This is a genomic window from Flagellimonas marinaquae (assembly GCF_023716465.1).
Lineage (GTDB): Bacteria > Bacteroidota > Bacteroidia > Flavobacteriales > Flavobacteriaceae > Flagellimonas > Flagellimonas alginolytica.
This window is the reverse complement of record NZ_CP092415.1, coordinates 735,879-793,549: the sequence shown is the minus strand read 5'-3', so window position 1 is coordinate 793,549 and position 57,671 is coordinate 735,879. Positions and strand designations below refer to the sequence as shown.

The 57,671-nt window shown below is 41.7% G+C and carries 57 protein-coding genes (2 of these 57 cut by a window edge); 37 read left to right on the top strand and 20 right to left on the bottom strand.

What is annotated here, in order from left to right; all coding sequences use genetic code 11:
* From rplF to MJO53_RS03585, 17 genes are all read left to right on the top strand, one after another.
* A protein-coding gene (gene rplF / locus MJO53_RS03665) for a 50S ribosomal protein L6 (RefSeq protein WP_224837431.1) crosses the window boundary here: on the top strand, positions 1-335 show its 3' portion. It extends 208 nt beyond the left edge of the window; only the last 335 of its 543 coding nucleotides appear in the window; the start codon falls outside the window, past its left edge; the stop codon is at positions 333-335.
* A gap of 11 nt (positions 336-346) precedes the next feature.
* Complete coding sequence (gene rplR, locus MJO53_RS03660) at positions 347-700, top strand: 50S ribosomal protein L18 (RefSeq protein ID WP_224837432.1); 354 nt, start codon at positions 347-349, stop codon at positions 698-700.
* Positions 701-706: 6 nt separating this feature from the next.
* Positions 707-1,231 (top strand): 30S ribosomal protein S5, encoded by a 525-nt coding sequence (rpsE, locus tag MJO53_RS03655; RefSeq protein WP_224837433.1) that lies wholly within the window; start codon positions 707-709, stop codon positions 1,229-1,231.
* Between the two features lie 12 nt (positions 1,232-1,243).
* Positions 1,244-1,423 carry a 50S ribosomal protein L30 gene (gene rpmD, locus MJO53_RS03650; protein ID WP_224837434.1) on the top strand — a complete coding sequence of 60 codons (180 nt, stop codon included), beginning with the start codon at positions 1,244-1,246 and terminating at the stop codon, positions 1,421-1,423.
* Positions 1,424-1,436: 13 nt separating this feature from the next.
* Positions 1,437-1,889 carry a 50S ribosomal protein L15 gene (gene rplO / locus MJO53_RS03645; protein ID WP_224837435.1) on the top strand — a complete coding sequence of 151 codons (453 nt, stop codon included), beginning with the start codon at positions 1,437-1,439 and terminating at the stop codon, positions 1,887-1,889.
* A gap of 10 nt (positions 1,890-1,899) precedes the next feature.
* Positions 1,900-3,243: a preprotein translocase subunit SecY gene (secY, locus tag MJO53_RS03640; RefSeq protein WP_224837436.1), complete on the top strand. Its 1,344-nt coding sequence runs from the start codon at positions 1,900-1,902 to the stop codon at positions 3,241-3,243.
* A 3-nt stretch (positions 3,244-3,246) separates the two neighbouring features.
* Entirely contained in the window at positions 3,247-3,462 is a 216-nt protein-coding gene (gene infA / locus MJO53_RS03635) for a translation initiation factor IF-1 (RefSeq protein ID WP_014031991.1), read from the top strand.
* Between the two features lie 4 nt (positions 3,463-3,466).
* Entirely contained in the window at positions 3,467-3,583 is a 117-nt protein-coding gene (gene ykgO, locus MJO53_RS03630) for a type B 50S ribosomal protein L36 (protein WP_010519235.1), read from the top strand.
* A 2-nt stretch (positions 3,584-3,585) separates the two neighbouring features.
* Positions 3,586-3,960 (top strand): 30S ribosomal protein S13, encoded by a 375-nt coding sequence (rpsM, locus tag MJO53_RS03625; RefSeq protein WP_252080528.1) that lies wholly within the window; start codon positions 3,586-3,588, stop codon positions 3,958-3,960.
* A 98-nt stretch (positions 3,961-4,058) separates the two neighbouring features.
* Positions 4,059-4,451, top strand: coding sequence for a 30S ribosomal protein S11 (gene rpsK, locus MJO53_RS03620; protein WP_224837438.1), 393 nt, complete (start codon positions 4,059-4,061; stop codon positions 4,449-4,451).
* 113 nt (positions 4,452-4,564) lie between these two features.
* Positions 4,565-5,170, top strand: a complete 606-nt coding sequence (rpsD, locus tag MJO53_RS03615; RefSeq protein WP_224837439.1) for a 30S ribosomal protein S4 — start codon at positions 4,565-4,567, stop codon at positions 5,168-5,170.
* A gap of 21 nt (positions 5,171-5,191) precedes the next feature.
* Positions 5,192-6,184 (top strand): DNA-directed RNA polymerase subunit alpha, encoded by a 993-nt coding sequence (locus MJO53_RS03610; RefSeq protein WP_224837440.1) that lies wholly within the window; start codon positions 5,192-5,194, stop codon positions 6,182-6,184.
* Positions 6,185-6,244: 60 nt separating this feature from the next.
* Entirely contained in the window at positions 6,245-6,748 is a 504-nt protein-coding gene (rplQ, locus tag MJO53_RS03605) for a 50S ribosomal protein L17 (RefSeq protein ID WP_224837441.1), read from the top strand.
* Positions 6,749-6,845: 97 nt separating this feature from the next.
* Positions 6,846-7,958 (top strand): glutamine-hydrolyzing carbamoyl-phosphate synthase small subunit, encoded by a 1,113-nt coding sequence (carA, locus tag MJO53_RS03600; RefSeq protein ID WP_224837442.1) that lies wholly within the window; start codon positions 6,846-6,848, stop codon positions 7,956-7,958.
* A 117-nt stretch (positions 7,959-8,075) separates the two neighbouring features.
* On the top strand, positions 8,076-9,368 hold the full coding sequence (gene eno / locus MJO53_RS03595; RefSeq protein ID WP_252080527.1) for a phosphopyruvate hydratase: 1,293 nt from the start codon (positions 8,076-8,078) through the stop codon (positions 9,366-9,368).
* Positions 9,369-9,489: 121 nt separating this feature from the next.
* Complete coding sequence (locus tag MJO53_RS03590) at positions 9,490-11,028, top strand: glycogen synthase (RefSeq protein ID WP_252080526.1); 1,539 nt, start codon at positions 9,490-9,492, stop codon at positions 11,026-11,028.
* A 120-nt stretch (positions 11,029-11,148) separates the two neighbouring features.
* A complete protein-coding gene (locus MJO53_RS03585) occupies positions 11,149-12,432 on the top strand; it encodes a citrate synthase (protein WP_224837445.1) in 1,284 nt (427 codons plus the stop codon).
* Between the two features lie 67 nt (positions 12,433-12,499).
* On the opposite strand, the gene MJO53_RS03580 is transcribed toward MJO53_RS03585, so the two are convergent.
* A complete protein-coding gene (locus tag MJO53_RS03580) occupies positions 12,500-12,967 on the bottom strand; it encodes a hypothetical protein (protein ID WP_252080525.1) in 468 nt (155 codons plus the stop codon).
* Positions 12,968-13,248: 281 nt separating this feature from the next.
* On the opposite strand from MJO53_RS03580, the gene MJO53_RS03575 reads away from it, so the two are divergent.
* Together MJO53_RS03575 and ctlX are read left to right on the top strand one after the other, a co-directional pair.
* Positions 13,249-14,163, top strand: coding sequence for a dimethylarginine dimethylaminohydrolase family protein (locus MJO53_RS03575; RefSeq protein ID WP_252080524.1), 915 nt, complete (start codon positions 13,249-13,251; stop codon positions 14,161-14,163).
* A 43-nt stretch (positions 14,164-14,206) separates the two neighbouring features.
* Positions 14,207-15,148, top strand: coding sequence for a citrulline utilization hydrolase CtlX (ctlX, locus tag MJO53_RS03570; RefSeq protein WP_252080523.1), 942 nt, complete (start codon positions 14,207-14,209; stop codon positions 15,146-15,148).
* Between the two features lie 255 nt (positions 15,149-15,403).
* Here the strand turns inward: ctlX and MJO53_RS03565 are convergent, their stop codons facing one another.
* The 4 genes from MJO53_RS03565 to MJO53_RS03550 form a co-directional block, all read right to left on the bottom strand.
* A complete protein-coding gene (locus MJO53_RS03565) occupies positions 15,404-17,041 on the bottom strand; it encodes a carboxypeptidase-like regulatory domain-containing protein (RefSeq protein WP_252080522.1) in 1,638 nt (545 codons plus the stop codon).
* A gap of 281 nt (positions 17,042-17,322) precedes the next feature.
* On the bottom strand, positions 17,323-18,747 hold the full coding sequence (locus tag MJO53_RS03560) for an SDR family oxidoreductase (protein ID WP_252080521.1): 1,425 nt from the start codon (positions 18,745-18,747) through the stop codon (positions 17,323-17,325).
* Positions 18,744-19,169 (bottom strand): hypothetical protein, encoded by a 426-nt coding sequence (locus MJO53_RS03555; protein WP_224837455.1) that lies wholly within the window; start codon positions 19,167-19,169, stop codon positions 18,744-18,746. The genes MJO53_RS03560 and MJO53_RS03555 overlap by 4 nt, the downstream gene beginning before the upstream one ends.
* 2 nt (positions 19,170-19,171) lie before the next feature.
* Positions 19,172-19,525, bottom strand: coding sequence for a bleomycin resistance protein (locus MJO53_RS03550; protein WP_224837456.1), 354 nt, complete (start codon positions 19,523-19,525; stop codon positions 19,172-19,174).
* Positions 19,526-19,631: 106 nt separating this feature from the next.
* Between MJO53_RS03550 and argS the strand changes: the two genes are divergently transcribed.
* Positions 19,632-21,410, top strand: coding sequence for an arginine--tRNA ligase (gene argS / locus MJO53_RS03545; protein WP_252080520.1), 1,779 nt, complete (start codon positions 19,632-19,634; stop codon positions 21,408-21,410).
* A gap of 158 nt (positions 21,411-21,568) precedes the next feature.
* Here the strand turns inward: argS and MJO53_RS03540 are convergent, their stop codons facing one another.
* From MJO53_RS03540 to MJO53_RS03530, 3 genes are all read right to left on the bottom strand, one after another.
* Positions 21,569-24,136, bottom strand: a complete 2,568-nt coding sequence (locus tag MJO53_RS03540) for a TonB-dependent receptor (RefSeq protein ID WP_252080519.1) — start codon at positions 24,134-24,136, stop codon at positions 21,569-21,571.
* A complete protein-coding gene (locus MJO53_RS03535) occupies positions 24,114-25,028 on the bottom strand; it encodes a FecR family protein (RefSeq protein WP_252080518.1) in 915 nt (304 codons plus the stop codon). Before MJO53_RS03535 ends, MJO53_RS03540 begins: the two co-directional genes overlap by 23 nt.
* A gap of 65 nt (positions 25,029-25,093) precedes the next feature.
* The gene (locus MJO53_RS03530) at positions 25,094-25,594 is read right to left on the bottom strand and encodes an RNA polymerase sigma factor (RefSeq protein WP_224837460.1); all 501 of its coding nucleotides are present in this window, start codon (positions 25,592-25,594) and stop codon (positions 25,094-25,096) included.
* A gap of 114 nt (positions 25,595-25,708) precedes the next feature.
* On the opposite strand from MJO53_RS03530, the gene MJO53_RS03525 reads away from it, so the two are divergent.
* From MJO53_RS03525 to folD, 3 genes are all read left to right on the top strand, one after another.
* Positions 25,709-27,469 carry a hypothetical protein gene (locus tag MJO53_RS03525; RefSeq protein ID WP_252080517.1) on the top strand — a complete coding sequence of 587 codons (1,761 nt, stop codon included), beginning with the start codon at positions 25,709-25,711 and terminating at the stop codon, positions 27,467-27,469.
* A 105-nt stretch (positions 27,470-27,574) separates the two neighbouring features.
* Positions 27,575-28,903, top strand: coding sequence for a signal recognition particle protein (ffh, locus tag MJO53_RS03520; protein WP_252080516.1), 1,329 nt, complete (start codon positions 27,575-27,577; stop codon positions 28,901-28,903).
* A 31-nt stretch (positions 28,904-28,934) separates the two neighbouring features.
* Entirely contained in the window at positions 28,935-29,816 is an 882-nt protein-coding gene (gene folD, locus MJO53_RS03515; RefSeq protein ID WP_252080515.1) for a bifunctional methylenetetrahydrofolate dehydrogenase/methenyltetrahydrofolate cyclohydrolase FolD, read from the top strand.
* 1 nt (position 29,817) lies between these two features.
* Here folD and MJO53_RS03510 read toward each other — a convergent pair whose 3' ends face one another.
* Positions 29,818-29,970 carry a hypothetical protein gene (locus MJO53_RS03510; protein WP_252080514.1) on the bottom strand — a complete coding sequence of 51 codons (153 nt, stop codon included), beginning with the start codon at positions 29,968-29,970 and terminating at the stop codon, positions 29,818-29,820.
* A 119-nt stretch (positions 29,971-30,089) separates the two neighbouring features.
* Between MJO53_RS03510 and MJO53_RS03505 the strand changes: the two genes are divergently transcribed.
* Entirely contained in the window at positions 30,090-30,716 is a 627-nt protein-coding gene (locus tag MJO53_RS03505) for a DUF2306 domain-containing protein (protein WP_252080513.1), read from the top strand.
* A 1-nt stretch (position 30,717) separates the two neighbouring features.
* Here MJO53_RS03505 and MJO53_RS03500 read toward each other — a convergent pair whose 3' ends face one another.
* The 4 genes from MJO53_RS03500 to MJO53_RS03485 are packed head-to-tail and all read right to left on the bottom strand — an operon-like array spanning position 30,718 to position 34,105.
* Positions 30,718-31,140 (bottom strand): VOC family protein, encoded by a 423-nt coding sequence (locus tag MJO53_RS03500; RefSeq protein WP_252080512.1) that lies wholly within the window; start codon positions 31,138-31,140, stop codon positions 30,718-30,720.
* Positions 31,141-31,175: 35 nt separating this feature from the next.
* The gene (locus tag MJO53_RS03495) at positions 31,176-32,015 is read right to left on the bottom strand and encodes an alpha/beta hydrolase (protein ID WP_252080511.1); all 840 of its coding nucleotides are present in this window, start codon (positions 32,013-32,015) and stop codon (positions 31,176-31,178) included.
* Between the two features lie 21 nt (positions 32,016-32,036).
* The gene (locus tag MJO53_RS03490) at positions 32,037-32,585 is read right to left on the bottom strand and encodes a hypothetical protein (RefSeq protein WP_252080510.1); all 549 of its coding nucleotides are present in this window, start codon (positions 32,583-32,585) and stop codon (positions 32,037-32,039) included.
* A gap of 8 nt (positions 32,586-32,593) precedes the next feature.
* Positions 32,594-34,105, bottom strand: coding sequence for a helicase HerA-like domain-containing protein (locus tag MJO53_RS03485; protein WP_224837469.1), 1,512 nt, complete (start codon positions 34,103-34,105; stop codon positions 32,594-32,596).
* Positions 34,106-34,162: 57 nt separating this feature from the next.
* Here MJO53_RS03485 and MJO53_RS03480 point away from each other — a divergent pair, with 57 nt between their 5' ends.
* Together MJO53_RS03480 and MJO53_RS03475 are read left to right on the top strand one after the other, a co-directional pair.
* Positions 34,163-34,615: a Rid family detoxifying hydrolase gene (locus MJO53_RS03480; RefSeq protein WP_252080509.1), complete on the top strand. Its 453-nt coding sequence runs from the start codon at positions 34,163-34,165 to the stop codon at positions 34,613-34,615.
* A gap of 32 nt (positions 34,616-34,647) precedes the next feature.
* Positions 34,648-35,280 (top strand): 7-carboxy-7-deazaguanine synthase QueE, encoded by a 633-nt coding sequence (locus MJO53_RS03475; protein WP_224837471.1) that lies wholly within the window; start codon positions 34,648-34,650, stop codon positions 35,278-35,280.
* A gap of 12 nt (positions 35,281-35,292) precedes the next feature.
* On the opposite strand, the gene MJO53_RS03470 is transcribed toward MJO53_RS03475, so the two are convergent.
* Together MJO53_RS03470 and MJO53_RS03465 are read right to left on the bottom strand one after the other, a co-directional pair.
* On the bottom strand, positions 35,293-36,117 hold the full coding sequence (locus MJO53_RS03470; protein WP_252080508.1) for a hypothetical protein: 825 nt from the start codon (positions 36,115-36,117) through the stop codon (positions 35,293-35,295).
* Between the two features lie 41 nt (positions 36,118-36,158).
* Positions 36,159-36,869: a class I SAM-dependent methyltransferase gene (locus MJO53_RS03465; protein WP_252080507.1), complete on the bottom strand. Its 711-nt coding sequence runs from the start codon at positions 36,867-36,869 to the stop codon at positions 36,159-36,161.
* A gap of 74 nt (positions 36,870-36,943) precedes the next feature.
* Here MJO53_RS03465 and MJO53_RS03460 point away from each other — a divergent pair, with 74 nt between their 5' ends.
* From MJO53_RS03460 to MJO53_RS03450, 3 genes are all read left to right on the top strand, one after another.
* Entirely contained in the window at positions 36,944-37,438 is a 495-nt protein-coding gene (locus tag MJO53_RS03460) for a YkgJ family cysteine cluster protein (protein ID WP_252080506.1), read from the top strand.
* A gap of 21 nt (positions 37,439-37,459) precedes the next feature.
* Positions 37,460-38,290: a sterol desaturase family protein gene (locus MJO53_RS03455; protein WP_252080505.1), complete on the top strand. Its 831-nt coding sequence runs from the start codon at positions 37,460-37,462 to the stop codon at positions 38,288-38,290.
* 158 nt (positions 38,291-38,448) lie between these two features.
* Positions 38,449-39,606 carry a serine hydrolase domain-containing protein gene (locus MJO53_RS03450; protein WP_252080504.1) on the top strand — a complete coding sequence of 386 codons (1,158 nt, stop codon included), beginning with the start codon at positions 38,449-38,451 and terminating at the stop codon, positions 39,604-39,606.
* Positions 39,607-39,729: 123 nt separating this feature from the next.
* Here MJO53_RS03450 and mfd read toward each other — a convergent pair whose 3' ends face one another.
* Both mfd and MJO53_RS03440 read right to left on the bottom strand, forming a co-directional pair.
* Positions 39,730-43,167 carry a transcription-repair coupling factor gene (gene mfd / locus MJO53_RS03445; RefSeq protein ID WP_252080503.1) on the bottom strand — a complete coding sequence of 1,146 codons (3,438 nt, stop codon included), beginning with the start codon at positions 43,165-43,167 and terminating at the stop codon, positions 39,730-39,732.
* Between the two features lie 81 nt (positions 43,168-43,248).
* Positions 43,249-44,472, bottom strand: coding sequence for an exo-beta-N-acetylmuramidase NamZ domain-containing protein (locus tag MJO53_RS03440; RefSeq protein WP_252080502.1), 1,224 nt, complete (start codon positions 44,470-44,472; stop codon positions 43,249-43,251).
* A 3-nt stretch (positions 44,473-44,475) separates the two neighbouring features.
* Between MJO53_RS03440 and MJO53_RS03435 the strand changes: the two genes are divergently transcribed.
* Entirely contained in the window at positions 44,476-45,717 is a 1,242-nt protein-coding gene (locus MJO53_RS03435) for an ABC transporter permease (RefSeq protein WP_224837479.1), read from the top strand.
* A gap of 15 nt (positions 45,718-45,732) precedes the next feature.
* On the top strand, positions 45,733-46,509 hold the full coding sequence (locus MJO53_RS03430; protein WP_252080501.1) for an aldose 1-epimerase: 777 nt from the start codon (positions 45,733-45,735) through the stop codon (positions 46,507-46,509).
* 1 nt (position 46,510) lies between these two features.
* Here the strand turns inward: MJO53_RS03430 and MJO53_RS03425 are convergent, their stop codons facing one another.
* Positions 46,511-47,986 (bottom strand): helix-turn-helix domain-containing protein, encoded by a 1,476-nt coding sequence (locus MJO53_RS03425; protein ID WP_252080500.1) that lies wholly within the window; start codon positions 47,984-47,986, stop codon positions 46,511-46,513.
* 127 nt (positions 47,987-48,113) lie between these two features.
* Here MJO53_RS03425 and aceB point away from each other — a divergent pair, with 127 nt between their 5' ends.
* Positions 48,114-49,712 carry a malate synthase A gene (aceB, locus tag MJO53_RS03420; RefSeq protein ID WP_252080499.1) on the top strand — a complete coding sequence of 533 codons (1,599 nt, stop codon included), beginning with the start codon at positions 48,114-48,116 and terminating at the stop codon, positions 49,710-49,712.
* A gap of 86 nt (positions 49,713-49,798) precedes the next feature.
* A complete protein-coding gene (gene aceA, locus MJO53_RS03415) occupies positions 49,799-51,079 on the top strand; it encodes an isocitrate lyase (protein WP_262902864.1) in 1,281 nt (426 codons plus the stop codon).
* 63 nt (positions 51,080-51,142) lie between these two features.
* Here aceA and MJO53_RS03410 read toward each other — a convergent pair whose 3' ends face one another.
* Entirely contained in the window at positions 51,143-52,519 is a 1,377-nt protein-coding gene (locus MJO53_RS03410) for an exonuclease domain-containing protein (protein ID WP_252080498.1), read from the bottom strand.
* Positions 52,520-52,589: 70 nt separating this feature from the next.
* A complete protein-coding gene (locus MJO53_RS03405) occupies positions 52,590-53,432 on the bottom strand; it encodes an AraC family transcriptional regulator (protein ID WP_252080497.1) in 843 nt (280 codons plus the stop codon).
* A 133-nt stretch (positions 53,433-53,565) separates the two neighbouring features.
* On the opposite strand from MJO53_RS03405, the gene MJO53_RS03400 reads away from it, so the two are divergent.
* The 4 genes in view from MJO53_RS03400 to MJO53_RS03385 are tightly spaced (at most 12 nt apart) and all read left to right on the top strand, a layout consistent with a single transcriptional unit that may run on beyond the window.
* The gene (locus MJO53_RS03400; protein ID WP_224837485.1) at positions 53,566-54,489 is read left to right on the top strand and encodes a dihydrodipicolinate synthase family protein; all 924 of its coding nucleotides are present in this window, start codon (positions 53,566-53,568) and stop codon (positions 54,487-54,489) included.
* Positions 54,486-56,009, top strand: a complete 1,524-nt coding sequence (locus MJO53_RS03395; RefSeq protein WP_252080496.1) for an aldehyde dehydrogenase (NADP(+)) — start codon at positions 54,486-54,488, stop codon at positions 56,007-56,009. The genes MJO53_RS03400 and MJO53_RS03395 overlap by 4 nt, the downstream gene beginning before the upstream one ends.
* A gap of 3 nt (positions 56,010-56,012) precedes the next feature.
* Positions 56,013-57,020 carry a 4-hydroxyproline epimerase gene (locus MJO53_RS03390; RefSeq protein ID WP_252080495.1) on the top strand — a complete coding sequence of 336 codons (1,008 nt, stop codon included), beginning with the start codon at positions 56,013-56,015 and terminating at the stop codon, positions 57,018-57,020.
* Positions 57,021-57,032: 12 nt separating this feature from the next.
* Positions 57,033-57,671 carry the 5' portion of a DUF885 family protein gene (locus MJO53_RS03385; RefSeq protein WP_252080494.1) on the top strand. The gene runs 1,080 nt beyond the window's last position, so only the first 639 of its 1,719 coding nucleotides appear in the window; it begins with the start codon at positions 57,033-57,035; its stop codon lies beyond the right edge, outside the window.

Sequence of the window (57,671 nt, the reverse complement as noted above, 5' to 3'; positions counted from 1 at the left end):
TTATCAATAATATGGTAGAAGGTGTTTCCAATGGATGGACCAAGGAATTGGAACTTGTAGGCGTTGGTTACAGAGCCAGCAACCAAGGACAAAAATTGGATTTGGCACTCGGATTCTCTCATAACATTGTTCTGGACATTGCTCCCGAAGTAAAGATCGAGACCATCTCCGAAAAAGGGAAAAACCCTATTGTAAAACTAACATCTCACGACAAGCAATTGGTAGGTCAGGTGGCCGCCAAGATCAGATCTTTCCGTAAGCCAGAACCTTACAAAGGAAAAGGAGTGAAGTTTGTAGGTGAGCAATTAAGAAGAAAAGCAGGTAAATCAGCTTAATAATTAAGACTATGGGATTATCTAAGACTGAAAGAAAATTACGCATCCGAAGAAGAATACGAAAAGTTTCCTTCGGAACTGAAGCAAGACCAAGGTTGTCTGTATTCAGAAGCAATAAAGAAATATACGCCCAGTTGATTGACGACAATAAAGGTGTAACTTTGGCGGCAGCTTCATCCAGGGATAAAGATGTCGATGCCAAGGGAACCAAGTCCGAAGTAGCGACCAACGTGGGTAAGGCCATAGCCGAAAAGGCTCTTAAGCTAGGTGTTGAAACTGTTGCTTTTGATAGGGGAGGAAACCTATATCACGGAAGAGTAAAATCATTGGCTGAAGGAGCTAGGGAAGCCGGACTAAAATTTTAATAAACTATGTACCAGAATTACAAAAACGTAGAAACAGTAAAGCCGGGTGGACTGGAGTTGAAAGACCGTTTGGTTGGAGTACAAAGGGTTACCAAGGTAACAAAAGGTGGTAGAGCCTTTGGTTTTTCAGCAATTGTTGTGGTTGGTGATGAAAACGGAGTAGTAGGACATGGTTTGGGTAAATCCAAAGAAGTAGCAACGGCCATCGCCAAAGCTATCGAGGATGCCAAAAAGAACTTGGTTCGTATTCCATTGAACAAAGGCACGCTGCCTCACGAGCAAAAAGGAAAGTTCGGTGGAGCTAGAGTATTCATTAAGCCTGCATCGCACGGTACCGGGGTAATTGCCGGTGGAGCTGTAAGGGCCGTATTGGAAGCTGTAGGTGTACAGGATGTACTTTCTAAATCCCAAGGTTCTTCCAACCCGCACAACGTTGTAAAAGCTACTTTTGATGCATTGTTGCAACTAAGAAGTGCGGATACCGTTGCAAAACAGAGGGGAATTTCTTTGGAAAAAGTCTTTAAAGGATAAATAGAGGATATTATGTCAAAGATTAAAGTTACACAAATAAAGAGCGGCATCAAAAAGCCACAGAACCAAAAAAGAACTTTGGAGGCTCTTGGACTAAAGAAAATCGGACAGGTGGTTGAGCACGAAGCAACTCCTAGTATCCTTGGAATGGTAAATAAGGTAAAACACTTGGTTTCCACAGAGGAAGCTTAAAATATAAAGGCACATGGATTTGAATAATCTAAAACCAGCGGATGGCGCTGTGCACAAAGAAGGAAAACGTGTAGGACGTGGAGAAGGTTCCGGTAAAGGAGGAACTGCAACACGTGGGCACAAAGGAGCCAAGTCTAGATCGGGGTATTCCAAAAAGATTGGTTTCGAAGGTGGTCAGATGCCATTGCAAAGACGTGTACCCAAGTTTGGTTTCACCAACATCAACAGAAAAGAGTACACAGGGATCAATTTGGGCAAACTACAAGAATTGGTGGACAAAGGAACCATTAAAGATGTTGTTACCTTGGACATTCTTGTGGAGAACGGATTGGCACACAAAAACGATTTGGTAAAGATATTGGGCGATGGTGAATTAAAAGCAGCGCTAAAAGTATCTGTACATAAATTTACTGCTTCCGCTAAAGCTGCTATCGAGTCGGCAGGAGGTGAAGCAATAAGTTTATAAGAATTATAGCATGAAGAAATTTATTGAGACCATATCAAATATCTGGAAGATAGAAGAACTAAGACAACGCATTATCCTAACATTGGGTTTATTGTTGGTGTACCGATTTGGTGCGCAAGTTGTACTTCCCGGTATTGATACCGCCCAGTTGGCCCAATTATCCTCGAACACTGAAAATGGTATCTTGGGTATTCTGAATGCTTTTACGGGTGGTGCTTTTGCGAATGCTTCGGTGTTCGCTTTGGGTATTATGCCCTACATCTCCGCTTCCATTGTGGTGCAGTTGATGGGAATAGCGATTCCCTACCTTCAAAAACTACAAAAGGAAGGAGAAAGTGGTAGAAAAACCATAAACCAGATTACCCGTTGGTTAACCATCGGTATCTGTATTGTTCAAGCCCCTGCCTATTTGTACGGTCTTGGCGCCCTAGGTGTACCGGACAGTGCTTTTGTTTTGGGTAAAGGCTTGGATTTTATCGTTCCAGCTGTTATTATATTGGTAACAGGGTGTGTGTTTGCCATGTGGTTGGGTGAGAAAATCACCGACAAGGGAATCGGAAACGGTATCTCCTTGTTGATTATGGTCGGTATCATTGCAACATTGCCACAAGCGTTTGCACAGGAATTCGTATCAAGAACAACCAACAATACCGGTGGAATCATGTTTATGTTGATAGAGGTGATTGTTTGGTTCTTGGTTATCTTGGCCAGTGTGTATTTAACAATGGCTGTAAGGCAGATTCCGGTACAGTACGCAAGAAGAACAGCTTCTGGAGGATACGAAAAGAACGTGATGGGAGCACGTCAGTACATTCCACTTAAGTTGAATGCATCTGGAGTAATGCCCATTATCTTTGCACAAGCAATTATGTTCGCGCCAAGTTTAATTGGTAGAACATTTAACGATACCGCAGCAGGACAATGGATGGAGGTTCAATTTGCCGATATATTCGGATTGGCCTACAACATACTGTTTGCAGTGTTGATCATAATATTTACCTACTTCTACACAGCGATTACCGTGCCTACGAACAAAATGGCCGATGATCTGAAAAGAAGTGGTGGTTTTATCCCGGGCATTCGTCCAGGGAAAGAAACCGGAAACTATTTGGACAAGATAATGTCCTTGATTACATTTCCTGGTTCCATCTTTTTGGCACTTTTGGCAGTATTGCCGGCAGTAGTGGTAAAGTTGATGGATGTACAGGCAGGTTGGGCATTGTTTTATGGAGGTACATCACTGTTGATTATGGTAGGTGTAGCTATTGATACGGTACAGCAAGTAAATTCTTATTTGTTGAACCGACATTACGATGGCTTAATGAAAACCGGTAAAAACAGAAAAGTAGCATAATTTATGGCAAAGCAGCCAGCAATAGAACAAGACGGGACTATTATTGAAGCATTGTCCAACGCAATGTTCAGGGTAGAATTGGAAAACGGGCACGTGGTAACGGCGCACATCTCCGGAAAAATGCGGATGCACTATATTAAGTTGCTTCCCGGGGATAAGGTAAAGTTGGAAATGAGTCCATACGATTTAACAAAAGCAAGAATTACGTATAGATACTAGTTACATGAAAGTAAGAGCATCAATAAAGAAGAGAAGTGCCGACTGCAAGATTGTTCGCAGAAAGGGCAGATTGTATGTAATCAACAAAAAGAATCCTAGATTTAAACAAAGACAAGGGTAATTATGGCAAGAATTGCAGGGGTAGATATACCTAAACAAAAGCGTGGCGTTATTTCGCTTACCTATATCTTCGGGGTAGGTAAAAGCAGGGCGAAGGAAATTTTGGCGGCGGCCCAAGTAAATGAAGATACCAAGGTTTCAGATTGGACCGACGATGAAATCGGAAAAATCAGGGAAGCTGTTGGTGCCTACACCATAGAAGGAGAACTTCGTTCAGAGACCCAAATGAACATCAAGCGTTTGATGGACATCGGTTGTTACCGTGGAATTCGTCACAGATCCGGATTGCCATTGAGAGGTCAACGTACCAAAAACAACTCTAGGACCAGAAAAGGAAAAAGAAAAACAGTTGCCAACAAGAAAAAAGCAACTAAATAATATATAGTCATTAGTATTTAGACGTTAGAAGAATCTGTTTGAAATGTAAAAGTCTAGGATTCCAATAACCAAAAAGCTAACACTAGAAACTAAAAAATATGGCAAAGGCAAGTACCAAAACAGCAAAGAAGCGCAAGGTCGTAGTAGAATCTACCGGAGAGGCGCATGTTGTTGCATCTTTCAACAACATCATTATTTCACTTACCAATAAGAAAGGTGATGTTATATCATGGTCATCCGCAGGTAAAATGGGTTTCCGAGGCTCTAAAAAGAACACTCCATACGCAGCACAGGTTGCAGCAGAAGATTGTGCCAAGGTTGCTCACGAAGCAGGACTGAGAAAAGTGAAGGTTTATGTAAAAGGACCAGGTAACGGTAGAGAATCAGCTATACGTTCCATTCACAATGCAGGAATCGAAGTAACAGAGATTGTAGATGTTACTCCATTGCCGCACAACGGATGTAGACCACCGAAAAGAAGAAGAGTTTAATTATCAATTATATTGTTTAACGGGCCCCCTAAAAAGGGTCTTCACCCGAAGGTGCAGTTAGATTATCGAAGGATAAGCCTTAATTCATAATCGCACTTTCAAATAAATAGAAGATGGCAAGATACACAGGACCAAAAACAAAAATCGCTAGAAAATTTGGAGAAGCGATTTTCGGAGACGATAAGTCGTTCGAAAAGAAAAATTATCCTCCAGGACAACACGGTAACAACAGACGTCGTGGTAAGAAATCTGAATACGCAATCCAGTTAATGGAAAAGCAAAAAGCAAAATACACATACGGTATTTTGGAAAAGCAATTCCGTAACCTGTTTGCCGAGGCAAAAAGAAAAGAAGGAGTAACCGGTGAGGTATTGCTTCAATTGTGCGAGTCTCGTTTGGACAACGTAGTTTTCAGAATGGGAATTTCACCATCAAGAAGAGGCGCGCGCCAATTGGTTTCGCACCGTCACATTACCGTAAACGGAAATGTTGTTAACATTCCATCCTATTCACTAAAAGCAGGAGATGTAGTTGGTGTTAGGGAAAAATCTAAATCAGTACAGTCCATCGTAGATTCTTTGGCTAACAATAGCAGTGTTTACGAATGGATCACTTGGAACTCTGAAAAGAAAGAAGGTACTTACGTTGCTGTTCCAGAAAGACTTCAGATCCCTGAGAATATCAAGGAGCAACTGATAGTCGAATTATACTCTAAATAAGAATTCAACATTAATCCAATTATGGCATTACTTAATTTTCAGAAGCCCGATAAAGTTATAATGATCGATTCAACAGATTTCGAGGGGAAATTCGAATTTCGTCCTTTGGAACCTGGATATGGATTAACAGTTGGGAATGCGCTGAGAAGGGTTTTGCTTTCCTCTTTGGAAGGTTTTGCCATCACTTCTGTGCGCATAGATGGAGTTGAACATGAATTTTCTGTTATACCAGGCGTTGTTGAAGACGTTACAGAAATTATACTGAACCTAAAACAAGTTAGGTTTAAAAGACAGATTGATGATGTTGAGAGCGAAACCGTATCCATTTCCGTTAGCGGAAAGGAGCAAATGACCGCTGGTGACTTCCAAAAGTTCATCTCCGGATATCAAGTCCTTAACCCGGACTTGGTTATTTGCAACATGGATCCGAAAGTGAGCATCAACATGGAGATCGTTATAGAAAAAGGCCGTGGTTATGTTCCAGCGGAAGAAAACAAAAAATCCAATGCCCCTCTGGGCACAATTTCAGTGGATTCTGTTTACACTCCGATAAAGAATGTAAAATACAGCATCGAAAATTATAGGGTAGAGCAAAAGACCGATTACGAAAAATTGGTTTTTGAAATCATTACCGATGGTTCTATCCACCCAAAAGATGCATTGACCGAGGCCGCCAAAGTTTTGATTCACCACTTTATGCTGTTCTCCGATGAGCGCATCACCCTTGAGGCCGATGAAATTGCCCAGACAGAGACTTATGATGAGGAATCATTGCACATGCGCCAATTGTTGAAGACCAAATTAGTGGACATGGATTTGTCCGTAAGGGCTCTGAACTGTCTTAAAGCTGCCGAGGTGGATACTTTGGGGGATTTGGTATCATTCAATAAAAACGATTTGATGAAGTTCAGAAACTTCGGTAAAAAATCATTGACCGAATTGGAAGAATTGGTCATCAATAAAGGCCTACAATTTGGTATGGACCTTTCCAAATACAAATTAGATAAAGATTAACAATCATATTTTGCTCTCCTCATACAAAAGGATTTGGTAGCAAGATGATAACTTAGAACAATGAGACACGGAAAGAAGTTTAATCATTTAGGTAGAACTGCCGCACACAGAAAGGCAATGTTGGCCAACATGGGCTGTTCCCTAATAGAACATAAAAGAATCAACACAACGGTTGCAAAAGCCAAAGCGTTGAAAAGGTTTATCGAGCCTTTGATCACCAAAGCCAAGACCGAGAACAACCAGACTACCGAAAAAGGTACACACAACAGAAGGGTTGTTTTCAGTAACTTGAGAAGTAAAGAGGCTGTAACCGAATTGTTCGGTACAGTTGCTGAGAAAGTTGGCGACAGACCTGGAGGTTACACTAGAATTATCAAGTTAGGCAACCGATTGGGAGATAATGCCGATATGGCAATGATCGAGCTGGTAGATTTCAACGAGCTGTACAATGCAGGTAAACCTAAGAAGAAATCGACCAGAAGAAGCAGAAGAGGTGGTGGAGCTAAAAAAGCTGAAGCACCGGCCCCGGCAGCTGAAACAAAAACTGACGATTCTGAAGAATAAGAAGAATGTTATTAACTATTGTATTTTAGGAAAAAGGATAAGTGAAAACTTATCCTTTTTTTATGTTTTTTTGTCATAACTGAAACTAGAGCACGAAATGAAGTATCACACAAAGAAAAAAGCGTTGATTTTGTTGGCCGATGGAACCATTTTTTATGGAAAGGCAGTCGGAGGTAGAGAAGGTACCGCAGTAGGAGAAGTATGTTTCAACACCGGGATGACCGGTTATCAAGAGATTTTTACCGATCCATCCTATTACGGTCAATTAATGGTGACCACTAACGCGCACATTGGCAATTACGGAGCCCATTTGGACGAAGTGGAATCGGATTCTGTTAAGATTGCAGGTCTGATCTGTAAAAATTTCAGTTACGAATATTCAAGACCAGACGCCACTATGAGCCTTTTGGATTTCTTGGACAACAACAATCTTTTGGCCATCTCCGATGTAGATACCCGTGCTTTGGTAAGCTACATTAGGGACAATGGAGCCATGAACGCATTGATTTCCACTAGAGTTGACGAAATCGAAGCTCTAAAAGAGGAGTTGAAGCAAGTGCCAAGCATGGAAGGTCTGGAACTATCTTCCAAAGTATCCACAAAAGAGCCATATTTCTATGGAGATGAAAATGCGGATATTAAAATTTCCGCTTTGGATATCGGAATCAAAAAGAATATCCTAAGAAACCTGGCAAAAAGAGGAGCGTACATTAAAGTCTTCCCATACAACACGTCGTATTCGGAAATGAAGGAATGGAACCCCGATGGATATTTTATATCAAACGGACCAGGTGACCCAGAGCCTTTGACAGATGCCGTTGCAGCAACCAAAGAAATGATCGCTTCCGACAAGCCATTGTTCGGAATCTGTTTGGGGCACCAAGTATTGGCATTGGCCAACGGAGTATCCACTTATAAAATGCACAATGGCCACAGGGGAATCAACCACCCGATACTAAATTTAATGACCGGTAAGGGTGAGATTACTTCCCAAAACCATGGATTTGCCGTGAACAGGGAAGAGACAGAGGCCAACGCCGAACTGGAGATTACACATACCCATTTGAACGACCAGACGGTGGCAGGAATAAAAATGAAGAACAAAGATGTTTTCTCGGTACAATATCACCCAGAAGCAAGCCCAGGTCCACACGATGCAGATTATTTGTTCGACCAGTTCTTTGATTTGATCAAGGCTAGGAAAAACTAAAACGATATAGTTTTATTTTTAAGTAAATATGTGCGTTTTGTGAGGATTATCATGGAATTAAAAACAGCACCTTTTGTATCTTAGCCCAATAATCACAACTAAAAATATAGTAGTAAAATGAGCATCATTATCAACATTCATGCAAGACAGATATTGGATTCCAGAGGGAACCCGACAGTAGAAGTAGATGTCGTAACAGAAAATGGAATTATGGGAAGGGCGGCAGTGCCTTCTGGAGCCTCTACCGGAGAGCATGAAGCCGTTGAGTTGCGCGATGGTGGCAATTCCTTTATGGGTAAAGGAGTAGGTAATGCAGTAAACAATGTAAATACCCTGATAGCCGAAGAATTGATCGGTACTTCTGTTTTTGAACAGAATTACATCGACCAGACAATGATCGAGCTGGATGGCACGCCGAACAAATCAAAATTGGGAGCAAATGCCATACTGGGGGTTTCCTTGGCAGTGGCCAAAGCAGCAGCCAATGAATTGGGTATGCCGTTGTACCGTTACGTGGGCGGCGTAAGTGCCGACACACTTCCAGTTCCAATGATGAACATTATAAATGGAGGTTCGCACTCCGATGCTCCCATTGCGTTCCAAGAGTTTATGGTGATGCCCGTTAAGGCCAAGGATTTTAGCCATGCCATGCAAATGGGGACAGAGATCTTCCATAACCTTAAAAAAGTATTGCACGATCGTAATTTGAGTACTGCAGTGGGAGATGAAGGAGGGTTCGCCCCAACCTTGGAAGGTGGTACCGAAGATGCTTTGGATACTATCGGAAAAGCGGTGGAAAAAGCAGGCTACAAATTGGGTGATGAGATCATGATCGCATTGGATTGCGCATCTGCGGAATTCTACGTGGACGGCAAATACGATTATACCAAGTTCGAAGGAGATAAAGGAATGGTCAGAACATCCGAAGAACAGGCCCAATACTTGGCCGATCTTTGCGAAAAATATCCAATAATTTCCATAGAAGACGGAATGGACGAGAACGATTGGGACGGTTGGAAGATGCTGACCGACAAAATCGGTGATAAGGTACAATTGGTAGGCGATGATCTATTCGTGACCAACGTAGAGCGTTTGTCCCGTGGTATCGAGAACGGTATTGCCAATTCTATTTTGATCAAAGTAAATCAAATTGGTACATTAACGGAAACCATTGCAGCCGTAAATATGGCCAAGAATGCAGGGTATACTTCCGTAATGTCCCATAGATCTGGTGAAACCGAAGACAATACCATTGCCGATTTGGCAGTAGCTTTGAACACAGGTCAGATCAAGACCGGTTCCGCTTCTCGAAGTGATCGTATGGCCAAATACAACCAACTGTTGAGAATTGAAGAAGAGTTGGGAGATGTAGCCTACTATCCACAAGAAAAAGCATTCAAAGTAAAATAATCATAATGATTACTTAGCATTAAAAAAGCCTTTTCCGTTTCGGAAAGGCTTTTTTTTGTTTCAGTAACAAACTTTGGTTAAATTAAGGGTGCACTAAACTACCTTTCAAATTCTTCTCTACATGAACAATTTTCTTTTTGTCGCCGCCGAAAACGATGCTTTGGAAAACTGTAAAGCCGGGGGCATGGGCGATGTGGTTCGCGATGTACCGAGACAAATTTCGGAGCGTGGCGATAAAGTGCACGTGGTTGTTCCGGCCTATTCCAGACTACATCATGGGGGATTGCCACGGACTACCCTGAATTTTTCATTGCGGGGCATGGCCTACACTGCGGAGTTGTACGAAGTAAAACCTAAAAAAGAATTTCCCAATATATTTCATTATGTGCTCCATCATCCTGAGATAGAAGCTGGTGATATTGCACACATCTACCACAACGACCCAGAAGAGCCGTTTTACACCGACGCCATTAAATACATTATATTTTGTACAGCGGTTGCAGAAGCCATAAAGCAAGGTGCATTTGGCGATGTGGACATTGTACATTTACACGATTGGCATTCCAGTCTGCTTTTGTTCTTAAGGGAATATCACATAGAGTATACCAATTTAAAGGACATACGCATAGTGTATAGCATCCACAATTTGGCAATACAGGGAATTCGTCCGTTCGATGGTAATTATTCTTCGGTAAAAAATTGGTTCCCCAGTGTACCGTTGGACTATCAAAAGTTGATGGATTACCGATATCAGGATTGCATTAACCTTATGGCCGTAGGTATTCGATTTGCAGATGCTGTCCATACCGTTTCACCATCCTATAAAGAAGATTTGCTACTACCAAGTTCCCCACCGGAGTTTATTGGTGGCGAAGGGTTGGAAAAAGATCTACAGAAAGCGGATCAAGAAGGACGTTTGTTCGGTATTTTGAACGGATGTAATTATAAGAACATCAACAAGGAGAAGAAAGGAAATATTTATCGGAATACGGTAAAGGCTTTATTTAGATGGTTGCAAGAGGAATCCAAAAAATACAAGGCCGATTTTTTGGCACACACCGGGGAGAAAATAATGGCATATGTGGACGAAAACCCTAAGTTCATCGCTTCGAGTGTGGCACGGTTGACCGAGCAAAAGTTTTACTTTTTTATGCGATCTCCCGAAGCATTTGTAGAAATTTTGAAACGATTGGAGAAAGTCGACGGAATTTTTATGCTGTTGGGAACGGGTGCGCCGGAATACGAAGAGCTTTTTAGAAAATTGAGCTACGAGCACAAAAACTTTATTTTCACCAATGGTCAGTCGGAAAAGTTGATCGATTCCATTTATTTGGAATCGGACCTGTATTTCATGCCCAGTCTGTTTGAACCTTGTGGAATTAGCCAGATGTTGGCCATGCGGAACGGAAATCCATGCCTTGTGCACCATACCGGAGGGCTAAAGGATACCGTTGAACACATGAAAACCGGTTTTGCCTTTGATGGGGAAAGCTACGACGAGAAAATTTCCAGCATGATCCAGACTCTGGATGAGGTACTAAATGTGTTCGAAAACGACAAACCTACCTGGAAAAAAATCCAATCCGCTGCGCGTAGAAAACGTTTTACATGGAAGAAATCAGCGGACGAGTATTACAAACTGCTCTATAAATTGGATTAGGTTATTTTTCCTATATCATTTTAGCGTTAATATCAGCACAAAAAGGGTCTGTAAATTGTTAATGGCAGTGCTTTTTCGTAATTTTCGCAATCAATTTTTACTAATCTATTAAAATATAAAATGTCGGATAAAGCTATACTCGAATATGGGGGAGAAAGGTATGAATTCCCTGTGATCAAAGGTACTGAAGATGAATTGGCCATAGATATTAAAACCTTGAGGGCCGCAACAGGAATGGTGACGATAGACCCCGGATATAAAAATACGGGCTCGTGCGAAAGTGCCATTACTTTTTTGGATGGCGAGCAAGGGATTTTAAGGTATCGTGGATATTCCATTGAAGATTTAGCAGAGAAAGCCGACTTTTTGGAAGTAGCCTACCTATTAATATTTGGTGAACTGCCTAACAAAGAACAATTGGAGAAATTCCATAGCGATATCAAGGAAGAGTCCCAAGTTGATGAAGAAATGAAGAAAATCTTGGATGGCTTTCCAAAATCGGCTCACCCAATGGGGGTGTTATCCTCATTGACCAGTGCTTTGGTGGCGTTCAATCCATCTTGCGTAGATGTATCCTCGGAATCCGCCATGTACAATTCCATAGTCCGTATTTTGGCCAAGTTCCCAGTGTTGGTCGCTTGGGCCATGCGCAAGAAAAAAGGTCTTCCGTTGGATTATGGAGACGATACCTTGGGGTATGTTGAGAACATCCATAAAATGATGTTCAAAAGACCTAATCAAGAGTATAAAAGAGACCCTATTGCCATTGATGCCCTAGATAAACTTTTGATCTTACACGCTGATCACGAGCAAAACTGTTCAACTTCTACAGTTCGTATTGTTGGTTCTTCGCACGCCGGATTGTTCGCATCGCTGTCTGCAGGTATTTCTGCACTTTGGGGACCATTGCACGGGGGGGCCAACCAAGCGGTTTTAGAAATGCTCGAGGCTATAGAGGCCGATGGAGGCGATACTAAAAAATATATGGCCAAAGCCAAGGATAAGGACGATCCCTTCCGTTTGATGGGCTTTGGACACCGTGTATACAAAAACTTTGACCCAAGGGCCAAGATCATTAAAAAATCCGCAGACGAAGTGTTGGGCAATCTAGGTATCGAAGATCCTATTTTGGACATAGCCAAAGGTCTGGAAAAAGAAGCATTGGAAGATCAGTACTTTGTGGATAGAAAATTATATCCAAACGTGGATTTTTATTCCGGTATCATTTATCGGGCGTTGGGCATACCTACAGAAATGTTTACAGTAATGTTCGCATTGGGCAGACTGCCCGGCTGGATAGCGCAATGGAGAGAAATGCGTCTGAGAAAAGAGCCCATCGGAAGGCCAAGACAGGTATACATAGGAGAAAACCTAAGAAGTTTTGTTCCTTTGGAAAAAAGGTAAGATTTGGGACAATACAAAAATTAAAAGGGGCGGTTTCGCCCCTTTTTATATGGGGTAAACCTTTAAACTACAACATGCCTGCGGCATTATGGTTCAACGATTTGTCCCTTTCGTAGCAAATTCGCATAATTTCCAAATGATAATATTTCTGTAGGTCGGATATATCTTTATTGGCAATAATGTGCTTGGATTTTTCAAAGGATTGATGGATATATTCATGCGCATCCACCGTGCTTAGATTCTTTAAGGTAGCGTCCATGGATCTCCCAAACTTTTTTATAGAAGCATCTATTTTAGAAATTGAACTATCCAACTGAAGCTCATATAATTTTTGAATATGCCCATGTAGTTCTGTGGGTAGATCAGCATCTGTAATACAATCGTTGTATTTGATGGAGGATTGTCCTCCAAAAGGTAGATCGGCATCAGGTTTGGAAGATAAACGGACATCATTCATTTTTTGGAACGCATGCATACTTCCCATAACAATAAATAAGGTAGCTAAAATAGCCGATGTAAGTAGTAGTTTTTTCATAAGTAGGAAAAATCTTAATGCAAATGTAGTCAATATAATTTATTGAAAAACTGATAATTGTTAGTTTTTTGGTTTCAAAGCTATTTTTAAGCATTTGATAAACAATTTCGTATAGAATAACATCATTTTGTTGATTTAATATTTCTACCGTGTATTCAGTAAAGAATTTTTGATTTTGTCAGGGTAAAAAAATCAAGTAAAACACTAGATTTGCCCTCATACTCTAAAGGACACTACTTTAGGGTGGTCATCTATGATTTTTGACCCATAAAAAACCTTATATGATTAAACTAAACGTGGTCAACGAGACCAGTGCACTAAAAGAGGTTATACTGGGAACGGCACAAAGCAATGGACCTGTACCCACTATTGATGAAGCCTACGATCCAAAATCAATTGAACATATCAAAGCGGGCACTTACCCCAAAGAAGAGGATATGATCAAAGAAATGGAGGCCTTTGCCCAGGTTTTTGCCAAGTACGGGGTAAAGGTATATCGACCGGAAGTCCTCCAAGATTGCAACCAAATTTTTGCAAGGGATATTGCTTTTGTAATAGAGGACAAATTGTTCCATGCCAATATTTTGCCCGATCGAGAGCAGGAATTTGAGGCCATACATAATGTGCTGGATATAATTGACCCCAATAAAATAATTAGGCCGCCGGAAGAGGTGCATATTGAAGGTGGTGACGTAATGCCGTGGAACGATCATATTTTTATTGGAACCTACACAGGCCCGGACTATGCTAGCTATATTACGGCACGAACAAATATTGAGGCAGTTGAGTTTATTCGCGATATGTTTCCACATAAGACCGTAAAATCTTTCGAACTGCGTAAATCCAATACCGATCCCAAGGAAAATGCCCTGCATCTGGATTGTTGTTTTCAACCTGTTGGTAAGGACAAAGCTATTTTGCACAAAAACGGTTTTTTGGTAGAGGAAGAATATCAATATTTGGTTGATTTTTTTGGTCCAGAAAACATTTTTGAGATAGATAAAGAGGAAATGTACCAAATGTTCAGTAATGTTTTCTCCATATCGCCAGAGGTAGTGGTATCCGAAAGAAGCTTTACCAGACTCAACAATTGGCTACGTGACCATGGTTTTACCGTGGAAGAAATTCCCTATGCCGAGATTGCCAAACAGGAGGGGCTGTTACGTTGTAGCACCATGCCTTTGGTAAGAGCGTAAATTAGTAGAATAATCCCTTTTGCGGGGAACAACAAAAAACTTCATGCAATTGAGAAATCAGATTACCAATACCATTCTTATGGTTCGTCCCGTTAATTTTAGGATGAACGAACAAACAGCGGTCAACAATTATTTTCAAGAAGACCCGGATTTAAAAAAAGCCGAAATCAACCTAAAGGCACAACAGGAGTTTGATCAATTTGTAAAGGTGCTTCGGGAGCAGGGCGTAAATGTATTGACCATAGATGATAATATGGAGCAGGATACACCAGACTCTATTTTTCCAAATAACTGGGTGTCCTTTCACGATAACGGAACAGTATGTGTATATCCGATGTTTGCCGAAAACCGAAGAAGAGAACGTAGAGAGGATATATTTGAGTTGTTGGAACAGAACGGATTTGTGATCAACAATGTTATGGATTATACATCTGCCGAGGAAGAGGGCGTGTATTTGGAAGGCACTGGGAGCATACTAATGGACCGCATAAATCAAAAGGCCTATTGTGCTTTGTCCGAGCGAGCCCACGAAGAGCTATTTATAGAATTTTGCGAAGATTTTGATTGTTTTCCCGTGATTTTTCATGCGAACCAAACTGTGGACAACAAGCGATTGCCCATTTATCACACCAATGTAATGATGGCCATGGCGGAGACCTTTGCCGTAATCTGTTTGGATTGTATCGATGACAAGAAAGAAAGAAAAAGTGTCGTGGAACACCTAAAGATGGATGGAAAGGAAATCATTAAGATCACCGAAGAACAGATGTACCATTTTGCAGGGAACATGCTCCAAGTTGTGGGCTCCAACGACCGACGATTTATGGTAATGAGTACCCAGGCGTACAAGAGCCTGACCACACAACAGATCAATGCTATCGAAAAGCATTGTGGCATTGTACACAGTTCCCTTGATACCATTGAGACTTGCGGAGGAGGCAGTGCACGTTGTATGATGGCCGAAGTTTTTTTGCCAAAGGCATAGTGCCTGAGTTTCATTTCCAGATGGTTCCTGAGCGGCATCGAAAATGTATAGTGTCATTTCGAACCGACTGAAAGCAGAGTGAGAAATCTAAAAAACAGTAATGATTTCTCAATCACTGCTTTCGCATCTCATTTCGAAATGACACCTTATCATGATGAACTAGAAGGTATATAAAGTCAAGAGATAAAAACATGGAAGTTCCTTTATCCCAAATTTGTAGTTTGGAAACTCAGAACCCTTAATCCAAACTCATAACTAATCTTCCTCTTCAACCGTAAAACCACGAATGGCCTGGTTGGGTTCCATAATATTGTAACCTTTCCAAAACTCGGGATTGTAACGGGGCATATAGGTGGCTCGCACTGTTTTATCCTCTTTGTAAGATGTGAATTCGGATTTGGAAATATTATCTTGCTCGAACACTACGAGTTCATATTTGGTGGTCATGTTCATACGGAAATCAATGTTCAACTTTAATTCGTTTTGCTTACGGCGGCCTTTTACGTGTTTGTTTTTTTCCACGACTTTTAACGGACGGTCAACGCCAAAATATCTACCATCGGATAAATCCATAAACTGAAGATCGTATTTGCCAGTGGGCAATTTAGCAAAGCGCATGGTTCCCTTGTACATGGTTTTGCGGTAGGTAATACCCAGCAACCTAAAATTGCGGAGGCGTTTTGTATTGGTAAAGTCGAGCCGCATAATGGCATAATCCTCAATGTTGATGAATAGGCGACCTTTAAAGTCCGCGCTGCTCCGTTTGGGCCAAAAGTCTATCACGTAGACCCCTGCATTGTCTATTTCCGCATAACCCGCCAGTTGAAATTCGTAGCGGTTGGGTTTTTCCACAAAGTCCAGCTTGGTATCCTCTTTGTAATACAATTGACTCAACATTTCCTCAAACTGCCAGCGTTGGCTGTCCACCAATCCAGAAACACTGTCTTTTTTTACCTGAGCTTTCACTTTTTCAACCTGCTCCATCCGTTCGTCGTCCATAGTGTCCAAAATGGAATCCACTTGGATTTTTTCACTGAAAATGCCCGATTTAATTTTAAGATAGGATCCCGGTTTTACATTCTGTTTAAATATATCCTCCATGTGTTCGGCCAGATCTTCAAAGGAACCCACATCTTTTTTATCGTAAAGATCGGCCGCTTTTATTATGTTGAGTTTGTACTCCGTATCGTTTTTATAAAGATCCCCAAAACTTTCTGTGTAATGTGAAGCATGTTGTGGAATGGCCCTGGCTATACTGTCCATAAGCTCTTTGTTCAACTCTTTTATGGTGGATTTCTCAAAACCAAAATCCACTTTTTGCATGTTGGCCAGTTCCGATTTCCTAAGGAAGAAGCGTTGTTTAATGGTTTCCTTGTTCACGTTTTTGGGAATGTTCTCGATCATTTTTTCAATAATGTCGTCCACCTCCAGTTCTTTGTCGAAAACATAGACTCCGCTAAGTTCAATGGCCCTGGCATTTAATGTGATCACACTGTCTTGCATTTGCTCTAGGGCGAAACCTTTTTTTTCATACCCCATCGAGGTAATATAGATCGAATCGGGCCTGGAAATGCCATCCTCCAAAACAAAACTGAACCTGCCTTCTTCGTTTGTTATAACCCCGTTAAATTCTCCATATTGAACAGTGGCATAGGGAATTCCTTTTTGGGTCTTGGCATCCACCAAACGAGAACTAATGGTCTGTGCCATTGTTGTAAACCCTGTAAAAATGCTAAAAATGGAAAGGTAGTAAATAGGTTTTATGGACATATTTTGATGTATGGTTTCATTAAAAATAGACGCCTCTTGGATGGAAAAGGTTGCCTGCTTGTTAGACGAGCCGAAATGAATTTTGTGACAAAGTGCCAAAAATTCCGCGAATAGTAGTGGCACTTAGTAGTATTTTAACAATGTATGTGTTTAAAGTTAGGTGTAGGGAGATAGGGGCAATGGAGAAAGATTTATGGTTTTTGATAAGGATTGTTCCTATTATAGAACCATCTATATTTTCTCGTTCATAGATGGGTCCCTGAGCGTAGTCGAACGGACAGCAGTATGGTTTGATCATTGCTCTCGAACTTGATCTTAATTTTCTTAGTTTGAAATGAGATTAATTGTTGTGTTTCTTTTGGTGAAAAGTACGTTGAGCAACATTTAAGGTCTAAACACTGGGGTCAATCAGTTTTTGCGATATTCTTTATCATATTCCCAAAAATGAAGAGGTGAAAGGGTAGTACGGAATACCAATACAGGCGACCCAATAATCCTTTCGGTCGGAACGTCGCGGTTTGGTACAGAATGTTGTCCTTGATCCTAAATTCTAGCCATGCTTCCCCAGGGGTTCGCATTTCTGCAAAAAGGAGCAAACGTTTGTTTTTTTTGTCGGCTAAAAGCACTCTCCAAAAATCCAGAGCATCACCGGGAAAAATTTTATCAAGATGGGTTCGTCCACGTCGTAGCCCCGGACCTCCGACCAATTTATCCAAAAAACCACGGATTTTCCACAGCCAATTGCCATAATACCACCCATTTTCACCACCAATTCGCCAAATGTTGTCCAAAACAGCTCCTTCGTTTGTAATTTTGATGGATTTTTTGTCTTGTAGCACCCCGAATTTAGGTACTTGGATATAATTTTCGAGATCTTCCTGTATTTGCCCGCTCGCTATGCTGTCCTTCCAACTACTTATTACCAGGTTCTGTTCAATTTTCTTAAAGGCCAGATCAATGGCTTCTTCATAAGTGTGGGTTTTTAATCCCAACATTTGCTGTAATCGATTGTCCTTTGCCACGACTTCCATTTTCATGCTATCCACAAGATTTGTGGCCAATTTGTACGAAGTAGAGGTAACAAAATAGAGCCAATAGGAGGATAGTTTAGGTGTCATTACCGGAACGGTGAATATCCAGTTTTTAAAGCCACGGACCTTTGCATAGCGTTGGAGCATATCCTTGTAAGTAAGAACATCTGGCCCGCCAATATCAAAAGATTGGTCGTAGGTTTGCTTATTGCCCAATACCATGGTCAGAAATTGGATCACATCGCGAATGGCTATGGGCTGTGTTTTGGTAAGCACCCATTTGGGCGTGATCATAACCGGCAGTTTTTCGCAGAGATCTCGAATAATCTCAAAAGAGGAACTGCCCGAGCCTACAATGATCCCGGCTCGGAGCACGGTAAGTTTAAAATTGCCCCGATATAGTATGTCCTCCACATTCTTCCTGGAACTTAAATGTTTGGAGAGTTCTTCGTTATTTACGATCCCGCTCAGGTAGATCACCTGTTCGCACTGGGTTTTTTCAATAATTTTATTAAAGTTTTTAGCGGCCTGGGCCTCCTTTTCATCAAAATCGGTAACAGAGGAGGTCATGGAGTGTATCAGGTAATAGGCCGCATCAATATCGGGGGGTATTTTTTGTTCTTCAGGGATGTCCAGAAAATCTATCTCAACTACTTGGATTCGGGAGCGTATCTTACTATCTACCGAAAGTCTTTTTTCATCCCGAACGGCACATACCACTTCGTGGCCCATGTCCAAAAGTTGGGGCAATAGACGCATACCGATATAGCCATTGGCACCTGTCAGTACTATTTTCATAGGTCTTCGAGATTTGTAGGTAGGTTTTCCGCACGATGATCCATTAACTTTTTAAAATAACGTTGAATAGCTTTGGTATCGGCGCGTACCTTTACAAAATAATGGTCCATATAAATGGAATAAATGCCAATATCCCCTTTGTACATATTTAATTTGTAATAGGGTATTACCAGCCCGTAGGTTTCCAATCGGGAGCGAAACCGCACGATTATGCCGTTAGGTCGCATTTCTACATTGCACGTATTGGTATTGTTGTCCAAAACAAACAAATTATAAATATCTACACTGGCTTCTGTTACGTGTAGTTTTGGCGATCCAATGCCCCCCATGGCAAAACGATCTTTTAATGGGTAGGGCTTACCAACGGCATCGTTTATTTTTTGAATGATTTTTTTGTCGTTGTACGAAACGTTCAGTAGCATGTTTAAAGGTTTTGTCCAAATCGGATCAGGTTGCCGTCAATGTCTAATATGGAAAACTCTCGAACTCCCCAAGGTTTGTCTTCTAGACTGCCATTGGGGTGGATAACTTTGGAATTTTGCATTTCGAGGTAGAGCCCGTCCACATTTTCAACATAGATGTAACAACTGGTGTTTTCTGGAAATATCTTGTTGTTGCATTTCCAAAAATGGATCTCCACTTTGTCCCTGCCAATTACGGCATAGTTTTCATCAATCCAGCCAGATTTATCAAACCCCAATTTCTCTTTGTAAAAAGTCACGGTTTTATGGATGTCCATTGAGGCCAAAACCGGGGCGGCATGTTGAAGATGATCCATAGATAGTTTTTCTTAAAAATACGATTTATAAGTGGTCAACACCAATCCATATGACGGAAAAAGCCCAAAAAAATGCGTAGTTTTGCGCCCTTAAAAGCCTTTTTAAATGAGTTTGCAGAACGATTTGACCCAAAACGTGATCGAGGCGGTAAAACAACTGTACCAAGTTGAGCTGCCAACAGTGGAGTTTCAACCTACCCGGAAGGATTTTGAAGGAGATATTACCGTAGTGGTATTCCCAATGTTGCGCTACGTGAAGGGTAATCCTGTGCAGATTGGAACAAAGATCGGTGAATACTTGGTAGAGCAGGTCGACGAGGTGTCCAAATGCAATGTGGTCCAAGGTTTTTTGAATATCGTTATCGAAGAAAGCTACTATTTAAACTTCTTCAATACCATTTTGGGCGAGGTGGATTTTGGTTATGTAACATCTCGGTCCGATGATGCGGTGATGGTCGAGTATTCGTCCCCGAACACCAACAAACCATTACACTTGGGGCATATTCGAAACAACTTATTGGGGTATTCCGTGGCAGAGATTCTAAAAGCCTCGGGCAAAAAGGTCTATAAAACCCAGATCATTAACGATCGGGGAATACATATTTGCAAAAGTATGCTGGCCTGGCAGAAGTTTGGTGAAGGAGAAACGCCGGAGTCTTCAGGTTTAAAGGGCGATCACTTGGTCGGAAAGTACTATGTTGCTTTTGATAAGGTCTATAAAGAAGAAATTACCGGTCTGGTAGATAAGGGCATATCCAAGGAAAGAGCAGAGAAAGAAGCGCCAATATTGCTCGAAGCCCAGGAAATGCTTCGTAAATGGGAAGCTGGCGATGATGAGGTAGTACATCTTTGGAAAAAAATGAACGGTTGGGTGTACGATGGTTTCGATATTACCTACAAAAATTTGGGGGTTGATTTTGATACCCTGTACTACGAGAGCGATACCTATTTGTTGGGGCGTGATGTGGTAAAGGATGGATTGGAACGTGGTATTTTCTTTAGAAAAGAGGATGGCAGTGTTTGGATAGATCTTACCGATGAAGGCTTGGATGAGAAAATTGTGTTGCGTTCGGATGGTACCGCGGTATACATGACCCAGGATATTGGCACCGCCATTCAACGGGTAACCGATTTTCCGGATATCAACGGAATGGTCTACACAGTGGGAAACGAACAAGATTATCATTTTAAGGTCTTGTTCCTTATTCTTAAAAAGTTGGGTTATGCATGGGCAGAACAACTGTACCATTTAAGTTATGGTATGGTGGATCTGCCAAGTGGCAAAATGAAGAGCAGGGAAGGAACCGTTGTGGATGCCGATGACCTTATCAAAAATATGGAAGATACCGCAGCATCCATTTCACAAGAATTGGGCAAGCTCGACGGTTATACCGAAGAAGAAAAAAAACAATTGTACCGAACCATAGGTTTGGGGGCACTTAAGTACTATATATTAAAAGTAGATCCCAAAAAACGTATTCTTTTTAACCCGGAGGAATCCGTGGATTTTCAAGGAAACACGGGGCCGTTTATCCAGTACACCTATGCAAGGATACAATCCATTTTGCGCAAGGCCGATTTTGATCTCTCGACTGCGCTCGACATAACAATGGATTTGCACGAAAAGGAGAAGGAACTATTGAAACAGCTGCAATTGTTCCCTGAAACGGTACAGTTGGCGGCAGAAAACTATAGTCCAGCACTAATTGCCAACTATACCTACGAACTGGTCAAGGAATTCAACTCGTTTTATCAACAAGTTTCCATTTTAGGTGAAACGGACGAACAAAAGAAAACCTTTAGGGTATTGTTGTCCAAGAAGGTGGGCGAGGTGATTCAATCTGCCTTCCGCCTGTTGGGTATCGATGTGCCCGAGAGAATGTAGCAACTTACTTTTGCCGGAACGACATCTTTTGTTATTTTGAGTAGCTAACCTGAGCGTATTCGATGGTTTTATAAAAGTGCTTTAGGTATTTTTTGCGAATTATTTGAGTGCTCACAAATTTGCGTAGGCCGTTTAGGGCGCAATCGAAAAATCTCGATTTAAAAACTAACCCTAAAACTCACATTGGGCGTAATACCCAAAGAAAAATTTTCAATGGTTTCAATTTCATTGTCCTCGTTTACCCGATAGTATTTGTTCAGGGTGTTTCTTCGGTTGGTAATATTTAAAATGGAGAGTCCTGCATTGGCACGGATGGCCCTGCTTATCGAAAAATTATAGATGGCGGATGCATCGGCCCTAAAATATTCCGGTAGACGGCTATTGTTTGGCGATTGAAAATTGATTCTGGGCGGAAAGAATTCTTCATCAAGTCCTTCGTCCCCCTCAGCAGGTTCCGTATAAGGCTTACCGGTTCGGTAATTGATACCCATACTCAGTTTTAGATTTTTGTAGGTGTAGGTGCTCGCAAATGTGACCGTGTGCCGAATATCCAAGTTGTTTGGGAAACGTTTAGGTACAATGGAATCGAACGTGTAGTCGTTTTTGTTGTACGCATAGCTCAACCATGTACTATAATTGTCCCCTTTTTTGTTGATAAGAAACTCTAGTCCCTTAACCTTGTAACTCCCAATTTCTCCGGAAAACTGATAGGGGTTCTGAAATCCTTGGGTACTTGTACTGATACCATCCACATTTTTGATAAACCCTTCAATACCGATATAAAAATTGTTCTTTTCGTAATTGAGTCCAACAGAACCTTGCTTGCTCTTGGTTACCGGTAGTGTATCATCGTTGGACAGGATCCATCGTCGTTTTTCGATACCCAAAAAGTTTTGCTCCAAATCTATCACCTGATTTGTGGCCTGGCTTTTAAATTCGCCCAATATTTCAGCTCTTACATAATTGGCCAGCTTAAAATTTAAATTGAGCCGTGGCTCTATTAGTAATTTTTTAAAAGTGTCCAGATTTTCCACAAAATTGAACCGTGCTCCCACTTTTCCAACAAACGTATTGTCGAGCGAACTGTAATTCAGCTGGGAATAAGGGGCATGTGTTCGGATAACCCATTTAATTTCGCTATTAAAATCCGGTTGATTGATTATGGTGGCATTTGTGATCCCCGTTTCAATATATTGGTAACCGTTGTTCCAACTAAATTGATTGTTCATCATATAGTTGGTATCGAACTTTAGTGCGTTTTCGGTGACCTGATTGTTCTGGAACAATTGCTGTACCTGATTGGCGAACACATTTTGTGCATCCAAATTATATTTGGAGTAATATAGATTGAGGTGGGAGGTAAACCTATCCGTCCATTGACTTTGCAATTGCCCTCCAACGGAAATATTGTCTTGTTTTAATAGGCTAACATTGGTTTCGTTGGCATCGATATTGGTCTCTTCGAATTTTAAGTTGTTTTTAATATGAATGGCACTCAGTCTGATTTTGTGCGCGTTATTGAGGTCATAAAGAATTTTTCCTGAAAAATCGTAAAAGAAAAAATCTTCGTCCCTAGCAAATTCATCATCTACCGTATTGTTGTTTTGCAGGGTAATTTCACTATCCTGAAAGGCTCTGTTGATGAACTGTTTGTAGGTGGGAGTACTCAAAAAATCGGTTGCAGAGCGACGTGCTGAGAACTGTATTCCCAAATTGGGTGCAATGGGAACTTCTGCGTAAACATCGCCACTGATCAAATTAAAGCCTGCACCACCTTTCCAGGTTTCGGTTATGGTATTGCCGGTTTCCATTTGGATCACACTGCTTACCCCATCGCCAAAATTGGATGGTGTTCCGTTTTTGTAGATGGTGACCTTATCTGTCTGGTATGGGTTGAAGGCTGAAATCAACCCAAAAAAGTGCCCTGATTGATACATTTTTATACCATTCCAAAGAATAAGGTTCTGGTCGTTCGTGCCACCTCGGACATTGATATCGGAAACGGTTTCGTCGATACTTTTTATGCCTGGCAAAGCTTGAACGGTTTGCAGGATATCGGGTTCGATCAGGCCGGGTAGAATACCAAATTCGGCAGTGTTCAAGGTTATGCTCGCATCATTTTCTTTAATAATTCCAGAAGTAAGATATTTATAAACGAATACTTCATCTAGTTGCTCATAATATTGGGCCAATAATATTTTGGGGCAATCACCTTGCTGCAAGAGCTTTTCTATGGGAACATATTTGGTAATATAGCCGAGGTATCTAATCTTGAGGGAACTGTTTCTGGGGATGTTTCTCAATGTAAAAGAACCGTCCGAATCCGTTATTTTGGCGATTTTTGTCCCTAAAACTTCCACAGTGGCACCTATTACCGTATTCTCGGCAAAATTATCCAAGACCACACCACAAAGATCGACTCGGTCGTTCTTGGTGATGGCGTAGTATCTATCATTCAATTTTTCCGTGTCTATATGGAAAGTACTTTCGATAAATGTTAGGATTTGCCCTAGCGTATTTAAGTTCTCGGGAATAGTAATATTGAGCCCTTCCAAATCCTTGTCAATGTAAGAAAACTTTACGTCGAATCTATTTTCCAAGGTTTTTAAATACGGGATAAGGCCAACGGAAGTCGGTTGTTTTTCCTGTGCATTAACATGGCAAAACAGAAAAAACAGTAAACCTAAGATGAGCCCAAAATGCTTATTGTAGTTTGTTCCCAGCATAAAAAAGTACGTTGTCTCCGTCTATTTTAAATCTTGTTTTGGAGGGTGTGCTTATACTTTTTAACGCCATATTTAGGTCTGTGTTGTTAAAAGACCCTGTAAATAAGAGGTTTGTGTCGATGTCTTTTGTGCTAACTTGAATGTTGAACTGCCTTTCCAGCTCGGCGAAGACGTAGGTAAGAGGAATGCTTTCAAAACTACTTTCGTTGTTCATCCAAGATGGAACAGTGCCTTCTGGGGTGCCCGTGTTCACTATTTTACCGTTGACCACCATAAAAGCGCTACCTGCAGGTAGCTTGGTAACTTGTTCGTTATGGGTTACGCTGACCAACCCTTCGAAACAGGTTACCTCAAAAAAGCCATCTCTATTTTCCACATTGAACTGGGTTCCCAAAACAGCAACAGCTCCATGTTTTGTGGAAACAGTAAACTTTTTTCCTTTGGCAACCTTAAAAAAAGCTTCGCCTTCCAGTTCAATATTTCTGTTTTTGTCCCAATTCTTTTTACTGTAAGATATTCTGGATTCTGCGTTAAGGAAAACCTCTGAATTATCGGGCAGAACAACTTCGGAGCGTTCGGCGAATTCAGTTCTTACGCTTTCGTTAATTGTGCTGATATAAAAATACGAACCAGCAATCAAAACAGCGATAACCGCTGCCACTCTTAGAAATTTCTTGAACGGGTTAAGGGTAATGACCTTGGGAGTATTGTAAATTTGTTCATCTTTTAAGCGTTGCAAAGCAAGATCAGCATCAAATTCGGGTGCTGTTAACTTCTCGGAAGCGATTTTGAGCTTTTGGTACGAAGCATACTCCGGAGAACTCTCAAATTCCCTGAGTTCTTCACCGGAAAGCTCTCCACTAAGCCATTTTGCCAAATAATTTTCCTGCATGGTTTCTATGCTTTACTCTAGTTAAACAACTGATATAAAAAATACCCTACCTCTTAATTAATAAATTAAATGCCGTCGATATGTTCGCGCAAACTTTTAAGGGCCAAATGCATGCGTTTTTCGATTGCTTTTACGCTCACACCTTCCAATTCGGCAATTTCTGCATATTTTTTTCCATCCACGCGGTTCAATAAAAATGTAGTGCGTTGGTTTTCCGGAAGGGCGTTCAATGCATTGTCCAATTTTTCCTTGTATTCTTTTTCTTCCATCAAGAACTCAGGGGATTCATTGGTGCGGTCGTTAACCAGGCTGCCGGCATGTTTTAACCTTACCTTTTCTGCTTTTATTACATTCAAATACAAATTGTTGGCAACGGTGTAAACGTAAGATTTAGCCTTGTCGGGGCTAACTTTGGCGCAGTTCTGCCAAAGTTTCACAAAAGCCTCTTGTACGGCATCGTGGGCCTTTTCCTCATTTCCGAACTTGTAGAAAATAAAATTAAAGACAGTCCTGGAGTGTGTCTTAAAAACTTCACTAAAAATATGGTCTTCACAAACATTGTCCATAAACCCGAATTTGTTTACCCCTCCAAATATATTTGAAAAATTTTAAGGAAAAGTAGGGTTTTTTTTTAGAGTGTTGTTTCAATATTGAATTATAACCCCAAAAGTTCAGTTATTATGAAAAAGTTGATTAGCAATATATTGCGCGCAGCATTGGTTGTACTTGTTTTCAGTATGTCGGCATGCCAAGAAGAATATGAAGAAGTTGGCGGCGGCAACGAAGAACAAACTATAGCTGCTAACTCCTCAACGGCTATCTTGATCCAAAACACATCTTCCAATGATGGCTCCTACGACAATATCGTGGACGGTGCAAGCTGTTTTGCCGTTCAATTTCCGTATACCGTAAATGTAAATGGTGTAGAGGTCACCATAGATTCCAAGGAAGACCTTGAGGTTGTCGAAGAAATTTTTGATGAGCTTGATAGCGATCAGGACATTCTTGATATTATTTTTCCCATTGTGATTACCCTGTCGGATTTTAGTGAAATCAATATCGAAAGCCAAGATCAGTTGGAAGCGTTGGCCAGGGAATGTCTGGAAGGTGGTGACGACGACGATATCGAATGTATCGATTTCGTCTACCCAATCACAATGTTCAAGTTTGATTTGCAAAACCAGGTCACCGGAGAATTTCAAGTGGAGAACGACAAAGAAATGAGAAGGTTTTTTGCTGATCTGGAGGACAATGAACTCATTAGTATCGAGTTTCCGATTACCCTTAAAAAATATGATGGAACAGAAGTTGTGATCAATGGCAACAGCGAATTGGCGGCCGCTCTGGAAATGGCCAAAAACGAGTGCGATGAAGATGACGACGATGATTATAACGATGATGATTTTACAGTAGAAGAATTGGACGAGCTATTGGTGGAGTGTCCATTACAGGTAAGGCAAGTGATCCGTAACGAAGTGGATAATACAGGCCAGTATATTGAGCGGTTGTTGACATTTAATGCGGATGGCACTGTGTATTTCTCAACTTCCACAACAGATCAGGTTGTGGGTACATGGAGTACGAGCAATACAGATCAAGGCGTACAGCTTGATTTAAATTTTCAAGACTTCCCGGATTTTACTTCCGAATGGTACTTTTACGAAATGGAAGAAGGAGTCATCAAACTATATAAAGATGGCGGTAACAAAATCGTGCTCAAAAGGTTTTGTGAAGACGATGGCAACATAAATAGGGAAGCATTTCTAAATTTACTTTTGGAATGTGAGTGGATCATAAAAGAGGTGGAGAACCAAGGAGAGGATGTAGAGAGGTTGCTAGGGTACGAGTTCCAGTTTACGGCCGATGGAAGCGTATCTCTGGGCAATGGCGTTACAACCATGCAGGGAACTTGGCAAGTTGGATTTAATAGCGAATACAAACTATCCTTGATGATTTCGATCGGGGACGAGCCAGGAGTAAGTTTTGAGTGGCCAATCAGGGAAATGCTGGAAACCCGCTTGGAGTTCGAAATTGAAGAGACTGACCACGAAATGGTACTACTACGGGTATGTGACGATAGTGCCAATGATGGAGATGTGGCCGAAATTAGAAACATAGCCATGGGCGGAACCTGGAATGTAGCTTTGTATCAAGAAGGGGAAACGGATCTGACCGTTACTTATGCCGAAATGGATTTTAACTTTTCCGCCGATCACCAAGTAGAAGTGTCCATAAATGCCGATCCTATAGCCGAAGGACTATGGAGAATAGTTAGGGATTCCGAAGAAGGCTTAAAATTTTACCTCAACTTTGATTTCGAGTACGATTTGGGAGAATTGACCGAAGATTGGAAAGTTATTTCCATTACTTCAACCAGAATAGAACTAAAAGATGAGAGCGACGATGGTACAGTAGAAACCCTGGTTTTTGAAAAACCATAAGATTATCCCCAATCTTTTTTCCAAAAGAAGGACGGCTCACCCCAAAGCCGTCCTTTTTCTTTTATATTATTATTAAATTTGTGCCTCCTTTAAAACAAAGAACACATGTTCGATAATTTAAGTGAAAAATTAGATAAGGCATTACACGTCCTAAAAGGACATGGTCAGATAACGGAAATCAATGTTGCGGAGACCCTCAAAGAAGTCCGCAGGGCTTTGTTGGACGCCGATGTCAACTTTAAGATAGCCAAAGAATTTACCAATACCGTCAAGGAAAAAGCAATGGGTCAAAATGTATTGACCACGCTTCAGCCAGGGCAACTTATGGTAAAGTTGGTAAAGGACGAGCTCACCGAGCTAATGGGCGGAGATGCAGAGGAAATAGACCTTTCCGGAATCCCATCCGTAATTTTAATGTCCGGTCTGCAAGGTTCCGGTAAAACCACTTTTTCTGGAAAACTTGCCAATTATCTTAAAAACAAGAAAACCAAGAAGCCCCTTTTGGTAGCTTGTGATGTATATCGTCCGGCGGCGATAGATCAGTTGCACGTAGTGGGCGATCAAATTGGCGTGGAGGTATATTCCGATCGCGATAACAATGACCCTGTGGCCATTGCCAAGGCAGGTATTGCACACGCCAAGAGCGTCGGGTGCAATGTGGTGATCATAGATACCGCAGGTCGATTGGCCGTGGACGAGCAGATGATGACGGAGATATCCAACATCCATAAAGCCATTCAACCCCAAGAAACATTGTTCGTAGTGGATTCCATGACGGGTCAGGATGCCGTAAATACTGCAAAAGCGTTCAACGATGTGTTGAATTTTGATGGAGTTATCCTAACCAAGCTCGATGGTGATACCAGAGGTGGTGCCGCCATATCCATTAAATCCGTGGTGGACAAACCCATCAAGTTCATCGGTACCGGGGAAAAAATGGAAGCTATCGATGTGTTCCACCCATCACGTATGGCCGATCGTATCCTCGGTATGGGAGATGTGGTGTCCTTGGTGGAACGTGCCCAAGAGCAGTTCGATGAAGAACAAGCACGCAAGATCCAAAAGAAAATTGCCAAAAATAAGTTTGGGTTCGACGATTTCTTGAGTCAGATCCAACAAATCAAGAAAATGGGGAACATGAAAGACCTTATGGGAATGATCCCAGGTGCCGGCAAAGCATTAAAAGGTCTTGACATTGACGACGATGCCTTTAAACATATCGAAGCCATCATTCATTCCATGACCCCCGATGAGCGATCCACACCTTCCAAACTGAACGCCAGTAGAAAAAAACGTATAGCGGCAGGTAGTGGTACTTCAATTCAAGAAGTAAACCAATTGCTAAAACAGTTCGATCAAATGAGCAAAATGATGAAGATGATGCAAGGCGGTGGAGGCAAAAAAATGATGCAGATGATGCAGAACATGCGCTAACCCCAATCAAAAGATAAAACCAACACAATCCATGAAAATCCTTGACGGAAAAAAAGTATCCAACCAGATAAAAGAAGAAATCACCGTTGAGGTGGCCAAAATGAAACAGCAAGGGGAAAAAGTCCCTCATTTGGCAGCCGTTTTGGTGGGTAACGATGGTGCTAGCCTAACCTATGTTGGGAGCAAGGTAAGATCCTGCAAAAAAATAGGTTTCGAATCCACATTGATACATTTGCCAGAAGAAACCACCGAAGAAGAATTGCTAAAGCAAGTAGATCAATTGAACAATGATCCAAATATCGACGGTTACATTGTGCAACTACCACTGCCCGAACATATTGATGAGGAAAAAGTTCTTATGGCCGTAGATCCGGATAAAGATGTGGATGGTTTTCATCCCACCAATTTTGGGAAAATGGCCTTGGACATGGAAACTTTTGTTTCGGCTACCCCATTCGGAATTATGGAGTTGTTGAAACGTTATCAGGTAGAAACCGAAGGCAAACATACCGTTGTAATCGGTAGAAGCCACATTGTAGGTAGGCCGATCAGTATTTTGATGAGCCAAAAAGGAAGTCCCGGAAATTCCACCGTAACCTTGGCCCACAGCAGGACCAAAAACCTAAAAGAGCTCACTCTACAGGCCGATATTGTAATTTCTGCCTTGGGCGTTCCAAAGTTTCTCAAGGCCGATATGGTAAAAGAGGGGGTTACCATTATCGACGTAGGGATTACCCGTGTTCCAGATAATACATACGAAAAAGGGTACTACATTACGGGAGATGTAGATTTTGAAAATGTCAGTAAAAAAGCATCCTACATTACCCCGGTACCCGGTGGCGTAGGTCCTATGACCATTGCAATGTTATTGAAAAACACATTGTTGGCAAGAGAGCGCCACAACACCAAATAGGTCAGTCTGCGTTTTCCTGTTCTAATTGTAAAGCAGTTTGTTGCTCTTCCTCGGGGTTTATGATCTGAAAATCCGTATCGTCTTCATCATTGGTGCAACTGGACACGGCCATACCGGAAAAGACCAAGGTGATCAAAAGTAGAATAGTCTTCATAATTGTAGGATTTGGGCAAGGCATAAGGGCCTAATCATTGCATTTATAACGAATTACCTTGTAAATTCTTGTTTTTATCCCCAAATAATCGATAACTTACTTCTTGCAAAACCAATAATATGGCTCAATCGGTACGGAATAAAGCGGCATGGGTGGTCTTCGTTTTATTGGCCATTGGTATTGGTCTATACCCATTAATTTACCTATTTGCAACGGAGGAGTTTGGTATCTTAATGAACAAATCGGATGAGTTGCTGTCCAGTACTTTATGGAATTTCGCCTTTTATGGACATATCAGTTTTGGAGGTTTGGCTTTGATGATCGGTTGGTTGCAATTTGTAAAAAAAATAAGGACCAAACGATTGCTGGTACATCGCAATGTAGGTAAGGTTTATGTAGTCTCGGCAGTGGCAAGCGGTCTATGTGGTGTTTATCTTGGTTTTTTTGCAACAGGAGGTATAGTTTCTTCAATAGGGTTTATTTGTTTGGGCGTTATTTGGTTGTTTACGACCATAAGGGCCTATATTGCAGTTAAAAACAAAGATCTATCGCTACACCAAGGATTGATGATTTACAGCTACGCGGCATGTTTTGCTGCGGTCACTCTACGGATTTGGTTGCCTATCCTGACCTTGATTTTTGGAGAATTTGTATTGGCCTACAAAATAGTGGCTTGGTTGTGCTGGGTGCCCAATATGATCTTTGCTCATTTGTGGGTTCGCAAAAAAGGGTTGAACCTGGTATAGCTTATTTTGCAAACAATTGTCCCATATCCTTAAAGGCTTTAAATTCAAGGGCATTACCGGCAGGATCTAAAAAGAACATGGTGGCCTGTTCCCCGGGCTCACCCTTAAATCTAATGTAGGGCTCTATTACAAATTCGATTCCTTTTTTGATCAAACCTTTGGAAAATGTCTCAAAGGTATCCCAGGGCAATACAACACCGTAGTGGGGTACAGGAACATTTTTCCCATCTACTGGGTTGGTGTGGGTCTTTTCGTCCGATTTAGGCTTGTAATGAATTACAAATTGGTGACCAAAAAAGTTGAAATCTACCCAATGTTCGGCACTTCGACCCTCTTCGCAACCAAGAACATCCCGGTAAAAAGTGCGGCATTCTTCCAAATTATGAACGGGTACGGCAACGTGAAAAGGTGATATGCTTTGCATGGTCTCTATTTTTTATGAAAAATAGAACAACTTTTTTAACCCTCCAAAAATGAAATGATCTGGTCGTTTATATTGTCTTGGTGCATCGAATGGCCAAGCCCTTCTGTACTTATCAATTTGCTGTTTTTCCATTTTTCACTTACCGATACCGATGCATTGTAGGGTGCTATCTTGTCTAGTTTATCATGAAAAAGCAAACCTTTTTTACTGATGGACTGGGCAAATTCCGCTGTAGAAAATTGGTCGATTTTAAACCCAAAACGATTTTCGATATAATTGTCCAGATTCTTCATTACCCTATTGTTCAATTTTAACAAATCTTGAAAATGGTCGATAAAATCCTGGATATGGGAAGGGGCTCCAATCGTGATTATCTTTTCAACGGAATCTTTGGGATTTTTATATTGGTTGTAAACAATGGTCATCCCGCCCATGGAGTGGCCGATAAGGTGCTTAGGGTCGTGTTTTAGCACCATGTAGTTTACCACTTCTTCATATAGTGGTACGTATAGATGTTTCCCGGAGGAGTACCCATGCGAAGGAGCATCAAAAGCAATGATATTAAAACCGGCTTCCCGTAGTTTCTTAATAAGGTTGCGCCATCTATAGGTGTTGCTCTCCCATCCATGTACCAGCAAAACGGTTTCTTTGTTTCCGGGCCAATGGTAGGTCTGTATTTGATGTCCCACAACTTTTTCAATAGTAAACTTGGCGCCGTTCAAAAAATCGGCCTGTTCCGGTTTAACCCTTCCCTTTCTTACTGTGCTGAACGTATGAAAGGCACTTTGGGCCGCTTTTTTCGGAGCTATCCATGTATAGGCATTGTAGTACTGCCCATAGACCAATGGAATTATTTTGTTAAGTGCTTTTTTCATTTGGGGACAAGGATTTTGGGTCTATTCCCAACCCACCATCAAATATTTTATTTTAGCTTCATCGGGTATCTGTACCGCTTCAATATTGGAAGATGAGAAACGAAGGCCTTCGGGCAGTTCTTCTTTATCAATGGTAAAATAAAGATTGCTTCCTTTTGGAAAAACAACAATACTGTTCAATGTGGTCACAATTTTTTTGATATCGTAACTGTTTTGGATGTCCTTGAAGGTACTTTGCAAGCTTACACCTTTGTCCGAAACATACCTTGGGTCCATGATCCTTACGTTTTCAATGGTAGGGATACTATCGGAATTCGCCTTTAGGGTTAAAAGGTGTTTGCCGCCTTTTTCGTAAACCTCCATTTTTTTTGGTGATACCCCCAAGTTGATCTGTGTAGAATCGGCTACGACCGAATCTTGCACAAAAACAGTTTTTATTTCTGCCACTCTGGTAGTTTGGGTCAGCGGGCCTACACTGGTTTCGGTAATTAAAAACGTGGTGTCCTTTTTACAGGATTGTATTGCTGCAATGCCGCAAATTAGGGTCAATATGCTAATTGTTCTTTTCATTTGAATTATTATCGAATCACTTTTTTTAATACGCCCAAAACCCCCCGGATAAATGTTGCACTGGTCAAAACTTTGACCACAGGGTTCATTCTGGTGCTTCTTCGTGTTGAGGTTGTTCTGCGGGAAGTTTGTTTTATTTCTTTTTCTTTCTCTGCCTCCTTTTCAGCTTTTTCAATTTTTTCACTCAGGATTTCGTAAGCACTTTCCCTATCGATTTCCTCATTGTATTTTTTTATCAATTTGGAGGCGTCCAAAACCTCTTTGATCTCGGAATCGCTTAACACATCCATTCGACTCATAGGAGCACGCATCATGGTTGCTGCCAGTGGAGTGGGGCGTCCTTTTTCGTCCAAAGCGGAGATCAAGGCTTCCCCGGTTCCTAAAGAGGTAAGTACCTCGGCTGTGTCGTAAAACTCGGAAATGGGATAGTTCTGCGCCGTGAGCTTTATGGCTTTTCGGTCCTTGGCCGTAAAAGCACGTAGGGCATGTTGCACCTTTAATCCTAATTGTGCCAGTACGTCGTCCGGCACGTCGGTCGGGTTTTGGGTTACAAAATACAACCCTATTCCTTTGGAGCGAATTAGTTTTACAATACTTTCAATTTGATCTAAAAGCGCTTTGCTGGCATTGTCAAAAATAAGGTGTGCCTCGTCTATGAACAATATCAATTCGGGTCGGTCGCTATCGCCTTGCTCTGGGAAGGTGGCATAAATTTCCGCCAAAAGGCTCAACATAAAGGTTGAGAAGAGTTTGGGACGGTCCTGAATATCGGTCAAACGGATTATATTGATAAATCCTCGTCCGTTTTCGTCAATACGGACCAAATCGTCCACTTCGAACGATTTTTCCCCGAAAAACAAATCGGCTCCCTGTTGTTCGAGCTCGATGATCTTTCTTAAAATAGTCCCTGTGGAACTTGTGGATATACGGCCATAAGCCGATTGAAACTCTTTTTTGCCCTCACCAGTTGCATATTGCAGTACCTTTTTAAAATCATTTAGGTCGAGCAAGGGTAATTTATTATCGTCACAATATTTAAATACTACGGCAACAATACCTTCTTGGGTTACTGTCAAATCCAAAATACGGGATAAAAGTACAGGGCCAAATTCGGAAACAGTGGCGCGTAGGCGTACCCCATCTTGTTCGGATAGCGACATGATCTCTACGGGAAAACCTTTGGGTTCGAACGGAAGCCCGATCTTTTCGTGCCGTTCATCAATTTTAGGATGGCCGGGGCTTGGTTGGGCGATACCGCTCAAATCTCCTTTTAGATCCATGAGCAAAACCGGGATTCCTTTGTCGGATAAATTCTCTGCAAGCACTTGTAGGGTCTTCGTCTTACCGGTTCCCGTTGCACCTGCGATGAGTCCGTGACGGTTCATCATTTTTAAAGGAATCTTTATATGTGCATCGGTGATGGTTTCACCATCCAACATACCGGCACCCATGGTAATGTAATCGCCTTTCATGGCGTATCCCTGTGCTATATGTTCAAAGAAATTTTCTTTATTGCCCATCGCTGTTCAATTTGCGATAAAAATAGGGTAATTTTAGGCAATACTAAAAACGAGATCATGAAACCTTTTCAGTACACCATCTTGGCAATTTTGTTGAGCGGCTTTGTTGCAACCACTTATGCACAGGAAACCACCGAACTTATTTTCCATAATTCGCACGAACCTAAAAAACAGAAAGCTCCCTTTAGCGATGTGGTTGAAGCTGGCAATATGTATTTTTTGGCCGGGCAGATTGGAATGGACCATACAACGCGTACCCTTGTTGATGGCGGTATCCAGGCCGAGACCAAACAAGCTATTGAAAATATAAAAGCGGTCCTTGAGGAGCACAATTTGACTTTGGACAATGTGGTGAAATGTACCGTGATCTTGGCAGATATTGATGATTTTGCGGCTTTTAACGAAATTTATGTCCAGTATTTTACCAAAAAGCCTGCTCGGACCACTTTTGCCGCGAAGGGCATTGCTGCCAACGGACAGATAGAAATCGATGTTATTGCCGTAAAATAGGTGAAACCGCCCAAGAGGATTATCTTTGCGGCATGGTAAAAGAAAATGTAATGGAATTGGTGGAGAAAGGTGCCATGTTGCCGCTCATGGAAGAATTCTATACCATTCAGGGTGAAGGATATCATAAAGGTACGGCCGCTTATTTTATAAGGGTGGGAGGTTGTGATGTGGGTTGTCATTGGTGCGATGTAAAGGAGAGCTGGAACGCGGAAACACATCCTCCTACACACATCGATAGCATAATCGCAAACGCCGAAAAGTACTCCGATACCATTGTGATTACAGGAGGTGAGCCCCTGACTTGGGATATGGGACCATTGACCCATGGCCTAAAGGCCAAAAACATGAAGACACATATCGAGACTTCCGGGGCTTATCCTTTAACAGGGGTTTGGGATTGGATTTGTCTTTCGCCAAAAAAAAATAAGCTCCCTGTTGGGGATATTTCCAAAAAAGCACACGAACTAAAGGTAATTGTGTACAATAAACACGACTTTATATTTGCGGAAGAGCAAGCGGCACAAGTTGGGGAGAACTGTATTTTGTATTTACAGCCCGAGTGGAGCGTTAGGGATAAAATGGTGCCACAAATTGTGGATTATGTAATGAAGAACCCTAAATGGAAAGTATCTTTACAGACCCACAAATATTTAAATATCCCTTAATTTTTTGGCAATTTATCGACCACCGTACTTTTGAAGGTCCAAAATGCATTCGGCATCAAAATCGGGAATAGTGGCCAATCCTTTGGAGGCGTTTTTCTCCATCTGTTTGAGCATGGAGCTCCCGAATTCCAATTCAGAACGCATTAAACAGCCTTCAACATTACAATGGTTGGTTCCTTCCTGATTCCCGTCCTCATTTTCCGTGGTTTCTTCGTGGTCGTTTACAGATTGTGTGGACAAGTTTACCAAACCGAACAAATGGCCAAATTCATGTAGTAAGGTGGCAGTCTCCACATCGGCTATGGTTACGAATGAGCTGCGGTTTGCAATATCCTCCACGGTGGATTGATAAATGACCATGGATGTATTTCGGTAGACGGCGCCGAGAGTGACCAATCCTTCATCTTCATCATCACTATCGGATGGTGCGTCGGCAAAATAGATATATACCGCAATGGCATTTTCGCTGTTGTACTGGGTCCTGTTTTTTTCCTCCAGGTCTACAACTTCATCTAGGGTAAGGGTTTCTTCGGATGGTGTGGAAAGTGAGGTAAACTTGAATTCTATATTCTCCTTAAAGGTTCTTTCCAATAAAAAGTCCTCAAAATTGGAAATGGCCTCAAATGTAGGCTCAAAACCGGCAACATACGCAATTTCAATTATAAGCTTGTCAAAATTTTCGTTGGATAATAGGTCTCTTGCCGACGCGCCCGTGGTCAATAGGTTCCCAGCTTTAAGATTGGTACTGGATTCGCTAGTGGTGTTTTCGTCCGAACTCTTGGAGCAGCTCGTTAATAATCCAACACAGAATAGGGCACAAAGAGCAATTTTTTTCATAACAAGAGAATTAGTATATCAACGTTCTAAATGGGAAACTATTACTTTTTTAACGTTAGTTTGGCCAAATAATCGTAGTGTTCCCCAGATAGTACAAGTTCACAATTAAGATTATTCGATTCACAGGCATTTTTTAGGGTATTGAAGTCTATATAGACCCAATCAAACTCATCGGTTTCCATTCCTTTATATTCCATCTTAAATTTTACTTCGCCATAGTAATCGCCATTGTCCGGAATCCAATAACCACCGTCATCATCCTGTTCGAACATGTAAATAATGTCGCTGGAATCGACTAAAACCTGACCATTGGGCATCAATAATGAGGCCAAATGCTTTAAAAAGTGACTTAAATTTTTAAATTTTCCGGCCAAACCGATTCCGTTCATCAACAATAGCAAGGTGTCGAAACGGGTATCGCTATACTCCAATATGCTGCCTAAAACCACAGATTTTATGCCACGCTCCTTGCATACCGCTATACATCCTTTGGAATTGTCCAAGGCTGTAACATACAATCCCATTTCTTGAAGATACAGGGAGTGGCTTCCGGCACCGGCACCAATATCCAGGACCTTTCCCCGTGCCAACTCAAGGGCTTTTTGTTCTATTTTGGGCATTTTATGGAAGCTGCGGAACAAATAGGGGACAGGGATAACATCTTCTTCATCTAAAGATGAAAAGGTTTTAATGTCTTCCGTATATAGGCCTTTTTGATAATCTAATACCGCCTTTCCAAAAGCATCTGCCATTTTGGGTGTTTTGTTTTTGCAAAGGTGGGACTTTAATTGCATTGAAAGGTTTAAAATGGATAAGTTTGTGCACTATGGACGAAATACTTAAGGAGTTGGCGCAACGGGCAAAGGAAAAACATGCCGAGAACAAAAAATTCTTTGCTAAACTAAAAAAGCGTCCTCCCAAAAACCTTGATTATGCAATGCAGGATTTGCACGAGAGCGAATTCGAGCGTACCGACTGCCTTAATTGTGCCAATTGTTGCAAAACCACGGGTCCATTGTTTACCACTGCGGATATCGAGAGGATAGCAAAACATTTTAGGATGAAACCTTCACAATTCATAGATGAGTTTTTGCGAATGGATGAAGAGAACGATTATGTGCTGCAATCCGTACCCTGTACGTTTTTGGGTGCCGATAATTATTGCTCCATTTACGACGTTCGGCCCAAGGCATGTCGTGAGTTTCCGCATACGGACCGAAAAAAGTTCCAACAGATTGCCCATTTGACCCTGAAGAATGTGGCCATTTGCCCTGCGGCCTTCAATATTGTGGAGGAAATGAAAAAATCCATAAAATTTTGATGATTTGTTATATTTGAAGGAATGGAACAGATAATTTCTTATTTTGAAACGATTCCTTCGTGGCACCGAAGCCTAATTTTGGTAGGAGGAATCACTTTTTTTTGGATTTTGGAGGGTATTGTGCCCTTGTTCAACGCGCCTTACAAAAAATGGAGGCACTCCGTCCCCAATTTCTTTTTTACGATCACAACGATAATCGTGAACTTTCCTTTAGCGTTCTTGCTCCTAAAATCTTCGGACTGGACTGTGGAGAATGGGTTCGGGATCATTAATTGGTTGCCCGAAATGCCGTTGTGGCTTTATGTGCTTTTAGGGGTAATGCTTCTGGATTTGATCGGGGCATATACAGCTCATTGGGTGGAGCACAAAGTAAAACCTTTATGGATGGTACATTTGGTGCACCATTCCGACCACAATGTGGATACCACTACCGCCAACAGGCACCATCCATTGGAAAGTTTAATACGCTACGCTTTTACTTTGGCGGGTGTTTTAATCGTTGGTGCGCCCATCGGAATAATAATGCTGTACCAGAGTCTGTCGGTAATCTTTTCTCAATTTAACCATGCGAACATCGGATTGCCAAAAAAAGTGGACAAGACTATCAGTTGGTTCATTGTAAGTCCGGACATGCACAAAGTGCATCATCACTACAAGTTGCCCTATACCGATTCCAATTACGGGAATATCTTTTCTATTTGGGACCGGTTGTTCGGTACCTATATGTATTTGGATGCAGAGGATATTGTTTACGGCGTGGATACATTTCCGGATGAAAAGGAGAACAGTAGCATCAAAGGCTTGCTAAAACAACCTTTCCATAAATATCGAAGGCCTACAACAGATGGGTAGTAAAGAATCGATCTTTAGATTTCGATTGCTCAAGAATGCCAAGATGTTATTCTTGTTTTTAAGTAGGATCCATTATCTATCTACATCATCATTGGAACTGATGATATAAAATTCCGTAACAATCACTACCTTACTTTCCCAATCCAAACCTTTCTGAAATGAAAAACAGTTTTGTTGCGGCCTTACTTTTTGCCGCATTTGCCATCACTTTTAATGTCAACTCCCAAGAAATATATTTTCCAGAACGCTACGCAATGTGGAAAACAGCTGAGAATGGTCAATTTAAATTTGACAAAGCTACTTTGAAGAAGGCGGTCGATTATGCCAAATCCAATGAGTATTCCGGGTCTAGGGATTTGCGGGTCGCTATTTTGGAAGGGTTCAAGAGAGAGCCTTTTCATCAAATTTTGGGTCCGACCAAAAAACGTGGGGGACCTGCCGGATTGATTATGAAGAACGGCTATGTTTTGGCATCGTGGGGCGATACCAAACGTGTTGATATGACTTTTAGTGTTACCAAGAGCTTTTTGTCCACCGTTGCTGGTCTTGCCGAAGATCACGGATTGATCAACGACACCAAGGATAAAGTTGGCGACTATATCTGGGACGGCACTTTTGATGGCGAGCATAATTCCAAAATTACCTGGGAACACCTATTACAACAAAATTCCGATTGGTCGGGCGAGCTGTGGGGGGGAAAGGACTGGGCGGACCGTCCACCTAGCAAAGGAGGTCTTGACGATTGGAAGTACCGAACCCTTAACGAACCAGGAACCGTAATGGAATATAACGATGTTCGTGTGAACGTACTTGCCTATTCGCTCACCCATGTGTGGAGAAAACCTGTTCCCATGGTGCTCAAAGAAGAGGTGATGGATAAAATTGGAGCAACTACATCTTGGCGATGGTTCGGTTACGAAAATGCTTGGACCGTTATCGATGGTATTAAAATGAAATCCGTTACGGGAGGTGGACACTCAGGTGCAGGGCTTTTTATTTCTACCGAGGATATGGCTCGTTTTGGAATCCTATTCTTGAACAACGGGAAATGGCAAGATGAACAGATTATCAGTGAGGATTGGATCAAGAAAGCGACTATGCCTTCCGTGCCCAATGTGAATTATGGCTACATGTGGTGGTTAAACCAACAGGGTGACCGCCATTGGGATAGTGTTCCTGAACATGTGTTCTACGCTGCCGGTTTTGGGGGCAATTTTATTGTGGTGGATCAAAAAAGTGGTTTGGTGATCGTGACCCGTTGGCTGGAACCTTCAAAAATAGGGGAGTTTGTTAAGCAGGTTTACGGGGCTTTTTAAGTTTGAATGCCATTTCGTATTATACGGACTTATTCTTTTATTTTGAAGTTGCTGGACGCTTCACTCAATCGAAATGATCTAGGTGGTGTATCAGTCCTTTCGAACGATATGAGAAATCTTACCTTATGCAGAAACATTCTCTTTTGAAGGCGTAAACGGCACCAATACTTTCAATGCCTTCTCCACACTTGTTATTTTATCAAAAACCAACAATAACCGGAGTCCATTTCGGGTCTGTTTTTCCTTGAGTTTTACCAATTGCGGATGTGTTTGAGCGTATTGCAATATTTGGGTAAATACGGGGCTTTGGTAAAAACTGGATTGTTGGTCGGCAATAAAGTAACCAATAAACTTGCCTTTTTTCATGATCACTTTTTCCAGTCCTATATGGGTGGCGATCCATTTTATACGAACAGAGTTCATCAAATCCACGGCAGGTTCCGGTAACTCCCCAAAACGATCTACTAGTTGTGCCTCGAATTTTTGTAGGCCTACTTCGTCCTCTACACTGTTTAGTTGGGTGTAAAGGTTCAGTCGTTCGGTTATATTGTTTATGTAATCATCAGGGAAGAGCAATTCAAAATCGGTATCGAGCTGCATCTCTTTTACATATACTTTTTCTTTGTCGCCCTCTACTTCTTCATACAATTCTTTGAACTCATTCTCCTTAAGTTCATCTATGGCTTCCGACAATATTTTTTGATAGGTCTCGAAACCGATCTCATTTATGAAACCACTTTGCTCGCCTCCTAAAAGATCGCCCGCTCCTCGTATTTCCAAATCTTTCATGGCTATGTTAAAACCACTGCCCAAGTCGGTAAATTGTTCCAAAGCTTCGATTCGTTTCCTTGCTTCGGGGGTCATAACCTCGTAAGGCGGTGTAATAAAGTAACAGAAGGCTTTTTTGTTGCTTCTGCCTACGCGCCCGCGCATTTGGTGTAGATCGCTCAACCCAAAATTATTGGCATTATGAATAAAAATGGTGTTGGCGTTGGTTACGTCCAATCCACTTTCTATAATCGTGGTGGACACCAATACATCGAACTCGCCGTTCATGAACGAAAGCATTAAGGATTCCAATTTTTTGCCTTCCATTTGACCATGTCCGATACCAATTTTTGCATCGGGTACCAAACGTTGGAGCATTCCGGCAACTTCTTTAATGTTCTCTATGCGGTTATGGATAAAAAATACTTGTCCGCCCCTTTGGATCTCGTAGGATACCGCATCGCGTATAACCTCTTCGTTTAAACGAATAACCTGACTTTCGATGGGGTAGCGGTTGGGCGGTGGCGTATTGATCACGGATAGGTCCCGAGCGGCCATCAAACTAAATTGAAGTGTTCTCGGAATAGGAGTGGCGGTTAATGTAAGCACATCCACATTTTCTTTTATGGAACGTAGCTTCTCTTTTACAGCAACCCCGAATTTTTGTTCCTCGTCCACGATCAACAATCCCAGATCTTTGAACTGTACGTTCTTGTTCACAAGTTGATGGGTGCCTATAATGATATCTATTTTGCCCTCGGCCAAACGTTCCAAGACATCCTTTTTCTCCTTAGCGGTACGGAAGCGGTTGAGGTAATCGACCGATACGGGCATTTCTTTTAGGCGCTCCTTAAAGGTTCTGCTATGTTGAAATGCCAAAATGGTAGTAGGTACCAAAACGGCGACCTGTTTGCCATTGTCCACGGCCTTGAATGCGGCACGAATGGCAACTTCGGTTTTTCCAAAACCTACATCACCACAGATCAAACGGTCCATGGGGCGTTCGCTTTCCATGTCCTTTTTTACATCTTGGGTGCTCTTTTCTTGGTCAGGGGTGTCTTCGTAAATAAAGGATGCCTCCAGTTCGTGCTGCAGATAGCTGTCCGGGGCATATTGGAACCCTTTTTCGAGTCTACGCTTAGCATAAACCTTAATAAGGTCGAAAGCAATTTTCTTAACCCTTGCCTTGGTCTTTTGTTTCAGTTTTTTCCAGGCAGCAGAACCCAGTTTGAATATTTTTGGTGGTGCACCGTCCTTACCGTTGTACTTGGATATTTTGTGCAATGAGTGAATGCTCACATATAAAATATCTCGATCGCCATAAATAAGTTTAATGGCTTCCTGTTTTTTGCCCTCTACATCAATTTTTTGCAATCCTCCAAACTTGCCGATACCATGGTCAATATGGGTCACGTAATCCCCAATTTCGAGTTTGTTGAGCTCTTTTAAAGTAATGGCCTGTTTTTTTGCATAGCCATTTTTTAAATGGAACTTATGGTAACGTTCAAAAATTTGATGATCCGTGTAGCAGGCTATTTTCAGGTCTTGATCAATAAAACCTTGGTAGAGCGGGAATATTATGGTTTGATAATGGACGGTTTGGTCCACTTCATCAAAAATATCGTGAAAACGTTTGGCCTGTTGTTCCGTTGAACAGAAAATATAATTGCTGTAACCCCCATCCCGATTATCGTTGAGGTTTTCGATCAGCAGATCAAACTTTTTATTGAAGGAGGGTTGAGGTTTGGTATTGAATTGGATTATCGAAGCTGTCGTCTCGAGCGTAGCCGAGCTAAGTTCTTTTGTCTGGTTCTCGACTGCACCCGAACTTACGGAAGAATTGCCTATCTCAACACATAAATAATCCTCCAATTGTGCTTTTAATAAAATCGAATCTGCAAAAAGTTCTTTAGGTTTTGCGTGTTTGATCTCTTGGCTCAATTTGGCGAAACTTTCCTCCGCTTTTTCAAAAAGAGAATCGATTCGGTCGTAGATCAGTGCCAGGTTTTTGGCAAATACCACTGTGCTTGCCGAAACATATTTTAAAAAGCTTTCGCGTATCTCTTCGGTAAATTTGTTCTCTACATTGGGGATGATCGTGATTTTCTTCACTTTGTCCGTGGAGAGTTGTGTTTCTACATCAAAAGTTCGAATACTGTCCACTTCATCGCCAAAAAACTCTATACGATAAGGTTCGTCGTGCGAGAAGGAGAACACATCCACAATTCCGCCACGAACGGAAAATTCTCCCGGTTCGGTAACAAAGTCCACTCGTTTAAACTGATATTCAAAAAGGACTTCGTTCAAGAAATCCAAAGAGATTTCGTCACCAATTTTAATCTTTTGAGTGTTTTTGTCGAGTTCCTTTCGCGTAACCACTTTCTCAAATAGTGCATCGGGGTAGGTAACGATCACCGCAGGTTTTTTTCTGGAATTGATACGGTTTAGGACTTCGGCACGCAAAAGTACGTTGGCATTATCGGTTTCTTCTATTTGATATGGCCTACGATAGCTTCCGGGGTAGAAAAGCACATCTTTTTCACCGATGAGCTGTTCCAGATCGTTTAAATAATAGGCGGCTTCTTCCTTGTCGTTCAAAATTAGGAGAAAAGGTAGGTCTGCCGATTTGAACGTGTCGGTTATCATAAAAGAAAGCGATGAGCCCACAAGCCCTTTTACATTGATTTTTTGTGATCTTGCAGAAGAGTTGCTTTGAGATTGGGCAATGGCGCTCCTCAGTTTCCCCTGTGCGGGAGACTGTTCGTATAATTGGGAAATCGGGGTTTTGGTCAATCCAAAAAACTTTGCGGCAAAGATAAATCGTGAAATCTTTTACAAGAAATGTTTTTTTGGATAAAATTTCAATTCAAAAAACTAATCATAGATCAAATACTTTGCCCTGATCTTTTTGAATTCTTTCAGATCATTCTGCCAAGTCGCCCGGATTTCTTCATTGGTCATACCTTCTTCAATCTGTTGTTGGAGCAAAGGCGTGCCGGCATGTTTGGTAAACCCATTGGTTAAAAAGAACTTTGATTTATCCAAGGCGTTGTTGTAGGCATCAATGATCCACTCCATGCTTACTTTGTTCATCCTTGGCGTTTTGGATAGATCTTTGCCGTAGCAGGTCTTGCCTTCTTCTTTAGGATATTTGGAGCCAAAATTAGGTTTGGGAACATAACTGAAATCATAGGCCGTACTATCCATAAAGGATGCCCCATAGCGCTGAAATTGGGATTCGGTGCCCCTGCCTGCATTCACATTGGTGCCCTCGAAAAGTCCTAAGCTGGGGTATAGTGTAATCGATGTATCGTTGGGCAAATTCGGGGAAGGTCGGATAGGCAAATGGTACTCCGAATCGTGTGTATAATTTTCGAGTTCTATAACTGTTAAGTCGGCTTTTATACCGTTTTCCATCCATTTTTCACCGTTCAGCATTAAGGCATATTCGCCCATCGTCATCCCGTACACCAACGGTATAGTGTTCATTCCCAAATATCCTGTGTGCTCCTTCATCATGGTGGGGCCATCCACATAATGTCCGTTGGGGTTGGGCCTATCCAACACAATTATAGGCTTGTTGTTTTCGGCACAAGCCTCCATTACCAATTCCAGTGTGGCGATGTAGGTGTAAAACCTGACCCCGACATCCTGAATGTCAAAAACCACAACATCGAGCTCTTCGAGTAGCTCTTTGGAAGGTTTTTTATTTTTGCCATAAAGGGAAATTAAAGGCAGTCCCGTTCGCGTATCCATACCGTCCTTCACGTGCTCTCCCGCATCTGCGGTACCTCGAAAACCGTGTTCCGGGGCAAATACTTTTTTAATATCGACACCTAAAGAAAGTAAAGAGTCCACCAAATGGGTGTAGCCTTTTTCTTTGAAAATAACGCTTGTTGGGTTGGCTACAATTCCTACTGATTTTTCTTTTAAATGGGGGGCATAGGCCTCGGTTCGGTTGGCGGCCACTTTTATGGACGGGGGAGTGGCTGTTTGTGCCTTGGTATCGGAATTGTCTTCTTTTTGTTGACCCTTGCATGCGGAAAGCATTAAAAACAACAATAAAAATGTACTTTTGAATCTAGATAAAATGGGCATTCGTTGAATTTAGAATTATTTATAGCCAAACGCCTTGTTACAGGGAAGGAGCATAAAATTAGTATTTCCGCCCCGATTATAAAAATTGCCATTGCGGCAATTGCCATCGGTGTTGTAATGATGTTGATTGCCATAGCGACAGGTGTGGGCCTTAAAAACAAGGTTCGAGAAAAGGTTGCAGCCTTTAACGGACATATCCAAATTTCCAATTTTGATAATAACAACTCCGAGGTTTCCTTGAAACCAATTTCCATTGATCAGGACTTTTATCCAGAGTTTTTGAACGTTGAGGGTATAAAGCACGTACAGGCCGTAGCCACCAAAGGTGGAATTATTAGAACTGCAGATACTTTTGAAGGGATGTTGGCCAAAGGGGTTGGGAGCGATTATGATTGGAGTACGTTCAAGGAATATCTGGTGGACGGTAGGTTGCCCGATTATAGCGATGAGTTGAACGAAGAGGTGTTGATCTCCAAATTAATGGCCAATAGGTTGCAACTAAAGACCGGTGATAGCTTTTTTTCCTTTTTTCTGAGGGATGGGGACGCCTCCAAGCCACCGAATAATAGACGGTTCGATATTGTGGGTATTTATGACAGTGGTTTCGAGGAGTTTGATGAAACCTACGTATTCGTGGATATCCGACATATCCAACGGATGAACAAATGGGAGGAAAATCAAATTGGAAACTTTGAGGTATTTATTGAGGATTTCGACCAACTTGAAGAAAAAAGTAACGAAATATATAACAAAACAATCTCTGTTTTGGATACCCAAAATATAAAGAACAAGTATTTCCGAATTTTTGAATGGATCGGACTTTTTGATTTCAATATTGCTTTGATCATTGGGATTATGATCATTGTGGGCGGTATAAATATGATTACCGCTTTACTGGTTTTGATTTTGGAACGTACCCAAATGATAGGAATTCTTAAAGCGTTGGGGTCGGCGAACTGGAGCATTCGAAAGGTATTTTTATATAACGCAGCCTATTTGATTGCCATTGGGCTATTTTGGGGTAACCTTATCGGATTGGGTGTTATTTTTCTTCAGGACAGGTATCGAATGTTCAAATTTCCAAACCCGCAAGAATATTATATTGAGTACATTCCCGTACATATGGATCTGTCCACAATTATATTTTTGAATATTGGGGTCATGGTACTTTGTTTGTTAATGCTTTTGATCCCATCGTACATTATCACAAAGATTACACCTGTAAAAGCCATCCAGTTCGAATAACCAAAAATTAAGAAGATGATTCAGCTAAAAAACAATACAAGCGAAATAAGCATAGATAAAGGAGAGTTGGTCGGTTACAAGGTTAACGGATTTGAATTTATCCATCAAAAAGGAAGCCCGGGCTGGAGTAGTTCGGATACCGAAATGTTCCCTATTATCGGGCCAGTTAACAAAGCCGGTTTTAGGGTTCAAACCCCAAAAGGCCCTGCTGTACAGGACCAACATGGTCATCTACGTCAAATGGAATATGAACTGGCAAACCATTCGGATACTACAGCCGTTTACGAAAAAAAGTATAAAGCGGGCACTGAAGTTTTCAATGCCAAGTTCCCGGAAAAATCCACTGAAGAAGCGTTGATCTGGCCATATGATTTCAAGTTTAAAAAATCGTTTGTGTTGCACGAGGATTCGTTGGAAATCAGTTTTAGAATTACCGGCGAGCAAGGAATGCCCTTTATGTTGGGGTATCATCCAACTTTTAAGTTGTATTCCAGTGCACCCACCATTGTGACCAAAAACAGGGAAATAACCTTGGACGAAGTTTTGGCTGTTGGGAGTAGGGCACTGCAGGTAGCGGATTGTACCTCTATCACACTAAAGGATGAAAAGGAGATTACCATCGAGACCAAAGGTTTTGGAAATTTTATGTGCTGGACGGAAGTTCGGAATATGGTATGTATCGAGCCGATTTCGTTCTATCCTTACGCCGTGGAACAGTCCCATCTGCACGACGGATTTCAACTATTGGAAGACGAAGCTGTTTTTAATGTACTGTTAAAACCAAAAGCGTAACCTAACTGAATTTCTGCTGCAGTTCTTCCACCACTGATTCGGTTTTCGAGTTCTGTTGTTTTTTTTGCAACACCACAGGAGGTGATTGTCTTACATCACAATCTTTTATGGAACAACGCTCGCAAGTAACGCCAACATTGTAGGTTTTTATTTTGGGATCATCCAAAAACTTTACTTTCTTTTGGAGTTCTGTATTGATCAATAGTCCAAGACTTACACTCCTATATTCGTCTTTTTTAAATGGATCTGCCGTAGCACTGGAAAAAATAAGATAGGATAAGCCGTCGTTTGGGTAATGCGAGATCTGAACATCCATAAGGTGCTCGGCCGATGTTTTTGCAATTTCCTGCAACACCCGGATAGAGACCCAACGGCGACAGTATTTTTCGTTTGTTTCGTTTCCATGTGGCGAATGGTGGTGGGTAAGGTGCAGTTCTTTGGTAATATGGAATCGATTGCTTCCTTCTTTATGCCCTAACCGAAGAAAGAATAAGTTCTCCAGCTGGTAATCGTTGGGCAAGATGTTCGTCAGTCTCTGGTAAAGTGATTCCGGTGACGCATTAAAACTGTTCTTGATTTCGGTGAGAAACGATTTGTCGAATTTTGGTTTTGCTAAAAAGGTCTCTAGATTTTGTTTGATCAAGTGCCTCGGGATGACCAGAGCTCCAGCAAAATAAGAAGCGTAAAAATTATTGAGCACTTGATCAAAATTGTTGAATTTGATCCAGGTAAATGTGTACAGTCGTTCTTCGATGTTTAAATAATTGTACCCGATTTCTTTGGCATAGATAAAAGCCCGTTGTGCCTCATCGATATGGTCCGCTACCAAAAGTGTTTTTGTTTTGGGGATAAAAATAGACCGTAGGTTGTCCAGTTCCTTATATCGGGTCAGTTCGTCATTATTAATGGAATAGCCATATTCCTCCACCAATATTTCTTCTAGTTCCGTTGATGTTGGTGACTTTTTAGAATTGACCTGATACGCTTTGGTAAAATTCTCTGCCGCCTCCTCCAATTCGGGGAAAAAGTTATTGCTGGCCTCTTGGAAAGAACGCAAGGAGGCCAAGTAAAAGCTTTCCTTGCCAAAGTTGTAGTGTTTGGCAATCTCAATAATGGTACTGATAAAAGCATTTACCTTGGTAGGGGCGTTGGCTACAATGTCAATAAGGTCACTTTCCTTGATCCCGAACAGTTCCAAGGGAAGTTCTTTCAAAACTTTGGACTTTAGCAATTCGCCGACCGGAGCTAGATTTTTGTCCAACTTAAGGGAAACCATATTATCGTAGGGAACTTCCAATTTTTCCGCCAGAAGGGCAATTTTATCCGTTTTGGGATACTTTTTCCCTTTTTCGATTTCGTTGAGGTAAGATTTGGAGAGTCCGGATAGTTTGGACAAACCAAACAACGAAAGTTTTCTTTTGGTCCGTATCTGCTTGAGCTTTAGCCCAAAAATCAGTTTAATATATTCTTCTTCCATTTTTCTCGATCAAAGATAGCTCTTTTTGCGAATATGATAAAAAAAGCGAATAAATATAAATTAGCGAACGTTCGCTTGTTTTTTTCAAACGTTTGCGTTAACCTTGTTTCATAAATTTAAAAGTACTATGGAACAAGCAGTTATGACCAATACCAAATTGCAATTTGCAAAAGAGGTGAAGAACTACTACCCAGAACTGTTGACAAATCGGACTTTTGATTTTTTGATCGCATTGCATCAAAAGTTCAATAGATCAAGGTTGCAGTTGCTGGACGAACGAACTAAGCGACAAGCACAATTTGATGCCGGTACTTTTCCGGATTTCCCCAAAGAAACGGAACAGACAAGAACCGTAGATTGGAAGGTAAAAGGAATTCCAGAAGACTTACAGGACAGAAGGGTTGAGATTACCGGGCCGGTGGACCGGAAAATGGTGATCAACGCTTTGAACTCCGGCGCCAAGACCTTTATGGCCGATTTTGAGGACAGCAATGCCCCGACTTGGTATAATTGTATGCAAGGCCAGCAGAACTTAATAGATGCAAATAAACGCACCATTACCTATTATGATTCAAAAAAAGGTAAAAACTATAAGTTGAACGAGGAGGTAGCCGTTCTTTTAGTGAGGCCCCGTGGACTGCATTTGAACGAGAGACATATCTTGATCGATGGGGAGGAGGCTTCGGGCAGTTTGGTCGATTTTGGTTTGTATGTGTTCCACAACACGGAGATATTGCGCAACAGGAAATCCGCTCCATATTTCTACTTGCCCAAGTTGGAACATTACTTGGAGGCCAGATGGTGGAACGAGGTAATGACATTTGCTGAAGAATACCTGAACGTTCCGGTAGGAACCTTCAAGGCAACGGTTTTAATAGAGACCATAACGGCCAGTTTTCAATTGGACGAGATCATTTACGAGCTGAAAAACCATATTGTAGGTCTTAATTGTGGCCGATGGGATTATATTTTTTCCTACATCAAAAAATTTAAGAATCATCCCGAATTTATTTTGCCGGACAGAGATCAGGTGACCATGACAGTGCCCTTTATGGATGCCTATTCAAAACTGGTGATACAGCGTTGCCATAAAAGAGGTATTCATGCAATGGGCGGTATGGCAGCACAAATACCTATCAACAACAACCCCATTGCCAATGAAAAGGCACTTGAAAAAGTACGATTGGATAAGGAAAGGGAGGTTAAAAACGGGCACGATGGCACATGGGTGGCGCATCCCGGGTTGGTGAAAATTGCCAAAGATATCTTTGATGCGCACATGCCCAGTGCAAATCAACACGATGTGCTTCGAGAAGAAGATTCAATAGCGGCTTCCGACCTACTTGCCATTCCCAAAGGTACAGTTACCGAAAAAGGGGTCCGTAAGAATATTTCCGTTGGCATACTGTACATGGAGTCTTGGTTGCGTGGCAACGGGTGTGTGGCAATCAATAACTTAATGGAAGATGCGGCAACGGCCGAAATCTCCAGGACACAACTGTGGCAATGGCTAAAATTTACGGTTAGGTTGGATGATGGTAGAAAACTAACTGAAGCTCTCTATACAAAACTGTTGGAAGAAGAAATCGCAAAAATCCGACACTTGGTAGGCGAGGGTAATTTGCACAATACCAAATTTGATGAAGCCATCAAATTGTTCGATAAGCTGGTGAGGGCAGATAAGTTTGAAGAATTTCTGACCACCAAGGCCTATCGTGAGATATAACTTAAACAAAGCGTATTAATCAAAAAAAATCCCAAGAATGCGCGAACATTACCTGGGATTCAAGTCAAATTTCGAATTATAAAATTATGGAAAAAAAGGAGAAAATTCAAGCATTGGTAACAGATTGGACCGTTAACCCGCGATGGAAAGGTGTGGAACGCCCGTATACAGCAGAAGAAGTTATAAAGCTTCGGGGGTCTTATGAGATAGACCATTCCATTGCACGTTTAGGTGCCGAAAAGCTATGGAAAAAATTGAATACCCAAGATTTTGTCGCCGGTCTGGGCGCATTGACCGGTAACCAGGCCATACAGGAAGTCGAGGCCGGACTGGACGCCATTTATTTGAGCGGATGGCAAGTAGCGGCAGATGCCAATCTGGCCGGGGAAATGTATCCCGATCAATCATTGTATCCGGCCAATAGCGTGCCCATGGTGGTTAAACGGATCAATAATGCCCTTTTGCGCGCCGATCAAATTCAAACGGTAAACGAAATCGAGGCGAAAAAAGATTATTTGGTGCCTATCGTGGCCGATGCAGAAGCAGGTTTTGGAGGTAACCTCAATGCCTATGAATTGATGAAATCCATGATAGAAAACGGAGCCTCCGGAGTGCATTTTGAAGACCAGTTAAGTTCTGCCAAAAAATGTGGGCACTTGGGCGGAAAGGTTCTGGTACCGACCCAGGAAGCCATAAATAAGTTAATTGCAGCTCGATTGGCTGCCGATGTAATGGGTGTGCCATCAATAATTATTGCTCGTACCGATGCTGATGCGGCAAATCTGTTGACCAGTGATATTGATGACAGAGATCATAAATTTTTAACGGGCGAAAGATCTCCAGAAGGCTTCTTTTATGTGAAAAATGGTCTAGATCAGGGTATCGACCGTGGACTGAGCTATGCTCCATTCGCCGATTTGATTTGGTTGGAAACTTCGAACCCCGACTTGGAACAAGCACGAAAATTTGCTGAGGCCATCCACAGTAAATATCCGGACAAAATGTTGGCCTATAATTGTTCGCCATCCTTTAATTGGGCTGCAAAACTATCCGTTAAGGAAATGGAAGGTTTTAGAGAGGAACTCGCCGCTTTGGGCTACAAGTTCCAATTTATTACACTTGCCGGTTTCCATGCCCTCAACACCAGTATGTTCGAACTTTCAAAATCCTATAAAGAAAGGGGTATGGCCGGTTATTCAGAATTGCAAGAACGTGAGTTTGCTTTGCAAAAAGACGGCTTTAAAGCGGTAAAACACCAAGGTTTTGTGGGTACGTCCTATTTTGATATGGTGCAAAACGTGGTTACTTCGGGAAAAGCGAGCACCATGGCCATGAAAGATAGTACGGAAACTGCTCAGTTTAAATAATACTTTACTTTAACTTGTTGTAGTTATTTGTGTTTTAAAGTGCCCCCGATTTTGGGGGCATTTTTATGTGGCAACGTTAAACATTTGGGTGGTCGGCTCTTTTAAAAGGTATTGTGTAAGTATGCTTTCCGTTTCCACCGTATGTTTTTGAGGAGTGATAAAAGCCGTTAGATCCTCTAAAGAAGAAATTTCAATGTCCGTATCAATAAATCCAAAGCCCTTGTACACACCATCGGCTATTAGGATTATGGCGTTTTCATGGGGTTCTCTTCCTTTTTCTTTGATAACCCTCACTTCGGAAGCGAGCATTTTCATGTGTTGTATTGCTTCCTGCACTTTTCCGTTATAATCGGCAACGGATTCTTCTCCCTTGCAAATGCCTTGGCATGTGGTAATTTGATGATGGGAACAGGCCGATGTGGTCTGTTGTAGATGACAGTATTTTGGACACAACGAAAAGCTTTTGCATATCTCTTCGAGATACGCTCTGCAATCCGTTTGGTTATGAAAGATTTTCAATGGGTCGGGCACCCCTTTAATAGTGTTGAAAGCCAGGTGTGTTATTCCGTTCCGGTCCTCATAAGAGAATATGGCGTACTGCTTTCCCATTCTTTTTTGGGCACGGTTATAGGGTGGGAATAGCCGTTTGATCTCCGCAGATTCCATTAAAAGAGCTACCAGTTCACTCCCCGCGAGTTTAAAATCAATGTTGGCCGTCTCGCTGCACATTTGAATTTCTTTTCGGCTTTTGTCGTAAAAATGTCCCAATACCCGTTTTTTTAGGTTAATGGCCTTTCCCACATAAATAATCTCCCCTTTTTGGTTCATAAAATAGTAGATGCCCGGTTTCTGGGGAATACGGTCAAATACAGATTTGGGCAAATGGGGCGGAAGGGTAGCTTCTTGGCTTCGGGCGTTCAAAAACTTTTTGAACACCGTTTCCGAATCCGGTTTGGCCAAGAGTTGTTCAAATAGAAGAACCGTAGCGTGTGCATCTCCTCGCGCACGGTGCCGGTCCGTCAATGGAATCTCGATGGCGGAGCATAATTTGCCCAAACTGTATGAATTTAGACCTGGAATCAACTTTCTGGACAAACGTACCGTGCAGAGCTTTTTTCTAGTAAAATCGATACCAATCTGCCGAAACTCTTCCTTGATCACCCCGTAATCAAAATTAACGGAGTGCGCCACAAAAATACAGCCCTCCGTAATACTCATTATATTTTCGGAAATCTCAAGGAAAGTTGGAGCATTTTGTACCATTTGATCATCGATTCCCGTGAGCCCGGTAATAAAATAGGGGATGGGGCTTTGCGGGTTCACCAAAGAAGTGAATTCATCCACAATTTGATTTCCATCATATTTAAAAATGGATATTTCGGTGATCTTGTTGCCCTTGACTCCGTTTCCCGTTGTCTCTATGTCGATTATGGTGTACAAATTACTGACTCTAATAAAAGAATGAAATTATGGATAAACTCAGCAGCTTCCAAAAACTAGGTTCACTGTATTAAAATTGCGCACGGTACTGTGTTGGTGTACAATGTTTGTATGTTTTAAACTTTCGGTTGAAATTGGCAATATTGTTAAACCCGCATTGTTCGGCTATGGTCCCGATCGACAGCTCAGGTTGTTTAAGCATCAGTTTACAGGCATTCTCGATTCGTATCTCGATCAAAAATTGAAAAAATGTCTTGTTGGTTCGTTTTTTAAAATATCTGCAAAAAGCATTCTTCGTCATGTTGGCCCTTTCAGCAATTTCCTCCAAGGTGATGTTCTCACCATATTTCTCCATGGCATAGTCATAAACTTTGCCCATTCGTTTTCCCTCGTCGTCCGAAAAACTTTTTCTGTAGATAAAAGAAGAAAGCGGAACGGTTTTGGACTTGTTGATATAATGTATAATCAATAATAGTGAGGAGATCTGTTCCACTTTGCTTTGTTTGGACAGTGAATCGAACAGGTGGATTATTTTAGTTTTTTGAGTCAAGACCATCATACCAAACTCCGCTTTTTTAAAGAAATTTTGGGTGGACGATAGATCTGCCAGTTGAAAAAAGTCTTTGCCAAAGGCATCTTGATTAAAAAAAAGGGTGTGCATTAAGGACTCCTCTTTGTGCCGGGCATCACTTCGGAACACATGTGGAATGTAACTGCCGATTACAAGAATGTCCCCAGCTTTGTAATCGTTTATACGGTCGCCTACGATCAATGTACCTGAACCTTTTTCCACATAACTGATCTGGATTTCTCCATGTTGGTGCAATTGGTCATAAAAAACATGTTCCCTATCTATTTGATAAACGAGAGCTTCATTTTTTGGTTTTGGGATTTTAAAGGGTAAGACCTTCATGGGTGAGCTTAAATTGATTTAATTACAAGTTTGATGTCAAAAATAGGGTAATATAGTATCAAAATATGCTAATAATACTATAAACTACCTTTCCGGTCTCTTTGTAATTTTAAATCATATAATTTTAGAAACTATGGTAAAATGGGAAGGCGTAATGCCTGCGGTAACAACAAAGTTTACAAAAGAGGATGCTTTGGATCTTGTAATGTTCCAAAAAAATATTCAAGCACAAATCGAAGCTGGTGTACACGGGATTATTTTAGGGGGCACTTTAGGTGAGGCAAGTACATTGGAGCAAGAGGAAAAGGAAATCCTGATCAGGAAATGTGTAGAACTAACGGAAGGAAAAATTCCTGTGATCATGAATGTGGCAGAGCAAAGCACAAAAGGGGCTATTGCAGCAGCTCAAAGGGCCGAAAAATCAGGTGCAGATGGATTGATGCTTTTGCCACCGATGCGTTACAAATCCACCGATAGGGAAACCGTGACTTACTTTAAAGCGGTGGCCAACAGTACTTCCCTACCTATTATGTTGTACAATAACCCAGTGGATTATAAAATAGAGGTAACTTTGGATATGTTGGAGGAGTTGATCGAATGTGAGAATATAAAAGCCATAAAAGAATCGACCCGGGATATTACCAATGTTATTCGAATACAAAATAGATTTGCGGATAGAATAAAGGTGTTCACGGGAGTGGATACCCTTGGAATGGAAAGCTTGGTTATTGGAGCAGTAGGGTGGGTTGCTGGATTGGTTTGTGCTTTTCCAGCAGAAACCGTGGCCATTTACGAGTTGGTGAAGGCCAACAGAATTCAAGAAGCGCTTAAAATTTATAGATGGTTTATGCCGCTATTGGAGTTGGATATTAGCCCTCAATTGGTTCAAAACATAAAGCTGGCCGAGGTGGCCACAGGCATTGGTACGGAACATGTTCGGGCTCCTCGCTTGCCTTTAGAGGGAGCGGAAAGGGCAAGAGTGCTAAATGTGATTGAAACGGCAATGAGAAACAGACCGGAACTACCGGATTATAAAAATATAAATAGCATAATATGATTACAGGTAAAAACTGTATAGCAGGGAAATTTAAAGCAGATGGCAATGTAGAATTTAGAACCGTAGATCCCAAAAAAAATATTCAAAACCCTACAGTGCACATCGAGGCGACTTCGGATGAAATAGAAGCGGCCGTGGAGAAGGCATGGTCGGCTTTTAAAATATACAGAAAGATGCCCGGAAAGATGCGAGCAGAGTTTCTTAATGCGATTGCAGATGAGATTTTGGCATTGGACAAGGTTTTGGTGGATACCTATATATTGGAGTCAGGTTTGCCGGAAGGACGTGCCATTGGTGAAAGGGGGAGGACCGTTTTTCAATTACGCTCTTTTGCCGAATTGATTGCAAACGATGACTGGCGCGAGAATACTTTCGATGCTGCACAGCCGGACAGGAAACCTATGCCAAAGGATGATCTTCGAAAAACCATGATACCATTGGGGCCAGTTGCCGTTTTTGGGGCCAGTAATTTTCCCTTGGCATACTCAACGGCAGGCGGGGATACAGCAAGTGCCCTTGCAGCAGGATGTCCAGTTGTGGTAAAGGCGCATCCCATGCACGCTGGTACCAACGAACTAGTGGCTCTGGCCATTGTAAAGGCCGCCGAAAAAACAGGAATGCCACAAGGTGTTTTTTCCAGTATAAATGGAGGTGTGCAAGCTGGAGTGGATTTGGTTACGAACCCTAAAATAAAGGCCGTTGGGTTTACCGGAAGTATTGGTGGAGGTAGGGCACTTTTCGATTTGGGAACAAAACGTGAAGAACCCATACCGGTTTTCGCAGAAATGGGAAGCATCAATCCGGTGATCATTACGGCAAGAGCCGTTTCCAAACGGGGAAACGAACTGGCCAAGACCTATGCAGGTTCCATCACCTTGGGAACTGGGCAATTTTGCACAAATCCAGGACTTTTGCTGACTATTAAAACTGCCGATACCGAGCAATTTGTTCAAAACTTGGCAAAGGAGACCATTGCTATTGCACCACAAAGTATGTTGCATCCGAATATTAAAAAAGGATACCTGAAAAAAGGAGAAGATGTGCTGTCGCAGGATGGAGTCGAAGTAGTTGCCAAATATGAAGGGGAGCTAAATCCCAACGATGCCGCATCTGTAATTGCTTCCGTTTCTGGCGAAGCCTTTTTAAAGAACCCTAAAATGCACCAAGAAGTTTTTGGGCCATTCAGTATGGTGGTCCAGTGTAAAAACGAAGCAGAGCTTATCCAGATTATCGATGGATTGGAAGGCCAGCTCACAGGCACTTTGATCGCAGAAAAAGATGACGATTTAAACCTTGTGGAGATAGTGGATTCCCTTCAAAACAGAGTTGGAAGAATAATTTACAACGGAGTTCCAACAGGAGTGGAAGTATGTCCGTCCATGCAACATGGAGGGCCATATCCCGCATCTACCGACTCCAGATTTACCGCGGTTGGAACCCATTCCATAAAACGATGGGTAAGACCGATTAGCTATCAATCGTTTCCCATGGAATTGTTGCCGGACCATTTAAAAAAATAGCTAGTGGCGAGAAAAACATTTTTTTGTGTAGATGCCCATACTTGCGGAAACCCGGTAAGGGTAGTTGCCGGTGGAGCCCCAAATTTACAGGGTAAGAACATGAGCGAGAAGCGACAACATTTTTTAAAGGATTTCGATTGGATTCGAAGGGGGTTGATGTTCGAACCCCGTGGCCATGATATGATGAGTGGCAGTATCTTGCTCGAACCGCACGATCCGGCAAACGATTTTGCCATACTGTTTATTGAAACCTCCGGTTGTTTGCCCATGTGCGGGCACGGAACCATAGGCACCATTACCGTAGCCTTGGAAGAAGGGCTCATTGAACCTAAAGTTCCGGGAAAAATCCGAATGGAAGCACCGGCTGGTTTGGTGGAAATCGAATACAGGCAAACCGGAAAAAAAGTGGATTGGGTTCGTTTGGTCAATGTAAAATCGTACCTAGCGGAAGAAAACCTGACCGTAGAATGTCCTGAGCTTGGCGAGTTGATTTTTGATGTGGCCTACGGCGGAAATTATTATGCAATAGTAGATCCACAGAAAAACTTTGAAGGAGTACATAATTTTACCGCAGGTCAAATTATACATTATTCCCAAGTAGTAAGAAAGCGTATCAATGAGAAATATCCGAATATATTTATACATCCGGAAGATAGTACCATTAGGGATGTGAGCCATATGCTTTGGACCGGTGACCCTATAGACCCAACATCTTCTGGAAGAAATGCCGTTTTTTACGGGGATAAAGCAATCGATCGATCCCCTTGCGGCACAGGCACTTCGGCCCGTATGGCACAATTATATGCCAAGGGCAAGTTGAAGATTGGTGAACCTTATATCCACGAAAGTTTTATTGGTAGTAAGTTTGTCGGAATTGTAGAAAAGGAATCGGTCTTGGCGGATAAAAAAGCCATTATACCCAGTATTCAAGGTTGGGCGCAGGTTACAGGGTACAATACAATTGTTATCGATGATGATGATCCCTACGCACACGGGTTTCAAGTGATATAAAAATCAAGAGATATGGAAAACAAATCAATGCATTTTTTGGGAAATAGAACCATGTGGATGGTCGCACTTCTATTTTCGCTTCAAACTATGGCACAGAATAGCGATCTGGCGGATAGGATCGATGAGTTTAGGGCAGATACCAGGGCATTGAACCATATCTACATCATGAAAGAATCCGAAGAGTATTATGAGCGCTTCAACATACTTTATGATAATTGGCATAATCGATTGGAGAAAATGGATTTCTCCACTTTGAACCAACAGGAAAAAGTGGATTATATCCTTTTAAAAAACTCCGTGACCAAAGCGGACTATTTTCTTGACCAGGAATACAAAAAATATTTAGAAGTGGCACATGTGGTAGATTTTACTGCCCCATTGCTTTCTTTTATTCAAGAGAGACGAAGAGGAAAAAGGCCGGATGCCAAGAATTTGGCAAAAATCATGCAAGATGCGACCAAAGTTTTGGACAATGCAATGCGGCCATCAAACAGTAAACCTTTTAAAGATTGGCAAACTGCGGATAAAGCATCATCCGTTGTAATTTCCTTTCAAAAAGGATTAAAAAATGCTTTTGATTTCTATTACAGTTACGACCCGGATTTTACATGGTGGGTGGATAGGCCTTATAACTTATTGTATGATAAATTG

Coding starts and splice junctions, on each gene's coding strand:
- rplR (WP_224837432.1), top strand. CDS start 347: ATGGGATTATCTAAGACTGAAAGAAAATTACGCATCCGAAGAAGAATA.
- rpsE (WP_224837433.1), top strand. CDS start 707: ATGTACCAGAATTACAAAAACGTAGAAACAGTAAAGCCGGGTGGACTG.
- rpmD (WP_224837434.1), top strand. CDS start 1,244: ATGTCAAAGATTAAAGTTACACAAATAAAGAGCGGCATCAAAAAGCCA.
- rplO (WP_224837435.1), top strand. CDS start 1,437: ATGGATTTGAATAATCTAAAACCAGCGGATGGCGCTGTGCACAAAGAA.
- secY (WP_224837436.1), top strand. CDS start 1,900: ATGAAGAAATTTATTGAGACCATATCAAATATCTGGAAGATAGAAGAA.
- infA (WP_014031991.1), top strand. CDS start 3,247: ATGGCAAAGCAGCCAGCAATAGAACAAGACGGGACTATTATTGAAGCA.
- ykgO (WP_010519235.1), top strand. CDS start 3,467: ATGAAAGTAAGAGCATCAATAAAGAAGAGAAGTGCCGACTGCAAGATT.
- rpsM (WP_252080528.1), top strand. CDS start 3,586: ATGGCAAGAATTGCAGGGGTAGATATACCTAAACAAAAGCGTGGCGTT.
- rpsK (WP_224837438.1), top strand. CDS start 4,059: ATGGCAAAGGCAAGTACCAAAACAGCAAAGAAGCGCAAGGTCGTAGTA.
- rpsD (WP_224837439.1), top strand. CDS start 4,565: ATGGCAAGATACACAGGACCAAAAACAAAAATCGCTAGAAAATTTGGA.
- MJO53_RS03610 (WP_224837440.1), top strand. CDS start 5,192: ATGGCATTACTTAATTTTCAGAAGCCCGATAAAGTTATAATGATCGAT.
- rplQ (WP_224837441.1), top strand. CDS start 6,245: ATGAGACACGGAAAGAAGTTTAATCATTTAGGTAGAACTGCCGCACAC.
- carA (WP_224837442.1), top strand. CDS start 6,846: ATGAAGTATCACACAAAGAAAAAAGCGTTGATTTTGTTGGCCGATGGA.
- eno (WP_252080527.1), top strand. CDS start 8,076: ATGAGCATCATTATCAACATTCATGCAAGACAGATATTGGATTCCAGA.
- MJO53_RS03590 (WP_252080526.1), top strand. CDS start 9,490: ATGAACAATTTTCTTTTTGTCGCCGCCGAAAACGATGCTTTGGAAAAC.
- MJO53_RS03585 (WP_224837445.1), top strand. CDS start 11,149: ATGTCGGATAAAGCTATACTCGAATATGGGGGAGAAAGGTATGAATTC.
- MJO53_RS03580 (WP_252080525.1), bottom strand. CDS start 12,967: ATGAAAAAACTACTACTTACATCGGCTATTTTAGCTACCTTATTTATT.
- MJO53_RS03575 (WP_252080524.1), top strand. CDS start 13,249: ATGATTAAACTAAACGTGGTCAACGAGACCAGTGCACTAAAAGAGGTT.
- ctlX (WP_252080523.1), top strand. CDS start 14,207: ATGCAATTGAGAAATCAGATTACCAATACCATTCTTATGGTTCGTCCC.
- MJO53_RS03560 (WP_252080521.1), bottom strand. CDS start 18,747: ATGAAAATAGTACTGACAGGTGCCAATGGCTATATCGGTATGCGTCTA.
- MJO53_RS03555 (WP_224837455.1), bottom strand. CDS start 19,169: ATGCTACTGAACGTTTCGTACAACGACAAAAAAATCATTCAAAAAATA.
- MJO53_RS03550 (WP_224837456.1), bottom strand. CDS start 19,525: ATGGATCATCTTCAACATGCCGCCCCGGTTTTGGCCTCAATGGACATC.
- argS (WP_252080520.1), top strand. CDS start 19,632: ATGAGTTTGCAGAACGATTTGACCCAAAACGTGATCGAGGCGGTAAAA.
- MJO53_RS03540 (WP_252080519.1), bottom strand. CDS start 24,136: ATGCTGGGAACAAACTACAATAAGCATTTTGGGCTCATCTTAGGTTTA.
- MJO53_RS03535 (WP_252080518.1), bottom strand. CDS start 25,028: ATGCAGGAAAATTATTTGGCAAAATGGCTTAGTGGAGAGCTTTCCGGT.
- MJO53_RS03530 (WP_224837460.1), bottom strand. CDS start 25,594: ATGGACAATGTTTGTGAAGACCATATTTTTAGTGAAGTTTTTAAGACA.
- MJO53_RS03525 (WP_252080517.1), top strand. CDS start 25,709: ATGAAAAAGTTGATTAGCAATATATTGCGCGCAGCATTGGTTGTACTT.
- ffh (WP_252080516.1), top strand. CDS start 27,575: ATGTTCGATAATTTAAGTGAAAAATTAGATAAGGCATTACACGTCCTA.
- folD (WP_252080515.1), top strand. CDS start 28,935: ATGAAAATCCTTGACGGAAAAAAAGTATCCAACCAGATAAAAGAAGAA.
- MJO53_RS03510 (WP_252080514.1), bottom strand. CDS start 29,970: ATGAAGACTATTCTACTTTTGATCACCTTGGTCTTTTCCGGTATGGCC.
- MJO53_RS03505 (WP_252080513.1), top strand. CDS start 30,090: ATGGCTCAATCGGTACGGAATAAAGCGGCATGGGTGGTCTTCGTTTTA.
- MJO53_RS03500 (WP_252080512.1), bottom strand. CDS start 31,140: ATGCAAAGCATATCACCTTTTCACGTTGCCGTACCCGTTCATAATTTG.
- MJO53_RS03495 (WP_252080511.1), bottom strand. CDS start 32,015: ATGAAAAAAGCACTTAACAAAATAATTCCATTGGTCTATGGGCAGTAC.
- MJO53_RS03490 (WP_252080510.1), bottom strand. CDS start 32,585: ATGAAAAGAACAATTAGCATATTGACCCTAATTTGCGGCATTGCAGCA.
- MJO53_RS03485 (WP_224837469.1), bottom strand. CDS start 34,105: ATGGGCAATAAAGAAAATTTCTTTGAACATATAGCACAGGGATACGCC.
- MJO53_RS03480 (WP_252080509.1), top strand. CDS start 34,163: ATGAAACCTTTTCAGTACACCATCTTGGCAATTTTGTTGAGCGGCTTT.
- MJO53_RS03475 (WP_224837471.1), top strand. CDS start 34,648: ATGGTAAAAGAAAATGTAATGGAATTGGTGGAGAAAGGTGCCATGTTG.
- MJO53_RS03470 (WP_252080508.1), bottom strand. CDS start 36,117: ATGAAAAAAATTGCTCTTTGTGCCCTATTCTGTGTTGGATTATTAACG.
- MJO53_RS03465 (WP_252080507.1), bottom strand. CDS start 36,869: ATGGCAGATGCTTTTGGAAAGGCGGTATTAGATTATCAAAAAGGCCTA.
- MJO53_RS03460 (WP_252080506.1), top strand. CDS start 36,944: ATGGACGAAATACTTAAGGAGTTGGCGCAACGGGCAAAGGAAAAACAT.
- MJO53_RS03455 (WP_252080505.1), top strand. CDS start 37,460: ATGGAACAGATAATTTCTTATTTTGAAACGATTCCTTCGTGGCACCGA.
- MJO53_RS03450 (WP_252080504.1), top strand. CDS start 38,449: ATGAAAAACAGTTTTGTTGCGGCCTTACTTTTTGCCGCATTTGCCATC.
- MJO53_RS03440 (WP_252080502.1), bottom strand. CDS start 44,472: ATGCCCATTTTATCTAGATTCAAAAGTACATTTTTATTGTTGTTTTTA.
- MJO53_RS03430 (WP_252080501.1), top strand. CDS start 45,733: ATGATTCAGCTAAAAAACAATACAAGCGAAATAAGCATAGATAAAGGA.
- MJO53_RS03425 (WP_252080500.1), bottom strand. CDS start 47,986: ATGGAAGAAGAATATATTAAACTGATTTTTGGGCTAAAGCTCAAGCAG.
- aceB (WP_252080499.1), top strand. CDS start 48,114: ATGGAACAAGCAGTTATGACCAATACCAAATTGCAATTTGCAAAAGAG.
- aceA (WP_262902864.1), top strand. CDS start 49,799: ATGGAAAAAAAGGAGAAAATTCAAGCATTGGTAACAGATTGGACCGTT.
- MJO53_RS03405 (WP_252080497.1), bottom strand. CDS start 53,432: ATGAAGGTCTTACCCTTTAAAATCCCAAAACCAAAAAATGAAGCTCTC.
- MJO53_RS03400 (WP_224837485.1), top strand. CDS start 53,566: ATGGTAAAATGGGAAGGCGTAATGCCTGCGGTAACAACAAAGTTTACA.
- MJO53_RS03395 (WP_252080496.1), top strand. CDS start 54,486: ATGATTACAGGTAAAAACTGTATAGCAGGGAAATTTAAAGCAGATGGC.